The organism is Aquabacterium fontiphilum, assembly GCF_009909205.1.
Taxonomy (GTDB): Bacteria; Pseudomonadota; Gammaproteobacteria; order Burkholderiales; family Burkholderiaceae_C; genus Aquabacterium; species Aquabacterium fontiphilum.
Window position 1 is genome coordinate 172712 of record NZ_JAAAPN010000005.1, and the last position, 55796, is coordinate 228507.

Below are 55796 nucleotides of genomic sequence, written 5' to 3' on the forward strand. Positions count from 1 at the left end.
CGCACCTACGGCCAGTGGCTGCACGACGCCGCCCATGGCCGCGACGAACGGCCGGTTGTGGTGTGGCGCGAACCCAAGTCCATCAGCCGCGAGACCACGTTCGAGCGCGACTTGCATCCTCGATCGGACCGGACGGAGTTGGGTGAACGGTTCACGCGCTTGTGCGAGCAACTGGCCGCGGACCTCGTGCGCAAAGGCTATGTCGGCCGCAATGTGGGGGTCAAGCTGCGCTACAGCGATTTCCGCATCGTCACCCGCAGCATCACCCTGACTGCACCGACAGACGATGCCGCCACCATCCGTCTCTGGGCTGGCCGGTGCCTCAAGACCGTGCCGCTGGACGAGCGATTGCGGCTGCTTGGCGTGAAGATGGCCGGCTTACGCCAGGCCGGGCAGCGTGATGCGAATAGCATGCCCGACACGCTGCCGCTGTTCGACGGCTGACGGGCGGCGACAATTCAGGCGTAAACGGACAGGGGAGCATGACAGCGAGTCAGCCCGCCCCCCGTCCGGGGCACAATCTCGGCTGCTCACCTGCGGTGCCCCATGCTCTGGTCACGCCTGAACCGATTCCTCGATCCCCTGCGACGCCAGCGTCAGCCATCCGTGCTGCTGGTCGACGCGCTGCTCATCTTTCTGGCCTGGCATGCCACCTATTTGTTCCGGCTGGGCTTCGAACGCTGGCTGCATGAGCGGCCGCCCTACGATCTGGGTGTGGTGGTGGGGGTGATCGCGGTCTACAGCGCTGTGTCGTGGGCCCTGGGGGTGCCGCGTGCCAGTTGGCGCTATACAAGCTTTTCGGACATCGCCCGGTTGGGATGGGTCTGTCTGGGCGCAGGACTGGCCAGCGCCGTCGTCGTGCTGATGGCGCAGCTGTCCGCGGTGCCGCGCGCCGTCCTGGCCCTGCATCCGGTCATGGCACTGATCGCGCTGTCGCTGGCGCGTATGCTGGTGCGCATGCTCAGCGAGAGTTCGCGCGCGCGGCGATCCGGCGCGCGCGGCAGCCGTCAGCGTGTGGTGGTACTGGGTGCGGGGGCCGCTGCCAAATTGCTGATAGCCGGCATCCAGCACCGCGGCTGGGAAGTGGTCGGCTTGCTGGACGATGACGTCCGCAAGCACGGCACCACGGTTTCAGGCGTACCTGTCTGGGGCGGGCTGGAACTGCTGACCCAGACCGATGTGCTGGAGGGGGTGTCGCAGCTCATCCTGGCCATGCCGTCGGCCACGATCGATCAACGTCGTCGCATCCTCGATCTGGCCTCGTCCACTGGCTTGCCGATCACGACGGTGCCCACGGCAGACGAGTTGCGTCAGGGCCGATCGCGCGTGGACCGGCTGCGCGACATCGGCCCGGAAGACGTGCTCGGGCGCGACCCCGTCCGGCTGGACGAGCAGGCCGTGTCGCAACTGGTCAGTGGCCAGACGGTGCTGGTCACCGGGGCCGGAGGCTCGATCGGTTCGGAGTTGTGCCGCCAGATCGCCCGTTTTGGGCCCACACGCTTGGTTCTGTTCGAGCTCAGCGAGTTCGCGCTCTACCAGATCGAGCAGGAGTTGGGTGAGCTGTTTCCTCACCTGCCGCTGGTCCGTCTTGTGGGCGACGTCAAGGACGCTGGCGCGCTCGACCGGGCGATGTCCACACACCGTCCGGATCTGCTCTTTCATGCCGCGGCCTACAAACACGTGCCGCTGATGGAGGATGACAACGCCTGGTTGGCCTTGCGCAACAACACCTGGGGCACTTATCTGGTGGCCCAGGCAGCGGCGCGGCATGGGGTGGCGCGTGTGGTGCTGATCTCGACTGACAAGGCCGTCAATCCCACCAACGTCATGGGTGCGACCAAGCGTGCGGCCGAGATGGTGCTGTCGCACTGGGCCGAGCGGGCGCCAGGTACGCGTTTCACCGCGGTGCGCTTTGGCAATGTCCTGGGCTCCAGCGGCAGCGTGATCCCGAAGTTCAAGGAGCAGATCGCCCGGGGCGGGCCCGTGACCGTGACCCACCCAGACATCACCCGCTACTTCATGACCATCCCCGAGGCTGCTCAACTGGTGCTGCAGGCCGCGGCGCTGGCCGAGACGGGGCAGGTGTTCGTGATGGACATGGGCGAATCGGTGCGCATCGTGGATCTGGCGCGCAAGCTCATCCACCTCAGTGGCCACACTGAGGCGGAAATCCCCATCGTCTACTGCGGCCTGAGGCCCGGCGAGAAGCTCTTTGAGGAGCTGCTGGCCAACGACGACACCACCTTGCCGACGCCCCACCCCCGGTTGCGCCTGGCTCGGCTGCGCGAAACCCTGCCCGCCGAATGGCTCGACGCACTGCTGGCCCTGGTGCACGACGAGGAGGCCGCTGTGCCCGCCGTCCTGCGTGCGCGGCTGCATGCTCTGGTCCCTGAGTACCAGCCGCGCTGACCTGGTGGCAGGCCGCAGGCAGGCGCCAATGAAAGATGGCGGGCACCTGCCCGCGTCAGGGGCCCAGCAACAGTTCGTCGACCTGCACCAGCAGGGCGGCCACTTGTACCGGCTTGGTGAGGTAGCAGGCTGCACCTGCGGCCAGCGCAGCGTCGATCTGTTCAGGCATCGCGTCGGCCGAGATCATGATCACCGGTGTGTCGCGTGTTTCCGGATTCGCCTTGAGCAGGTGCAACAGTTCCAGACCCGACGCATCCGGGAGATGCACGTCCAGGAGAATCAAGTCGGGCGGGCGTTGCGTGAGCCGGTTGTGGACCACGGCCAGCGCCTCCTCGATCGTCGGCGACACCGTGAGCTGGATCCAGGGTCGAGAGGCCAGGGCCGACCGCACCACCGCGCTGTTGGCCTGGTTGTCTTCCACGTACAGCACGTGGCGCGCCGGGGCCACAGCTGGCTGAGCGGCAGCGGTTGCTGGGGGCGGCGCCACCTGAGCCGTGGCGGGTGACGGCGCACTGGCAGACGCGGGGGCCACACTGGCGCGCAACAGCCGTGCGGTGAAAGTCGAGCCCTTGCCCTCGACGCTGCGCACTGCCAGTTCACCGCCCATGCATTGCATCAGGTGCCGGCTGATGACCAGGCCGATGCCCGTTCCGTCCACGCTGCTGCGCTCCCGTCCAAGTCGATTGAAAGGCTGGAACAACTGGGCCAGCTGCACTTCGCTCATGCCGACACCGGTGTCAGAAACCGCTACTTCGAAACCCTCGGGCAGCCCATCGGCCGCCGGCACGGCGCGCACGCTCAGCCGCACACGTCCGCCGGGCCGGTTGTACTTCACTGCGTTGCTCAGCAGGTTGACCAGCACTTGCCGCAAGCGCGTGGCATCGGCCTGCACGGCCCAGTCGGGCGGGACGGGGGGCAGTCCCTCCAGCTCGATGCCCTGGCGCTGGGCCAGCGGGGCCACCAGATCCAGGGCGCCGTGCAGGGCGTTGCGCAGCCCGACCGGTGCCATGTGCAGTTGGAGTGTGCCGGCGTCGATGCGCGAAATGTCCAGCACATCATCGATCATCGCCAGCAGATGCCAGCCCGCGTGCTGGATCTGCTGCACCCGCTGCCGTTGCGAATCCGGCAGCGGGTGCTGCGCATCCAACTCCATGACCTGCGCAAAGCCGAGCACGGCATTCAGCGGGGTGCGCAGCTCATGGCTCATTCGTGACAGGAACTCGCTCTTGGCCCGGTTGGCTGCATCGGCTGCCTGCTTTTGCGCGCTGGCCTCCTGCATGGCGGCCTCCAGTCGGCGGGTGTGGCCGGTCATCGCCAGCAGCAGGCCTGCCAGCGCGGCTGCCAGTACCATGCTGCCCCCGGCCATGAGACGGCTGATCTCTCCTTGCCCCACCGAGGGCGGCGGCCCATCGGCCCAGAACACCAGCTCCCAATCTCGCGCCGCGAAACCGACCGGAACGACGCGCCGGTAGGCCTGGGCTTCCCAGGGGCGGCCCTGCTGGCAACGTGGATCACCTGCCAGCCACGTCGGCGGGGCCTTGCTGACGTCCACCAGGCAGGTGCGCAGGTATGCCGGCATGGCTTTGAGCATCGCGGCCAGCGTGTCGTCCATCCTCAAGGCCAGGAACACCGCCCCCCGCGAGGCCTGCACGCGTTGACGTGGCGTATGCGGCTCGCCGTCATAGACCGTGCGGTAGACGACCACCCCCCGCTGTGTGCCGGTTTCCTGATTGAGCGTCATCGCGGCCGTGGCCACCACCTTGTCTTCCCGGCGAGCCTGCTCGAACGCCTCGCGCGTGGACTGAGCAGACAGCACGTTGTAGCCCAGCGCACGTTCGTTGCCGGCCACCGGCTCGATGAACCGCACCACCACCAGTTCCTCGCCCGAGGGCGGGAGTCGGTCTCGGGTGTCAAACACCTTGTAGCCGGGGAAGCCGTCAGCCTGCTGGCGGGCCTCGAAACTGGGGATCTCGGCCGTCTTAAGGCGTTCATCCCAGCCAATGCCCTGGATGCCGGGCAGCGTGCGCAGCCAGTATGCGGCTGCGTGACGGAACTCGCTGGCCTCGACCGATTGGGAGGCGACGAACAGCCCGTTGAGCGACTCGAGTGCATTGAGGTAGCCGCGCAGACTGGCATCGACGACGAAGCGCCCGCCATCCGTGTCGCGATGGAAGACACGCTGCGCACGATCCTCTTCCCACACCTGCACCTGGCGCAGCACCAGGGTCACGACCACAGCCGTTACCAGCAGCGGCACTCCGACCACTTTGCGTCGCTGCCGCCACACGGTGGCAGGCTGGCCGATCAGCGTCAGAACCAGAGGGGTGCCCACCAGCACGCCCAGGGTGTCGCCGCTCCACCAATCCACAAAGGTGTTCAGCGCCAGCGCCTGGGGCAGCAGGCCCAGCAGGACCAGCGACGTGACCGACACCGCCGCGTTGACCACGCTGGCCACCGGGCCGGCCAGAAGCAGGAAGAGGGTGATCTCGCGCGGCCTGTCCAGCAAGGCGGCCGTGCCAGCGACGCGGCGGGTCAGCACCGCCGCCAGGAGGACCTGGCCTGCCGCGCCTACACCGTTGGCCAGCGCCGCGGCGGCGAGGGTCAGGGGCGCAGTCTGGGGCGCCAGGGTCCACAACGCCGCTGCGCCGACGACGACGGCACCCAGACCGACTGCGGCGGCCATCCAGGGCCCCCACGCCAGCGCGCACGCCAGTCCCACGCCGGCAGCCAGGTACAGCGGGGAGACCATCGCGTCAGAGGCGGTCAACGCCACGGATGCCCCCCCGCACAGCAGGTAGGCCAGCCATGTGCCGGCCGCACGCAGCCAGGGCGAGGTCCAGGGCAGGGGCATGATTGGGTGGGCAGGCCTGCAGTTCGTTCGTCTGGGGCGACACATTACCAGCAGTTGTGGTCTTCGGACACAGGGGCGCCACCGCCTTTGGTAAACACCCTACAAGGGCCATTCACACCGGCATCTCTGCCGGATCTCCTGGCAGGTGCCGCCTATACTGCGTGGGCGGTGCGTGTGACCTGGAACCAAGTGGCCGGCAAACGCATCCAAGTCCCATCACAGGCGAAGAGATGCCATGACGTCCAGAATCAAAGTTGCAGGCTGGGTGGCGCTGGGCGCGCTGGCCGGCGCCCTGACCACCATGCAGTTCGGCGCCACCGCGCGCAGTTCGGTGGCGCCGCTGCCACTGGAAGAGATGCAGCAGCTGGCGGCGGTCTTCGGCATGATCAAGACCGACTATGTCGAGCCTGTCGACGAGAAGAAGCTCATTCGGGACGCCATCGGCGGCATGGTGTCGGGGCTGGACCCGCACTCCGTCTACTTCGACCAGAAGAGCTTCAAGGAATTCCGCGAAGGCACCACCGGCAAGTTCGTCGGCGTGGGCATCGAGATCGGCATGGAGGACGGTCTGGTCAAGATCGTCTCGCCCATCGAAGGCTCACCGGCCTTCCGGGCCGGCCTCAAAAGCGGCGACCTCATCACCAAGATCGACGACACCTTCGTCAAGGGCTTGACCATGGACCAGGCCGTCAAGCGCATGCGCGGCGAGCCCAACACCAAGGTGGTGTTGAACATTTTCCGCAAGTCCGAGAACCGCACCTTCCCTGTGACCATCGTGCGCGAGGAGATCCGTGTGCAGTCGGTGCGCGGCCGGATCATCGAGCCGGGCTACGGCTGGATTCGCGTCTCGCAGTTTCAGGATCGGACGGTCGAGGACTTCGTCAACAAGGTTGAGGCGCTGTACAAGGAAGACCCCAAGCTGAAGGGCCTCGTGCTGGATCTGCGCAATGACCCGGGTGGCCTGCTCGAGGGGGCCGTGGCACTGTCGGCGGCCTTCCTGCCCAAGGATGTGGTGGTGGTCAGCACCAACGGCCAGTTGCCCGAATCCCGCCAAACCTTCAAGGCCTCACCGGACGACTACCTGCGTCGCCCGGGCCGGGATCCACTGGCGCGCCTGCCTGCTGCCATCAAGACCGTGCCGCTGGTGGTACTGGTCAACGAGGGCTCGGCCTCGGCATCGGAAATCGTCTCGGGCGCGCTGCAGGATCACAAGCGCGCCACCATCATGGGCTCGCAGACCTTTGGCAAGGGCTCGGTGCAGACCGTGCGCCAGCTGACGGCCGACACCGCGTTGAAGATCACCACGGCGCGTTACTACACGCCCAGCGGCCAAGCCATCCAGGCGCGCGGCATCGTGCCCGACGTGATGCTGGACGAAACCGCCGAAGGCAACCTGTATGGTGCGCTGCGCATGCGGGAAGCCGATCTCGAGAAGCACATTACCAATGGGCAGAAGGCCGAAGAGAAGGATCCTGCGCGCGAGAAGGCGCGCGAAGAGGCGCTCAAGCGGCTAGAAGAAGCGGCCAAGACCCGCAATGAACCGCCCAAGCCGCTGCCCGAGTTTGGCAGCGCCGAGGACTTCCAGTTGCGTCAGGCACTCAACCAGCTGCAAGGCAAGCCGGTTCAGGTGTCCAAGACGCTGGCCGAGCGCAAGCCCGAAGAGGCGCCGAGCGAGTGAGCGGGCCCGAGGGCACCCTCGACGACGCGCAGCAGCTGCGCTATAGCCGCCACTTGCTGCTGGGCGAATGGTCTGACGCCGTCCAGCAGCGGCTCGCCGGCGCCCATGCGCTGGTCGTCGGCGCAGGCGGGCTGGGCGCCCCCGCACTGATGTATCTTGCAGCCGCTGGCGTTGGCCGGCTCACGGTCATCGACCCCGATGAGGTGGAGCTCAGCAACCTGCAGCGGCAGGTGCTGCACCGTACCGACACCATCGGTCACAGCAAGGTGGCGTCGGCCGAGGCCGGGCTGGCGGCACTCAACCCCCATGTGCAGGTGCATGCCGTGCATCGCGCGGCCGACGCCGACTGGCTGGAGGCCGCATTGCCGGGCTGCCACATCGTGTTGGACTGCACCGACCGCTTTGCCATCCGTCAGACCATCAACCGTGTGGCCTGGCGCGCCGGTGTGCCGGTGGTCAGTGCCTCCGCCGTGGGTTGGGATGCACAGCTCACGCTGTTCGACCCGGCCCAGGCGGACAGCCCCTGTTACGCCTGCCTGTTTCCGCCCGACGCCCCGCCCGCGGAAACCCGTTGCGCCCTGATGGGGGTGTTTGCCCCATTGGTGGGCACGCTGGGCGTGATGCAGGCAGGTGAGGCCATCAAACACCTGGCTGGCCTGCACGCGCACTCGGGCCACCGCAGTCTGGCCGGTCGGCTGATGATGCTCGACGGCCGCGAATGGCGCTGGACGGAGCTGCGCGCCCGACCGTCGCCGCGCTGTCCGGTGTGCGCGCCACGCTGAGCTGAGGCGCACTCAGGCAGGGCCCGGCGGCCGGGCTTGACGCGATCACGCAACTTCGCCCGCCTCCCGAGGGCTGTTTGGTGCTTCAGCGCAGAAGCTGTGGCGCATACTGGAATCCAGGCCCGACTGGCGGGCCACTGGAACAGCCCTGCCATGAACCATCCCAAGGAACTGCTCGAGAGGAACTTTCCCACTGCGGGTCAGGACGCGCGCATCGCCAGCAAACCGTCCCTGTACGGCGGGCCCGACAGCAGCTATGAGCTGGCCTTCACCGACACCGATTTCCTGCTCCACCCCGATCTGCGGCCGGTGCGCATGCAACTCGAGCTGCTCAAGCCCGAGATGGTTCAACGCGAGGAGGGGATCGAGTCAACCATCGTGGTCTTTGGCAGTGCCCGTATCCTGCCAGCCGAACAGGCGCAAGCCCGGTTGGCGGCTGCCCAGGCGCTGCCCGATGGCGACGAGCGGGATCTGGCTGTGCGGCGCGCCCAGCGCCAGCTCGACATGGCGCGCTTCTACGAAGAGGCTCGCGCCTTCTCGGCCCTGGTCACCGAGCACTCGGCCCAGCTCGACAACCCCATCTATGTGGTCACCGGGGGTGGTCCGGGCATCATGGAAGCCGGCAATCGCGGCGCCTTCGAGGTAGGTGGCAAGAGCATCGGCCTGAACATCGTGCTGCCTCACGAGCAGGAGCCCAACCCCTACATCACGCCGCGTCTGTGCTTCCAGTTCCACTACTTCGCCTTGCGCAAGATGCACTTCTTGATGCGCTCGGTGGCGCTGGTGTGCTTCCCTGGTGGCTTCGGCACGCTCGATGAGCTGTTCGAAACCCTCACGCTGATTCAGACCGGCAAGTGCCGCCGTCGCCCGGTGCTGCTGTTCGGGCGTGACTTCTGGAGCAAGCTGATCAACTTTGACCACCTCGTCGACACGGGCATGATCAGCCCGGAAGACGTCAATCTGTTCCACTATGTCGAGACGGCCGACGAGGCCTGGGCCACACTGCAGAAGGTCTATGGCCTCGGGCAGCCGGACCCCGACCACGCCTGCGGCTGGTGACCGGCCACTGTCCGTCCTGATCCTGTGCCATGTCCACCGTCCTGTCCATGCCCGATGAGTTGCCCGCGCGCCGGGTCGCGCTGATCGGCGCGCCGACCGACCTCGGCGCCAGCATGCGCGGCGCCTCGCTCGGGCCGGACGCCTTGCGCGTGGCCCACCTCGGCGAAGCACTGACCCGGCTGGGGCATACGGTTCATGACCGAGGCAACCTGCACGGCCCGCCCAACCCGGAAGCCCTGGCCGTGGCCGGACACCGCCATCTCAATGAGTGTGTGGCCTGGAACCAGGCGGTGTTCCATGCCGTGGCCCAGGCGCTGCATCGGGGTGAACTGCCCATCACGCTGGGCGGTGACCACAGTCTGGCCATCGGCGCCATCGGCGCGGTGGCGGCCCATTGCCGCGAGCAGGGCAAGCGGCTTCGGGTCCTCTGGCTCGATGCCCACGCTGATTTCAATACCTCGGACATCACGCCCAGCGGCAATGTGCATGGCATGCCCGTGGCCGTGCTGTGCGGCCACGGCGCGGCCGAGTTGCGGCGCGTCGCCGGCGGTTGGGGGCCGGGCGTCCACGACGGCCCGCCTGCACTGAGCCCCGACGCTTTCCGGCTGGTCGGCGTGCGCAGCGTCGACCCACTCGAGCGCCAGTTTGTGCACACCCAGGGGCTGGATGTGTTCGACATGCGCTTCATCGACGAATACGGCATGCGCGACACCATGCAGCAGGCGCTGCTGGGGGTGGATGCCGACACGCACCTGCATGTGAGCTTCGACGTCGATTTCCTCGACCCCGACATCGCCCCCGGTGTGGGCACGCCGGTGCGCGGCGGCCCCACCTACCGCGAGGCCCAGCTGTGTATGGAAATGCTGGCCGACACCGGATGTGTGGGCTCGGTGGACGTGGTCGAACTCAACCCGGCGCGCGACATTCAGAACCGCAGCGCCGAGTGTGTCGTCGAGATGCTGGAAAGCCTGTTCGGCAAATCGACCCTGATGCGGCCGCGCACGTGAAGCGTGCGGCTCAATTCCGCCAGGCGGGATGCCGATAACCACGCATGAGCCCTGCACCCAAAACCGCACTGATTCTCACCGGAGGTGGCGCGCGCGCTGCCTATCAGGTGGGCGTGCTGCAGGCGCTGCAGACGATCCGGCGCGACAGCGGTGACCGGCGGCGGGGCAACCCGTTCCCCATCGTGTGCGGCACCTCGGCCGGCGCCATCAACGGCATGGCTCTGGCGTGCCAGGCTGATCGCTACGAACTGGCGCTGCGCACGATGATCGAGATCTGGCGTCACCTGCGTGCTGAGCAGGTGTTCCGGGCTGATTCCTTCGGGGTCATCCGCACCGGCGCCAAGTGGCTGACGCTGTTTTCGGCGGGCTGGGCGCTGGCGCGGTGGCGCAAGGCGCGGCCTCGCTCGCTGCTGGACAATGAGCCTCTGCACGACCTGCTGCCCCAGGTGCTGCAGATGGACCGCCTGCCCGAGCTGCTGGCCAGCGGCCACCTGGAGTCGGTGGCCGTCACAGCCTCCAGTTACAGCACGGGCGAACACGTCACCTTCTACGACAGCGCCCGCCCGGTGGCGCCGTGGGCCCGCTCGCAGCGCATCAGCATGCATGCGCCCTTGACCGTCGAGCACTTGATGGCCTCGTCCGCCATTCCCTTCATGTTCCCGGCGGTGCCGTTGGAGGTGGGCGGCCAGCGTCAGTACTTCGGCGATGGCTCCATGCGCCAGACGGCGCCGATCTCGCCGGCCATCCACCTGGGCGCCGACCGCATCCTGGTCATCGGTGCCGGCCGACTGCATGAGCCGCCCGAGGCCCGTCACCCTCTGCCGGAATACCCCAATCTGGCGCAGGTGGCCGGCCACGCGATGTCCAGCATCTTCCTGGACGCGCTGGCCGTGGACATCGAGCGCCTGCGCCGGGTGAACCACACGCTCAGCCTGTTGAGTCCGGAGCAGCGTGCCCAGACGGACCTTCGGCCGGTGGACGTGCTGGTGATCGCGCCCAGTCAGCGCATCGACGACATCGCGGCCCGTCACCTCTGGGCGCTGCCGCCGGCCGTGCGGGCCATGCTGCGCGCGGTGGGTGTGTATGGCAGCGGTGCAAACGCGCGGGGGGCGGCGCTGGCTTCCTACCTGCTGTTCGAGTCGTCGTTCACCCGCGAGCTCATCCACCTGGGCTACAGCGACACCCTGGCCAAGCGCGAGGACGTGCTGCGCTTTTTCGCCTGGGGGCCGGGTGCGACCGAGGATGCGCCGACAGGCAGCAGCACAGGCAGCAGCGGTCAGGTTTTGACTTCTTCCAGCGACGCGTGCTACAGTTGAGGGCTTCGCTCGAAAGGGCGGGGTTTTCTTTTGTCCTTAAATGGAAGGTCTCAACATGTACGCGGTCATAAAAACCGGTGGCAAGCAATACAAGGTTGCTGCTGGCGAAAAGATCAAAGTAGAACAGATTGCTGCGGACGTTGGCCAAGAGATCGTGATCGACCAGGTTCTGGCTGTTGGTAACGGCGGCGAACTGAAGGTGGGCACGCCCTTGGTGGCTGGCGCAACCGTGAAGGCAACTGTGGTGTCCCACGGTCGTCACGACAAGGTCCGCATCTTCAAGATGCGTCGTCGTAAGCACTATCAAAAGCGCCAAGGTCACCGTCAGAACTACACCGAGCTGCAAATCGGCTCTGTGAACGCCTGATTCCAACCCTTAGCCCACCAGGAGTAGCTCCATGGCACAGAAAAAAGGCGGCGGTTCCACGCGGAACGGCCGCGACTCCCAACCCAAGATGCTGGGTGTGAAGGTCTACGGCGGCCAAGTGATCCCCGCAGGCTCGATCATCGTCCGTCAACGTGGCACCCGTTTCCACGCTGGCCCGAACGTCGGCACCGGCCGCGATCACACCCTGTTCGCGCTGGTCGACGGCACCGTGTCCTTCACCGTCAAGGGTTCGCTGAACCGCAAGACGGTCGTCGTGACCCCGGTCTGAGCCCACACGCTCGACGGCTGCCCCTCAGGCCTGGCTTGAGGGCGGCCCCGGGGCTGCGCCCCGATCCCAAGCCCTGGCTCGCCGGGGCTTTTGTGTTTTTCTCCACAAGGACTCCAGCCCCATGAAATTCGTCGACGAAGCCACCATCGATGTGGCAGCAGGCAATGGCGGCAGCGGTTGCATCAGCTTCCGTCGCGAGAAGTTCATTCCCTTCGGCGGCCCCAATGGCGGCGACGGCGGACGGGGCGGGCATGTCTACGTGGAAGCCGACCGCAACATCAACACCCTGATCGATTACCGCTACAAGCGCCGCTACGAGGCGCGCAACGGCGAGCAGGGGCGCGGGGCGGACCAGTTCGGCGCTGCCGGCGAAGACGTTGTGCTGCGCATGCCGGTAGGCACCATCATCCGCAACTTTGAGACCGACGAAGTGATGATGGAGTTGCTGGAGCATGGCGAGCGGCGCCTGCTGGCCAAAGGCGGCGACGGCGGCTTTGGCAACCTGCATTACAAGACCAGCACCAACCGTGCTCCGCGCAAGAAGACGCTGGGCTGGCCGGGCCAGGCCTACAAGCTCAAGCTGGAGCTGCGCGTGCTGGCCGACGTGGGGCTGCTGGGCATGCCCAACGCCGGCAAGTCGACGCTGATTGCCGCGATCTCGAACGCACGGCCCAAGATTGCCGACTACCCCTTCACCACGCTGCATCCCAACCTGGGCGTCGTGCGTGTGGGCCCCGAGAAGAGCTTCGTGGTGGCCGACATTCCGGGCCTGATCGAGGGTGCTTCCGAAGGCGCTGGCCTCGGTCATGTGTTCCTGCGCCACCTGCAGCGCACCCGCGTGCTGCTGCATGTGGTGGACCTGGCGCCGTTCGACGAAGGTGTCGACCCGGTGCAGCAGGCGCGCGCGATCGTCAACGAGCTGAAGATCTACGACGAGGCGCTTTACAACAAGCCGCGCTGGCTGGTGCTCAACAAGCTGGACATGATCCCGGAAGAAGAGCGCGTGGCCAAGGTGCTGGATTTTGTGCGCCGCTATGGCTGGAAGGGCCCGGTGTTCCAGATCTCGGCGCTGACCCGCCAGGGCTGCGAGCAGCTGGTGCAGACCATCTACCAGCACGTGGCGGCGATGCAGGAGCACCATAAGGAAGCCGACGTGCGCTTCGACGGCCCGCCGCTGCCCATGGCCAGCGACCTGCTGGCTCAGGCCGGCCTGGCCTACGACGATGACCTGGGTGGGCTGGTCAAACCCAAGGCCGCTGCGAAGAAGGTGTCTGCCAAGAAGGCGCCTGCCAAGAAGGTGGCCGCCAAGAAGGTTGCGGTGAAGAAGCCCGCCGCGAAGAAGGCGCCTGCAGATAAGGCGCCTGCGGAGAAGCCGGCCACCCAGAAGGCGGCTGTCAAGAACGCCCCTGCAAAGAACGCCCCTGCAAAGAAGGCCCCCGCGAAGAAGGCCCCCGCAAAGAAATCACCGGCGAAGAAGGCCGCGGCCAAGAAGGCGGCAGCCCCCGTCGCGCCGGCCAAGAAAGCGCCCGCGAAGAAGGTCGCGGCGAAGAAGGTCGCGGCGAAGAAGGCCGCAGCCAAGCCAACCGTCGCCAAGAGCAGCTCCCGCGCATGAACGAGATCCTCAAGCAGGCCCGCCGCATCGTCGTGAAGGTGGGCTCCAGCCTGGTCACGAACGAAGGCAAGGGCGTGGACGCCGAGGCCATCGGCACCTGGTGCCGTCAGATGGCGGCGCTGGCTGCCGACGGGCGCGAGGTCATCATGGTGTCCAGTGGCGCCATCGCCGAAGGCATGAAGCGCCTGGGGTGGGCCACCCGCCCCAAAGAGATCCACGAGCTGCAAGCCGCGGCCGCAGTGGGTCAGATGGGCCTGGCTCAGATGTATGAAAGCAAGTTGCGCGAGCACGGCATGGGCAGCGCCCAGGTGCTGCTCACGCATGCGGATCTGGCCGACCGCGAGCGCTATCTCAATGCGCGCTCGACCTTGCTGACGCTGTTATCACACAAGGTCGTGCCGGTCATCAACGAGAACGACACGGTGGTCACCGACGAGATCAAGTTCGGCGACAACGACACCCTGGGCGCGCTGGTGGCCAATCTGGTCGAGGCCGACGCGCTGGTGATCCTCACCGACCAGAAGGGCCTGTACAGCGCCGATCCGCGCAAGGACCCGGCTGCGCGCTTCATCGACGTGTGCACAGCGGGCGACCCGGCGCTGGAGCAGATGGCCGGCGGGGCCGGTTCGCGTGTGGGCACGGGCGGCATGATCACCAAGGTGCTGGCGGCCAAGCGTGCGGCGCGCAGCGGCGCGTCCACCGTGATTGCCTGGGGGCGGGAGCCCGACGTGCTGGTGCGCCTGAGTCAGGGTGAGGCCATCGGCTCGCTGTTCGTGGCGGCCACCGCCAAGCTGGCCGCGCGCAAGCAGTGGATGGCCGATCACCTGCAACTGCGGGGGGCAGTGGTCATTGACGACGGGGCAGTGGGCAAACTGCGCGACGAAGGTAAAAGTTTGTTGCCCATCGGCATGGTCGAGGTCATCGGTGAGTTCCATCGGGGTGATGTCATCGCCGTGCAGGATCAGCGCGGCCGCGACATCGCGCGCGGGCTGGCCAACTACGCCAGCAGCGAAGCCCGACTGCTGACCCGCAAGCCCTCTAGCGAGATCGAGGCCATTCTGGGCTTTGCCAACGAGCAGGAAATGATTCACCGCGACAACCTGGTACTGGCTGACCGCTCGGCCGAGTGACTGGCAAGCGTTGTGCCCGCCGATCCGATTCACGTTGCGGTCATCTGTTGCGCCCCCCCGGAGTAGGGGTCCTAGGGTTCCCCCTGTCCTGATGGCACTGGCGGAGTACGTTAAAAAGGCAGGCCGTCATCTGACGTGCTCTGTTTTCAAGGATCGCCCGATGCCCCAACTCCGTTACCCTCGTTTCGCTGCCCGTTCAGCGCTGGCCACCCTCGCGGTGGCTGCTTCGGCCACCTTGCTGTCAGTCTCGGCTCAGGCCAAAACCACCATCTGCGTGTGGGACATCGCCGGCCGTACCGGCGATGTGTTTGCCACCGCCACCGACTACGTGCTGGCCATGCAGAAGGAAGGTGTCGACATGCAGCTCAAGGTGCACGTCGATGAGCGCGTCGCCGTGGAGGACTACCGTGCCGGTCAGTGCGACGGCGTCATCGCCACCTCCTTCCGCACGCGTCCGTTCAACGAGATCGCCGGCTCGATCGACAGCATTGGTTCGACCACCATTGTTCGCAACGGCAAGGCCGATACCGAGGCCAGCTACGAAGTGTTGCGCCGCGTCATCCAGGTGTTCGCCTCGCCTCAAGCCGCCAAGCTGATGGTCAACGGCAACCACGAGGTGGCTGGCATCTTCCCGCTGGGTGCGGCTTACCCGATGGTGCGCGACCGCCGCATCAACTCGGTCGAGGCCCTGGCCGGCAAGAAAATCGCTGCCTTTGACTACGACAAGGCCCAGGCGCTGATGATCCAGCGCATCGGTGCCCAGCCGGTGTCGGTGGACGTGACCAACATTGGCCCGCGTTTCAACAACGGCATGGTCGACATGGTCACGCTGCCTGCCGTGGCTTACCAGCCGCTGGAGCTGCACAAGGGCATGGGCACGACGGGTGGCATCGGGCGTCTGCCCATCATGGTGCCGACCGTGCAGATGATCATCAACCGGACCAAGTTCCCCGAAGGCTTCGGCGAGAAGTCGCGCCAGTTCTGGCTGTCGCAGTACGACCGCGCGCTCAACCTTGTGCGCACGGCCGAGCGTGCCATCCCGGCCAACATGTGGCAGGACCTGCCGCCCGAAGTGCTGCCCAAGTACCTCGTGATGCTGCGTGAATCGCGCATCGCCATCGCACGCCAGGGCATGTACGACAAGACGACGCTCAACATCGTCAAGCGTGCGCGTTGCAGCGTGAACCCGGGTGACGCCGAGTGCGCCACCCCGCGCGAGATCGAGTAAGGTCTGAGCCGCCGGCGCCCTGGGGCGCCGGCCTCACGGTGCCGGGCTCATGCGGCGCGGTCTGCCTCGTCCGGGTCGAGACCCGCTTCGAGCGGACGGCTCAGGTCCCGGGAAGACGGTGCGCCGCGCAGGTGACCGCGCAGGTAACGGCTACCCTGGGCAGAGGGGCGCGGCAGAAAGCGCGCCAGTTCTGACAGGGCCATCTGGTAGACCTGACGCTTGAACTCGATGACGGTTTCAAGCGGGACCCAGTACTCATGCCACCGCCAGGCGTCGAACTCGGGGTGGTTGGTCGCCCGCAGGTTCATGTCGCAGTCACGCGCCGTGAGTTGGAGCAGGAACCAGATCTGTTTCTGGCCTTTGTAATGGCCCCGTGCGTCCTTGCGGATGAAGTGTGAGGGCACCTCGTAGCGGAGCCAGTCGCGGGTGCGTGCGATGATGCGCACCTGGTCGGGGCGCAGCCCCACCTCTTCGTGGAGTTCGCGGTACATCGCCTGCTCGGGCGACTCACCATGCTTGATGCCCCCTTGCGGGAACTGCCAGGAATGGGTGCGAATGCGTTTGCCCCAGAAAACCTGGTTCCGGTGGTTGAGCAGGATGATGCCGACGTTGGGGCGAAACCCTTCCCGGTCGAGCATAATCAACTCCGAATCTTTCAACTGGTTTCATTATTGCACCCCTGAGCCGAAACGCCTAGTGCAGGTGTCAAGGCCTCATTCAGGCGGTGCGCTTTTTTTGCCCCATGAAAGCCTCTCACTTCTTCATTTCCACCCTCAAGGAAGCCCCGTCCGACGCCGAGATCGTCAGCCACAAGCTCATGATGCGCGCCGGCCTGATCAAGAAGCTGGGGGCCGGGCTGTATACCTACATGCCCATGGGCCTGCGGGTGATCCGCAAGGTTGAAGGCATCATCCGTGATGAGATGAATGGCGCCGGCGCCGTCGAGCTGACCATGCCGGTCGTGCAGCCCGCCGAGCTTTGGCAGGAGACCGGCCGCTTCGACAAGATGGGCGACGAGTTGCTGCGCTTCAAGGACCGCCACGAGCGCGATTTCGTGATCCAGCCCACGGCCGAAGAGGTGGTCACAGACATCGCCCGGCAGGAGCTGCGCAGCTACCGCGCGCTGCCCAAGAACCTGTATCAGATCCAGACCAAGTTCCGCGACGAGCGCCGCCCGCGTTTCGGTGTGATGCGTGGCCGCGAGTTCACGATGAAGGATGCCTACTCCTTCGACCGCGATGTGGAGAGCGCAGGCAAGAGCTACGACGGCATGTTCGCCGCCTACTGCCGCATCTTCGACCGCTTGGGCCTGCAGTACCGCGCCGTGGCCGCCGACACCGGTGCCATCGGCGGCGACCGCTCGCACGAGTTCCAGGTGATTGCTGACACGGGCGAAGACGCCATCGTCTACTGCCCGACCAGCACCTACGCGGCCAACATCGAGCTGGCCGAGGCCGTGGCCCTGCTGCCCACCCGTGGCGCGGCCACCCAGGCCCTGGAAAAGGTGGCCACGCCAGGCAAGAGCACCTGCCCGGATGTCGCTGCGCTGTTGGGCCTGCCGCTGAGTCAGACGGTCAAGTCGCTCGTGCTGGCCACCGATGAGACGAACGAGGCAGGCGAGGTCGTCAAGAGCACGATCTGGCTGCTGCTGGTGCGTGGCGACCATGACCTCAACGAAGTCAAGGCCGGCAAGATCGAACTGACCGACGGTGCGGGCAAGACCATGGGGCTCAAGGCGGGCTTCCGCTTTGCGACCGAGAAGGAAATCGTCGCGCACTTCGGCTGCAAGCCCGGCTACCTGGGACCGATCGGGCTGAAGCAGCCGGTGAAGGTGATCGCCGACCGCACCGTGGCCCACATGGCCGACTGGGTATGCGGCGCCAACGAAGAGGGTTTCCACATCCGCGGCGTGAACTGGGGCCGCGACCTGCCCGAGCCTGACCTGGTGGCCGACATCCGCAATGTGGTGGAAGGCGACCCGTCGCCCGATGGCCAGGGCGTGCTGGCCATCCAGCGCGGCATCGAGGTGGGCCATGTGTTCTACCTGGGCACCAAGTACTCCAAGGCCATGAACGCGACCTTCCTGGACGTGGACGGCAAACCCAAGCACTTCGAGATGGGCTGCTACGGCATCGGCGTCACGCGCATCCTGGGCGCCGCCATTGAGCAAAAGCACGACGAGCGCGGCATCATCTGGCCCGATGCCATCGCGCCTTTCACGGTGGTGATCTGCCCCGTGGGCTATGACCGGTCCGAAGCCGTCAAGGCCGCAGCCGATGAGCTGCACGCGCAGTTGCTGGCCAAGGGTGTGGACGTGATCCTGGACGACCGCGGCGAGCGCCCGGGCGCCATGTTCGCCGACTGGGAGCTGATTGGTGTGCCGCACCGCGTGGTGTTCGGCGACAAGGGCCTGAAGGACGGCGTGGCCGAGTACCAGGGTCGCCAGGATGCCGAAGCGACCAAGCTGCCCGTGAACGAAGTCCTGAACCACCTCCTGTCTCGGCTGCAGATCGGGTGATCGCGCGGGGCGGCAATGCGTTAAGGTTCGGACATGATGTGGCAGGTGTTCAGGAAGAAGGCGTGGGTGGCATGGCGCGTGGCGGGTGGAGCCGGGATGGCCGGTCTGCTGCTGGCTGCCTCGTCGGCCTGGGCCGGCCGCCAGTTGGAGGAGCCGTTGGCCGACTCGGTGCGCACCGCGCTGTCGGCCGCGGTGGGCCGCAGCGAGCCCCGGCTGGTGTTTGCCGATGCCGGCCAGAAGCGCCAGTGCGAGCAATGGGCCCAGGCGCTCGAGGCCAAGCTGCTCAAGCGCAAACCGGATGAACTGGTGCGGCGCGAGTTCCTGCTGACGGTGTGCTACGAGGCCCGCCGCGCCGGTCTGGAGCCCAGCCTGGTCATGGGACTGATCCAGGTGGAAAGCGGTTTCCGCAAGTACGCGATCTCGTCCGTGGGGGCGCGGGGCTACATGCAGGTGATGCCGTTCTGGTCGCGCCTGATCGGCAATGGCGACCCAGCCAGCCTCTTTCACATGCAGACCAACCTGCGTTTTGGCTGTGTGATCCTGCGCCACTATCTCGACATCGAGCGCGGCAACCTCTTCATGGCCTTGGGGCGCTACAACGGCAGTCGGGGCAAGGCCACCTACCCCGACATGGTGACAGCGGCCTGGCGGCAGTGGCGGGTGGCCGAGCCCACCCAGGTGGCGCAGGGCGCAGCGCCCACTCAGCCCTGAGGGCGGTGCGCTTCAGACCACACCGCCTGTTTCACCGCAGCGTGCGCAAGTAGGCGATCAGGTCGGCACGGTCGCGTGCCTCGGGCACGCTGAACTCCATTTGCTGCCATGTGACGAAGGCGTCCGGGTCGGCCAGCCAAAGGTCGAGCGTGCGGGCGTTCCATCGGAAGCTGGCCCGCTTGAGGCCGGTCGAGTAGTCGTACCCTGGCGCGCGCCCGGCCAGTCGCCCGAACACGCCGCGGTGGGCCGGGCCGATGCCGTGGGTATCCAAGTCGTGGCAGCGGGTGCACCAGGCTTGGTACAAGGCCTGCCCCCTCGCCACGCTGGCGGTGTAGGCCGGGCCTGCATGCGGCGTCCCCGCTGGCTTGCCATACGCGGCTGCGCCCGGCAAGCCGCACAGCGCAGCGGCCCAAAGGAAGGTGCCCCCGGAGAGGCAGCGAACAGAATGGAAGAGACAACTGAACATCACGCACCCACTACGGGGTATGGTGCCCCGTTGGATGCGCTGAATTTAGACAAATGACGCCATTGACGCGGCCAAGCCCGCGTCAATGAGCACTGTGTCACAAGCCATGCCACTGCTGCGGCTGGGCCTGGCCCACGCCGACGAGCTGCAGGACCCGTTCCACGGTGTCGAGCACCAGGGCCTCGATGCTGTCGGGCCGGTGGTAGAAGGCCGGCAGTGGCGGGTAGATGATGCCGCCCATCTCGGTGACGGCTGTCATGTTGCGCAGGTGGGCCAGATTGAACGGCGTTTCGCGCACCATCAGCACCAGGCGGCGGCGCTCCTTGAGTGTGACGTCGGCCGCGCGGGTGAGCAGGTTGTCACCCATGCCGTGGGCCACTGAGGCCAGCGTCTTCATCGTGCAGGGCGCCACCACCATGGCATCAGTTGGAAAGCTGCCGCTGGCAATGCAGGCGCCCACGTCGCCCGGAGAGTGGGCGTGCGTGGCCAGGGCTTCGAGGGCCTGACGGTCCAGCCCGAGTTCGTGGTGAACATTGAGGATGCCGGCTGGCGTGGCCACCAGGTGGGTTTCGACGCCCAGTGCGCGCGCGCGCTCGAGCAGGCGCACGCCATACACGGCGCCGCTGGCGCCGGTGATGCCGACAATGAGGCGCCCGTGTGGACGGCTCATGTGCCGATCAACCTTGTGCGCCCAGGGTCTGTTGCAGCTCGCCAGCCTGGTACATCTCCATCATGATGTCCGAGCCACCGATGAACTCGCCATTCACATACAGCTGAGGGATGGTCGGCCAGTTGGCATATTCCTTGATGCCCTGACGGATGGCCTCGTCTTCGAGCACGTTGACGGTGACGAGGTCGTTGGCGCCACAGGCCTTGAGGATCTGCACGGCGCGGCCAGAGAAGCCGCACATTGGAAACTGTGCGGTGCCCTTCATGAAAAGGACGACGCGGTTGTTCTTGACCAGATCGTCGATGCGTTGTTGGACGTCGCTCATGGTGGGGGAGGGGAGAGAAAAATGGACAAACCCCAGGTTATACCAGTCCCCCGCCCGTCGAGCCCGCCCCAAGGCGGATGGCCCTGTCCGAAGCGGGACGTCGGACGTCCACAGCCACTCAGAAGCTGTAACGCATCGAGAACTTGAGCACCGGCGTCAGCTGCAGGCCTTCGCCGGCGCGCAGGCTGGTGCCGCCGCCGCGGGTCAGGCCGAGGTCGGCGCTGAAGTGCCAGCTGGTGTGGTCGGGGCCGGCTTCCTGGCTCAGGCGATAGCCGGCGCCTACGTAGGCGCGCAGCCCGCTGGTGCGTGCCCGGCCATCGGCTCCCGGCAGGCTCAGCCGATCCAGTTGCTGCACGCTGAGGTGCACGCCGCCCTCGGCGTCCCCGTCGCCCCACCAGGCCTGGGTCACGTCGCCGCGTACGACGCCCGCACTGGCGCGGAAGCCGCCGCCGAGTTCCAGGTCGGACAGGATGTGTAGGCTGCGCAGGCGCAGACCCTGATCGGCGGGCTGGGCCAGCACGTAGCTGTCTTTCAGCGGGTTGATGTCACGGTCCAGCGCGACACCGGCACGGCCGCTCCAGCGGCTGAGGCTCAAGCCTGTGCCACCCAGCGGGCGATCGGCCGGGGCGACAGGCTGCGCCTTGGTCGCATGCAGATGGACGGTGGCGGTGGCCAGGGAAGGCACGGTGGCCTGGGCCTGCCGCCACACATGACCCGCATGCGGTACCCATTGCGCCTGGGCCGCCCCGGCAGCGCACAACACGGCCAGGCCGGCGGCGACGCGCAGGCGGCGGGAGGTGATCAGACGGGACGAGGTGGGGGGCAGGGGGCGCATGGCTGTCTCCTTCAGGATGCAGGCCTGATGCGCATGGTAGAGACGACCGGTGCGTTTGGGGACCGGAGTTGTCAGGGTTCGTAACCGTTGTTCAAGGGTTCACACTGAGCCGGGATGCGTGGGCGACAAGCCTGGCCATTGCCCGCCTGTGCAGCGCCGGTGGCCGCCCAGGTCCAGGCGGTGTGACACTTCGTGAAAGCCCGTATCCGTCAGCAGTTGCGCCACGGCATCGGCCTGGTCCCAACCATGCTCCAGCAGCAGCCAGCCGCCGGGCTTCAGGTGGCCCGGCGCCTGCGCGACGATGGTGCGCAGGTCATCCAGGCCGTCGGGCCCGGCTGTCAGGGCCGAGCGTGGCTCATGGCGCAGCGCGGGCAAGTGCGCATCGTCTTCGGCAATGTAGGGCGGGTTGCTGACCACCAGGTCGAAGCGTTCGCCGCCGACCGGCGCAAACCACGAGCCGGCCAGCCAGCGCACGGGCAGGTTCAGCCGCGCGCCGTTGTCGGCCGCCGTTTGCAGCGCGCCGGCGCTGGCGTCCACGGCACTCACCTGGGCCCGGGCCCGGTGATGGCGGATGGCCAGCGCGATGGCGCCGCTGCCGGTGCCCAGGTCAAGCACGTCAGCTGGCGCGTCTGAGGGGAGCAATGTGAGCGCCCACTCCACCAGTGTTTCGGTGTCAGGCCGCGGGACGAGCACGTCGGGATTGACGGCCAGCGTGAGCCCGAAGAACTCCTTCTCGCCCAGCAGGTAGGCCACGGGCTCGCCTGCCGCGCGTCGGGCGATCAAGGTGGCGATGCGCTGGGCGGTGTCGCCGGGCAGCGGGTCGCGGTCGTGCGCGATCAACCAGCTGCGCGGCCGATCGAGCACCGCGCCCACCAGCAACTGGGCATCCAGGCGGTCGACGCCCAGGGCACGCGCGTGGGTGAGCGCGTCTTCCACGGTGCGAGGCAGTGCGTCAGACACCGGTGGCGGCCTCCAGCTCGGCCAACTGCTCGGCCGCCTGGGCGCCGATCAGCGCGGCCACCACGTCGTCGAGTTCGCCATCCATGATCAGCCCAAGCTTGTACAGCGTGAGGTTGATGCGGTGGTCGGTCAGCCGGCCCTGGGGGAAGTTGTAGGTGCGGATGCGGTCGGATCGGTCGCCCGTGCCGACCAGGCTCTTGCGCGTGGCGGCCTCTCTGGTCTGGCGGGCGATGCGCTCCTGATCCCGGATGCGGGCGGCGAGCACGGCCAGGGCCTTGGCCTTGTTGCGATGCTGGCTGCGGTCGTCCTGGCATTCGGCCACGATGCCGGTGGGCAAGTGGGTGATGCGCACGGCCGAATCGGTCTTGTTGATGTGCTGGCCGCCGGCGCCGCTGGCGCGGAAGGTGTCGATGCGCAGGTCGGCCGGGTTGATCTGGACGTCTTCGGCCTCGTCGGGCTCGGGCAGCACGGCGACCGTGCAGGCGCTGGTGTGGATGCGCCCCTGCGATTCCGTGGCCGGCACCCGTTGCACGCGGTGGCCGCCCGATTCGAACTTGAGCTTGCCGTAGACGTTGGCCGCCGGGCTGTCTCCTTCGAGGCGCAGCACCAGTTCCTTGTAGCCGCCCAGGTCGGACGGGTTGGCCGACAGCACCTCGCAGCGCCAGCCCTGGCGCTCGGCGTAGCGGGTGTACATGCGCGCCAGGTCGCCGGCAAACAAGGCGGATTCTTCGCCACCCGTTCCGGCGCGGATCTCAAGGAACGCGTTGCGACTGTCGTCCGGATCCTTGGGCAGCAAGGCGGTCTGCAGCTCGGTGTCCAGGCGGGCCAGTTCGGCCTCGGCCTCGTTCACCTCGTCTTCGGCCATGGCGCGCAGTTCGGCGTCGTCGCCTGCGTCGCGCAGCAGCTCGCGCGCGGTGGCGAGGTCACGCTGGCGCTGGTCGTGACGGCGAGCCAGGCCGCAGACGTGGCTGACCTCGGCGTGCTCGCGCGACAGGGCGCGGTAACGCCGGTTGTCGGCGGCCACAGTCGGATCGGCCAGAGCGGCGTCGAGCTCTTGCAGGCGGTGGCCCAGGCGGTCGATCGAGGCGGCCAGTGACGGGGGCAGCCCCGTGCTCACGCGCCGTCTCCGCGCTTGCCGCGGGGCGTGGCGGGATTGACCTCGCCGCGCAAGAAGAGGCGCGCCAATGAGGCCGCCACCTCGGGGCGGTGACGGGCGTCGGCGCTGTGCAACTCGGCCAGCGCGCCGTGCAGCATTTTCTGCGTCAGCCCACGCGAGAGGGCGTCGAGCACGGCTTCGACGTCTTCGCCCTTGGCCAGCAGCTTGCGGGCGCGCGCGATCTCGGCGGCGCGCCAGGCGTCGGCCTGCTGGTGCAGGGCCTGGATCAGCGGCACGGTGGTGCGCTCGTCCAGCCAGTGCACAAAGCCCTGTACGCCGGTTTCGATGATGGCCTCGGCCTGGGCCACGGCGGCCTGGCGGCGTTCGCCAGCCGTCTGCACCATGGCCGACAGGTCGTCGACGGTGTAGAGGTAGACGTCGTCGAGCTCGGCCACCTCAGGCTCGATGTCGCGGGGCACGGCCAGGTCGACCATGAAGATGGGGCGGCGCTTGCGGGCCTTGATGGCGCGCTCGACGGCGCCCAGGCCGATGATGGGCAGCGAGCTGGCGGTGCACGACACCACGATGTCGAACTCGTGCAGGCGGTCAGGCAGTTCCGCCAGGCGCATGGCCTGGGCACCGAGGTGGGTGGCGAGCTTCTCACCGCGCTCAAGTGTGCGGTTGGCCACGGCCATGGCGCGGGGCGTGCGCGCGGCGAAGTGGGTGGCGCTCAGCTCGATCATTTCACCGGCGCCCACGAACAGCACCTTGGTGTGGCGCAGGTCTTCAAACAGCTGGCCGGCCAGGCGCACGGCGGCGGCGGCCATGCTGATGGAATGCGCGCCGATCTCGGTCGAGGTGCGCACCTCCTTGGCTACGGCGAAGCTGCGCTGGAAGAGCTGGTGCAGCGTGGTGCCGAGCGTGCCGGCCGAATCGGCCTCGCGCACGGCCTGCTTCATCTGGCCCAGGATCTGCGGCTCGCCCAGCACCATGGAATCCAGCCCGCTGGCGACGCGGAAGGCGTGGCGCGCCGCGTGGCCGCCTTCGTGAACGTAGGTGTGTCGCATGAGCTCGTCGTGGCTGACATGGCCAATCTGGCTGAGCCAGTCGACGGCGGCGCGCTGCAGCTCGCGGGCGGGGCCACCCAGGCCGCCGAGGGCGCAGTACAGCTCGGTGCGGTTGCAGGTCGACAGCAGGGCCACTTCGGCGTGCGGCAGGCGCAAACGCTCGTGCAGGCCCCTCAGCGCAGGGGCCAGTTGATCCACGGCGAACGCAAAGCGGCCGCGCAGGTCAACCGCAGCGGTCGTGTGGTTCAGGCCGAGGGTCAGGACACTCATGGGGCGAGATTATAAAATCCGGGGTTTTCCCCCGCAGAAAGCAGCCGTGGGTTTTCTGGATCTGCTGAACCATCTGGTGAATTTTGTCCTGCCGGCGCTGGCCATGGCGGTGCTGGTGCCCTCGCTGGCGCGGCTGGTCTGGTGGCGGCTGCTCAAGCCTGTGGCTTGGTGGCTGCAGGTTCGATTGGCCGCAGCCGTGAACCTGGCCGTCTGGGTGGCGGGGCTGGCGCTGTTGGGACGCGACGGGGCGATGTACAGCTACGCGGCTCTGGTGGTCGCGTCGGCGCTGACCGTCTGGTGGACGGGCCTGCGCGGCAAGGCCTGAATGGAATCGGCATGACCTACAGCGTCAAGGAAATCTTCTACACCCTGCAAGGCGAGGGCACGCATGCCGGTCGCCCGGCCGTGTTCTGCCGTTTTGCCGGCTGCAACCTGTGGAGCGGCCGCGAGGCCGACCGGGCCTCGGCCACCTGCCGCTTCTGCGACACCGATTTCGTCGGCACCGATGGCATGGGCGGCGGCAAGTTCGAGCAGGCCCAGGCCCTGGCCGAGCGCATCGCCGCGTTCTGGCCAACGACCGAAGCCGGCGGCCAGGGGCGGCGCTTCGTCGTGCTGACGGGTGGCGAGCCGCTGCTGCAGGTCGACGAGCCGCTGATCGATGCGCTGCATGCGCAGGGCTTCGAGATCGCGGTCGAGACCAATGGCACGGTGGCCGCGCCGGCGGGGCTGGACTGGATCTGCGTGAGCCCCAAGGCGGGTGCACCGCTGGTGCAGCGCAGCGGTCACGAGCTGAAGGTGGTGGTGCCGCAGGCGGGGTTCACCGCGCTGGAGCTGTCTGCTTTCGAGCAGATGGATTTCCGCCAATGGCGGGTGCAGCCCATGGACAGCGCCGATCCGGCCGCCCGCCAGGCGGCGACCGACTGGGCCATCCAGTGGTGCCTGGACCATCCACGCTGGATGCTCAGCGTGCAGACACACAAGAACCTGGGCATACGCTGAGCGCCCGGACCGTGGGCGCACCGCGCCCCTGAGGAAGCACCATGTTTGAACTGAGCCAGACCTTTACGTTCGATGCCGCGCACACGCTCAAGCGCCAGGTCTCGCCTGAAGAAGCGGCGGGCAGCCGCCGCATCCACGGCCACACCTACACGGCGGAGGTCATCGTGGCGGGCGACCGCCAGCCCGACTCGGGCATGGTCGTGGACCTGGCCGTGTTGCGCGAGGTGATTGCCGGCATCCGCAGCCAGCTGGATCACCACTTCCTGGACGAGGTGGCCGGCCTGGGCGCCCCCACGCTGGAGAACCTGTGCGTGTTCATCTACGCGCAGGCCCGCCAGGCACTGCCGCAGGTGGCGGCCGTGTCGGTCTCGCGTGCGGCCGGCGACCGCTGCACCTACCGGCCCCGGGCCTGAGCACGATGGCGGCGAACTGGTCCGCGCGCAGCCGCCAGGCTGTCTGGCATCCGTGCACGCAGATGAAGCGGCACGAGACTGTGCCCCCGCGCGCCATCGTGGCCGCCGAGGGCCCGTGGCTGATCGATGACCAGGGCCACCGCATCCTCGATGCGGTGAGTTCGTGGTGGGTCAACCTGTTCGGCCACAACTTCGCGCCGATCCGCGAGGCCATCACCGACCAGATCGGTCGGGTGGACCACATCATGCTGGCCGGCCTCACGCACCCGCCGGTGGTCGAGCTGTCCGAGCGGCTGGGGGCGCTGACGGGCCTGGGCCACGCCTTCTACGCCAGTGACGGCGCCAGTGCCACCGAGATCGCGCTGAAGATGAGTGCCCACAGCTGGCGCAACCGCGGCCGGCCGGGCAAGAGCCGGTTCATCGGCTTGCAGGGTGGCTACCACGGCGAAACGGTGGGCGCGCTGTCGGTGACCGACATCCCGCTGTTTCGCGAGGCGTATGCGCCGCTGTTGCGGCTGAGTGCCACGCTGCCGTCGCCCGATCCGCGCCAGGCCGCGCCAGGCGTGTCGGCCGAGGCCCACCTGCAGCAGGCCATCGCCGCACTCGAAGCCCATCTGGCCGAACACCACGCGTCGATCGCCGCCCTCATCCTCGAGCCCTTGGTGCAGGGCGCGGCGGGCATGGCGATGTATGACCCTGCCTACCTGGTGGCCGTGCGCGCGCTGTGCGACCGCTACGAGGTGCACTGGATTGCCGACGAGATCGCAGTGGGCTTTGGCCGCACCGGCACGCTGTTCGCGCATCAGCAGGCCGTGCAGCCCGATGGCCACCCCGTGCGGCCCGACTTCATCTGCCTGAGCAAGGGGCTGACGGGTGGCGTGCTGCCGCTGTCGGTCGTGCTGACCACCGATGCGGTCTACCAGGCCTTCTGGGATGACCGTGTGGCCCATGGCTTTCTGCATTCGCACTCCTACACCGGCAACCCGCTGGCCTGCCGCGCGGCGCTGGCAGTGCTGGACACGTTTGATGCACGCGATGCGGACGGCCTGGACGTGCTGGCGCGCAACCGCGTGGCGGCGGCGCGCTTTGGCGAGCTGGTCGCGCCGCTGACGGCGCACCCGCGCGTGAAAGCCGCCCGCCACATCGGCATGATCTGGGCCTGGGACATCGACACCGATGACCCGCTGTTTGCGGCCCGCTACCACCAGGCTGCGCTGGACGCGGGGCTGCTGCTGCGCCCGATTGGCCACACGCTGTACACGATGCCGCCTTATGTGTTGAGCGAGGCCGATCAGCGGCATCTGGCGCAGGGCATGCTGGCGGTGCTGGACCAGGTGCTCGCGCAGGCGCCGCAGATGTCCGCCCCGAGCCAAGCCGGCGGCGACACCGGCTTGCGCATGGCCTGAGCTTGAGGCGTTGTGCCGTTGCCCCGACTTGATGTTGACCTGAACTCAGCTGCCGACCGACCATGACTCTGGCTTACTTCGTCACTGGAACCGACACCGGCGTGGGCAAGACGCGCGCTACCTGTGCGCTGTTGCATGCGCTGCGCCGCGCCGGTCACGCCCGTGTGGTGGGCATGAAACCCGTGGCGGCCGGTTGCGACTGGGTGGCCGCGGCAGAACACGGTGCGGGACACTGGCTGAACGAGGACGTGGTCGCATTGCGTGCGGCCGGCTCGTTGGCCGTGCCGCCGGCCTTCGACAATCCCTATGCCCTGCCCGATGCGGTCTCGCCCCACATTGCCGCTCGCAATGCAGGCGTGCGCGTGGACCTCGGCCATCTGGAGGCCAGCTTTCACGCGCTGCGCCAGCATGCGGACGCGGTGGTGGTCGAGGGCGCCGGCGGCTTCATCGTGCCCTTGGCCGACGCCGACGACGAATGGCTCACCACGGCCGATCTGGCCCAGCGGCTGCGCCTGCCGGTCATCCTGGTGGTGGGCTTGCGCCTAGGCTGTCTCAACCACGCGCTGCTGACCCAGGAGGCCATCGCCGCGCGCGGCTTGACGCTGGCGGGCTGGGTGGCCAACCTGGTCGACCCCGCCATGCCCGAACAAGAAGCCAACGTGGCCACGCTGCAGCGCCGCCTGCACGCGCCCATGCTGGCGCGGTGGGGTCATGACCCCCACGCGGATGCGGCAGACCTCGCGCTTCAGCTGCCGGGTCAATCCGTCATGTAGCCCGCCTCGCGCACCTTGCGTTCGGCCACCGCCTGCGCCCGCGTGAGCACCTCGTCCACGCGCGGCGGCGCGGTCTGCAACAGTTCGGCCACGAGCTGGCCCACGGCCGTGCCGATGGACTGGAACTCGGGGATGCCCACCCACTGGATGCCCACATAAGGTGAGGGCGGCTCGGTGGGCCGGTTCTGATCGGCCAGCATGATGGCCTCGCGCTCGATGGCCGCGTGCGGATTGGCCATGCGGTAGGCCGGCTGGGCGTAGGTGGATTCGCGCGTGCCGGGTGGCACCGCGTGCCAGCCCACCTCGCGCGCCACCAGCGCGACATAAGCCGGTGAACTGGCCCACTCGGCAAAGCGCTGGGCCAGCTCGGGCTGACGCGAGCCGGCGGGAATGGCCAGCGACCAGGTCCACAGCCAGCGCGCTCCACGCGCCGTGCTTGCCACGGGCGCATGCAGAAAGGCCACCTGGCCGGCCACGCGCGATTCATTGCCCCGGCTGACGAAGTTGCCGGCCACCGTGGCGTCCACCCACATGGCGCAGCGGCCGGCAGAGAACAGCGCCAGGTTCTCGTTGTAGCCATTGGCCACTGCGGCAGGGGGACCATGTCGGCGCAGCAGGTCGCTGTACAGCGTCAGCGCCCGGCGCCAGGCCGGGCTGGTCAACTGCGGTTGCCACTTGGTGTCGAACCATTGTCCACCATGGGTGTTCACCATGGTCGAGACCAGCGCCATGTTCTGCCCCCAGCCGGGCTTGCCGCGCAGGCAGATGCCGGCCACGCCGCGCTGCGGGTCATGCAGGCGGCGGGCCGCCTGGGCAACCTGTTCCCATGTGGGGTGCAGGGGCAAGGTCATGCCCGCGGCGGCCAGCAGATCGGTGCGCACCATCGTCATGCTGCTCTCGCCATAGAAGGGCAGCGCATACAGCTTGCCGCCTTGCGTGAGCGCGTCGCGCACCGGGGGCAGCAGGTCGTCCGTCGCGTAGCCGGCGCTGGGTGTGATGGGGCGCAGCCAGCCGCGGCCGCTCCACACCTTGGCCTCGTAGCTGCCCACCGTCAGCAGGTCGAAGCGACCGCCGCGGGTGGCCACGTCGCGCGTGACCTGCTGGCGCAGCCGGTCTTCGTCCAGCGTCACCCAGCGTACGCGCACACCCGGGTGCAGCCGCTCGAAATGCGGCGTCATCCGTTGCAGCGTGAGCATGTGCCCGTTGTTGACCGTGGCGATCACCAGATCGCGCGCCAGCGCCGACGTTGCGGTGCCCAACAGCCACACCACCACACCGACGAACCAGGGGCGGGGCCAGCGTGTGTGCGCCATCGTCGCCTTCCGTCAGAATGTGATTTGTTCCATTGCCCATTGAAGGGCATGGATGCACTCTAACGCATGGGACGCCGTGCGCACCCCCAAACTCAGGATGGCGAAACCGACATGAACGACCTGCGAGGCCGTTGGGCTGCCTTGTCGCCGCGACACAGCGTGCGGGCGCGCTTTGCGCTGCTGGCCGGCGTCGGCGGCGTGCTGTTTGCCACCGTGCTGGCGTTCTGGGTGGCGCACGGACAGCGACAGCAGTTGCTTGATACGCTCGACCGGTCGGCTCACCGCGAAGCCCGTGTCATGGGCGAGGGCATTGCGGCCGATCTGGCCGAGCGGCTTGCGCGGGTGCAGCAATTGGCTTCCACACCCGAAATGGCCAGCGGGCTGCAGGATCTGGGTGCGCTGCGCCTGCAGCTGGAGCAGGCCCGCTTCCACGCGCCGGAGTTCGAGTGGCTCGGCCTGGCCGATGCGCGCGGCATCATCGTGAGCGCCACCGGCACGCGGCTGGAGCAGCAGGACGTGCGCCAGGCCGACTGGTATGTGCAGGGCCTGCGCGGCACCTGGCTGGGCAGCCCGCGTGAGCCGGGCGAACTCGGTCGTTACCTGCCGGCCGGGGCCGATGGGCAGCCGTTGGCCCTGATCGATCTGGCGGCGCCGGTGATCGACAACGACGGCGAGGTCATCGGCGTGCTGGTCGGTGCGGTGAACTGGCGCATGCTCAGCGAACGCCACCGGCGGCTGGTCGATCCCGGCGAAGGGCGCGCGCCAGCGCTTCTGATGACCCCGCAAGGCCAGGCTTCAATGGGTGCCGCCGCGGCGCCGGTGTTTCCCGCTGGTGCCGCCGAGCGCGACATCCTGCGTGCCGTGCAGGACGACGGGCGCTCGCGCCTCGTGCAATGGGGCGATGCCGGCATGCAGCTCACGGCAGCCGCCCCGGTCGACTGGGACCCGCAAGGCCAGGCGCCATCTTGGTGGCTGGTGCTGCGTCAGGATCCCGCCGTGTTTTTTGGTCCTGTCGAGGCGCTGCATCGCCGGCTCTGGGTGGGGGGGCTGGTGGGTGCGTTCGTGTTCATGGCGCTGATGTGGTGGCTGTCGGGGCGCGTGGTGCGCCCCTTGCGTGCGCTGGCCGAAACGGCGCGGGCGCTGCAGGCCGGCGAGCCGGCCCGGTTCAAGCCCGACGATGGGGCGCAAGACGAGGTGGCCGTGTTGACGCATGCCCTGGCGGATCTGCACGCCAACCTGCGCGACCGCGTGGCCGAATTGGCCGCTTACCGCGACCAGCTCGAGCTGCGCATCGCCGAGCGCACCGACGAGCTGCGCCAGGCGCGCGACCGCGCCGAGGCAGCCAACCGGGCCAAGAGTGCGTTCATCGCCAACATGAGCCACGAGATCCGCACGCCCATGAACGCCATCATGGGCATGAGCTACCTGCTCGCTCAGGATCGCCCGACGCCGGAGCAGGCCGAGCGCCTGCAGGTGGTCCAGCAAGCAGCAGACCACCTGCTGGAGATCATCAACAACATCCTTGACCTCTCCAAGATCGAGGCCGGCATGTTCACACTCGCCGAGGCCGACTTCGACCTGCACGAGGTGCTGCGCCGTGCCGTCGGGCTGGTGGCCCAGCGTGCGCGCGACAAGGGTCTGGCCCTCACGCTGGATCTCGAGGGCTGTCCGCGCTACCTGCGCGGCGATGCGGTGCGCGTGTCGCAAATCCTGCTCAACCTGCTGAGCAACGCCGTGAAGTTCACAGACCAGGGGCAGGTGCAACTGCGTGTCCAGGCGGGCGCGGTTGTCGACGGCAAGATGCCTGTGCGCATCGAGGTCGAGGACACGGGCATCGGCATCAGCGAGGCCGATGCGGCCCGTCTGTTCAACGCATTCGTGCAGGCCGACGAATCGCCAACCCGGCGGCACGGCGGCACGGGCCTGGGCCTGGCCATCACACGCAGCCTGGCCGAACTGATGGGCGGCGAGGCCGGCGTGCGCAGCCGCCTGGGCGAGGGCAGCACCTTCTGGTGCACGCTGCAGGTGCTGCCCGGTCAAGCGCCCGCCGAGACGCCCACCACCGCCGAGGCGGGGGCGCAGGGCGGGGCGAATGGGTCTGACTCCTCACCTGCGACGCCGTCGGCCCCCCTGACCGGATCACGCGCCTCAGAGCCCGAACTGCTGCCGGCCGTGCTGGCCGACCTGCGTGCGCGCCATGGGGCTGCGCGCGTGCTGCTCGCCGACGACAACCCGGTCAACCGGCTGCTGGTGACCGAACTGCTGGCCATGGCCGGCATCACGCCCGACGCGGTCGAGAACGGTGAGCAGGCCGTCGAGCAGGTTCGCCGTGCGCCCTATGATGTGGTGTTGATGGATGTTCACATGCCCGGCATGGATGGGCTCGCGGCCACGCGGGCCATCCGTGCCTTGCCAGGGGGGGCACAGTTGCCGGTCGTGGCCATGACGGCCAGCGTGCTGCACGATGAGCGCGAGGCCTGCCGGGCCGCCGGCATGAACGACCATCTGCCCAAGCCCCTGGACACCCACCAGTTGTTCCTGACCTTGCGCCACTGGCTGGATCAATCCGCCGCCAACGATGGCCGGGCCAACGTCGGCTGATCCAGACGAATCCACCTGCTGTTTGTTGTTTCCTGCCATGCACACCCGTTTCACCGCGCAGTTTGGCGTTCGCCACCCCATCGTCTTGCCCGGCATGACCTACATTGCCGTGCCGCGGCTGGTGGCCGCGGTGTGCAACGCGGGTGGGCTGGGCATTCTGGCGTCCGGGGCGCTGACGCCCGAAGGCTGCCGCGATGCCATTCGCGAGATCCGTGCGCTGACCGACAAGCCCTTCGGCGTGGGCTGCAGCCTGATGCTGCCCGGTGCGGCCGAGTGTGCGCGTGTGGCGCTCGAAGAGCAGGTGCCCGTGATCAACGTGTCCATGGGCAAGGGGGAATGGGTGATCGAGGGTGCACGCCGTTATGGCGGCAAGGTGATCGCCACGATCTCGAGTGAGCCCCATGCGCGTTCGGCCATTTCAGCCGGGGTCGACGGCCTGATCGTGACGGGCCACGAGGCGGCAGCCCATGGGGGTGCGGTGTCTTCGATGGTGTTGATCCCGGCGGTGCGCGACCTGTGCGACTTGCCCATCATCGCCGCCGGTGGGGTGGCCGACGGGCGCGGGCTGGTGGCCGCGCTGGCGCTCGGGGCCGATGCCGTGGCCATGGGCACACGCTTCGCGGCGTCAGCTGAAAGCCCCGTGCACGCGGCCACCAAACAACTCATCGTGCGCAAGGAAGCCGGCGAGACGATCTACTCGCCGCATTTCGACAGCTTTCCCTGCCGCGTCATGCACACCGAGGGCGGCCGCCGCTATACGCGTCGACGCCTGAGCCCGCCGGTGGCCATCACCCGCGCCTTGCGCGCCGCGCGTGAGACCCAGCGGCCCATGGGCGCGCTGGTGCGCGATGTGATGCGGCTGGGCCCACTGGAGGCGGTCAAGGTGGCCTACTTCGGCGCAGCCACCCTCGCCATGAGAAAAGCCATCCACGAGGGCAACCACGTGGATGGCGTTCAGTTGATAGGCCAGTCTCAGGGCTTGGTCCACGATGTGGCCGCGGTGGCCGACATCGTGGAGCGGGTGATGCGTCAGGCCCGAGAGGTGGCGACCACGGTGTCCCGGGCCGGCTGACGCATCGTGACGGCGCTGTCTCAGTCGTTCGAGCCGCCCATGCCGAACAGGCTCAGCAGGCTGACGAACATGTTGTAGATCGAGACGAACAGGCTGGTCGTGGCCAGCACGTAGTTGGTCTCGCCACCGTTGACGATGCGGCTGGTCTCGTAGAGGATCATGCCGCTCATCAGCAGCACGAACATGCCGGAGACAGCCAAGCTCAGCGCGGGCATCTCGAAGAAAAACGCGCCCAGACCCAGCACGAAGGCCACCAGGATGCCGACGAACAGGAACTTGCCCATGAAGCTGAAATCACGCTTCGTGGTCAGTGCGATCGCCGACAGGCCCAGGAAGGCCACGGCCGTGGTGCCCATGGCGTTCGTCACGATGGCGCTGCCGTTGGGCAGCGACAGCACCGAGCTCAGGATGGGGCCGAGCGTGTAGCCCATGAAGCCGGTCAGCGCGAACACCGACAGCACACCCCAGCCGCTGTTGGCCGTCTTGTTGATCAGGAAGCTCAGCCCGAAGAAACCCACCAGGGTGAGGATCAGGCCAGGGTGCGGCAGCTTCAACGCCATTGCGGTGCCGGCCACCGCGGCGCTGAACGCCAGGGTGAGCGCCAGCAAGGCGTAGGTGTTGCGCAGCACGCGCTGGCTGTTTGCTGCGAGGGCCAGACCGCCCCCTGCCGGCATCGGAACGGCGCGGGCGTAAGGACGAGGGTCCACAGACATGGATGACTCCTTCGGTGAAGTGGCGACCATCTGGCCGCCGTGGGATTGACACAGCCCGCACTTTAGGCAACCGCATTGTTCATGTAAATTCGAATTTCCAACCAGGTGATTTCGGGTAAACCGCAATGAACTACAAGCATCTGCAGTATTTCTGGGCGGTGGCGCGGCTCGGCGGTGTGGTCAAGGCCAGCGAGCACCTGCACGTCACGCCCCAGACGGTGAGCGGGCAGGTGCAACTGCTCGAAGACGCCATTGGCCGGCCCCTGTTCCGCAAGAAGGGTCGCAAGCTGGAGTTGACCGAAACCGGCGAGCTGGTCTACAGCTATGCGCGCGACATCTTTCATCTGGGCTCCGAGCTGGAAGAGGTGCTGCGGCAGCCCCGCGGCTCTCAGCGCCCGGTCGAGTTGCGCGTTGGCATCGTGGATGCGGTGCCCAAGCTGGTGGCGGGACGCCTGATGGCGCCGGCCATGACCGGGGCCCAGGCCTTTCGGGTGATCTGCCGCGAAGGCAAGATAGAAAGCCTGTTGGCGGACCTGTCGGTGCACCGGCTCGATCTGGTGTTGTCGGATCGGCCGCTGCCGCCCGCGCTCAGCGTGAACGCCTACACCCACCGGCTCGGCGGATCGCAGGTGGGCTTTTACGCCGCCCCGGCGCTGGCGCGGGAGCTGGCCAAACCCTTTCCGGCCTTGCTCGATGGTGCGCCGCTGCTGTCGCCTGGCAGCGAGTCGGCCATGGGCCTGCGGCTCAATCAGTGGCTGGGCAAACACAAGCTGCGGCCCCGCGTGGTGGGCGAGTTCGATGACAGCGCCATGGTCAAGGCGCTGGGCATGCAGGGACTGGGCGTGTTCATTGCGCCCCGCGTGCTCGACGAATCCGTGCGCCGGCAGTACAACGCGGTGTTCCTGGGCGAGGCGGCCGATCTGGTTGAAGAGTTTCACGTGATCACGGTGGAGCGGCGCATCACCCACCCCGGCGTGGTGGCCATCACCGAGGCCGCCCGCGAGGGCCTGTTCTCGGACCTGCGGCGCTGAAACCGGCGTCGGTGCGCGTCTGTGGGCGTCTGTGGGCGCCTGTTAACCTAGCCGGATGACGACCTGGTTTGACGACGCGCTGCAGCAGCTCGCAGCGCACCACCTGCAGCGCCGCCGGCGCCAGGTGGCCCCGCTGCATGCGCCCGCCGAGTTGGCCCCCCACGAAGAGGCCCTGCGCGCGACCACCTACCTCGTGGACGGCCAGCCGCGGCTGTCGTTCGGCAGCAATGACTACCTCGGCCTGTCGCAGCATCCGGCGCTGATGGCTGCGGCCCACGCGGCCATCGACCGCTACGGTGTGGGCGCCACCGCCTCGCCACTGGTCTGCGGCCACAGCCCTGAACACGAGGCGCTCGAAGCCGATCTGGCGCGGCATGTCGGCCTGCCGCGCGCCCTGTACTTCTACGCCGGTTATGCGGCCAATGTGGGCGCGATCCCGGCGCTGGTGGGCAAAGGCGACGCGGTGTTCTCGGATGCCCTGAATCACGCCTGCATCATCGATGGCGTGCGCCTGTCGCGGGCCGAGGCCCACATCGTGCCGCACGCCGATCTGGCCGCACTCGAAACCGCCCTGCGTGCGAGCACGGCCCGGCGCAAGCTGGTGGTCACCGATGCGGTGTTCAGCATGGATGGCAACGTGGCCGATGTGCCGGCGCTGCTGGCGCTGTGCGAGCGCTTCGATGCGATGCTGATGATCGACGACGCCCATGGCTTCGGCGTGCTGGGGCCGCAGGGCGAGGGCACGCTGGCGCACCATGGCATCGCGGGGGCCGCGGGCGTGGCGCCGGCCTGGCAGGGGCGGCTGGATCGGCTCATCTACATGGCCACGCTGGGCAAGTCGGCCGGTGTGGCTGGGGCTTTTGTGGCCGGCTCGGACCGCATCATCGAATGGGTGATGCAGAAGGCCCGCACCTACATGTTTGCCACGGCGGCGCCGGCGCACATTGCGGCAGCCTTGCGGGCCGGGGTGCAGGTCATCCAAGACGAGCCCGGCCGTCGCACGCACCTGGCGGCGCTGCGCGCGCGCCTGCGCGAGGGGCTGGCTGGATGTGAGGCCATACGCGATGGGCGCTGGCGGCTGTTGCCCTCTGACACGGCCATCCAGCCGCTGGTGATTGGCAGCAACGAAGCAGCGCTGGCCGTCATGGCCGCACTGGATGCGCAAGGCATCTGGGTGCCGGCCATCCGCCCGCCCACCGTGCCCGACGGCACGGCGCGCTTGCGCATCTCGCTGTCGGCCGCGCACACGGCCGAACAGGTGGATCGCTTGTGCGCGGCGCTGGCCACGCGCCCCGCGTGATCAGGCTGCGTCGCGCAGCTTGACCTCGGCCCGCAGCGAGTGCGGGTAGGCCTGGGTGATGGTGACGTCGATCAACTCGCCGATCAGGCGGTCGCGCAGTGGCCCGCCGTCGAAGTTCACGATGCGGTTGCACTCGGTGCGGCCCATCAGCTCGATCGGGTTCTTGCGGCTCGGGCCTTCCACGAGAATTTTCTGCGTGGTGCCCACCAGGGCCTGGCTGTAGCGCTGCACGTTCGATTCGAGGTAGGCCTGCAGCGTCTGCAGCCGCTTGAGCTTGACCTCGTGCGGCGTGTCATCGGCCAGCGAGGCAGCCGGTGTGCCGGGACGCGCGCTGTAGATGAAGCTGAACGAGGCGTCGAACTCGAGGTCGGTCGCCAGCTTCATCAGCTTGTCGAAGTCGTCGTCTGTCTCACCCGGGAAGCCCACGATGAAGTCGGTCGACAGGCTGATGTTCGGGCGCACGGCGCGCAGCTTGCGGATGGTGCTCTTGTATTCGAGCGCCGTGTAGCCGCGCTTCATGGCCATCAGGATGCGGTCGGAGCCGTGCTGCACGGGCAGGTGCACGTGGTTCACGAGCTTGTGCGTCTTGCCGTAGACATCGATCAGGCGCTGGCTGAACTCGTTGGGGTGGCTGGTGGTGAAGCGGATGCGCTCGATGCCGGGGATCTCGGCGACGTATTCAAGCAGCATCGCGAAATCGGCGATCTCGGCCGTCTCGCCCATCTTCCCCCGGTAGCCATTGACGTTCTGGCCCAGCAGGGTCACCTCTTTGACGCCCTGGTCGGCCAGGTCGGCCACCTCGGTGAGCACGTCGTCAAAGGGGCGCGACACCTCTTCGCCGCGGGTGTAGGGCACCACGCAGTAGCTGCAGTACTTCGAGCAGCCTTCCATGATGGACACGAAGGCCGAGGCGCCTTCCTTGCGCGGCGGCGGCAGGTGGTCGAATTTCTCGATCTCGGGGAAGCTGATGTCGACCTGCGGGCGTTTTTGCTGCTGGCGCTTTTCCAGCATGGCGGGCAGGCGGTGCAGCGTCTGCGGGCCGAAGACCACGTCCACGTAGGGCGCGCGCTCGATGATGGCCGCGCCTTCCTGGCTGGCCACGCAGCCGCCCACGCCGATCATCACGCCCTTGTCCTTGAGGTGCTTGACGCGGCCCAGGTCAGAGAACACCTTTTCCTGCGCCTTCTCGCGGATCGAGCAGGTGTTGAACAGGATGAGGTCGGCTTCCTCTGGGTTGTCGGTGGGCACATAGCCCTTGGCGGCGTTCATGACGTCGGACATCTTGTCCGAGTCGTACTCGTTCATCTGGCAGCCGTAGGTCTTGATGTAGACCTTCTTCTGGGGCGTGGTGGTGTCGGTGCTCATGTCGGGACTCAATGCGGTGCGGGATGCTGGGCCGGGCCGGTATTCAAGGCTTGATCCAGATGCGCTGAATCGGGTTGTAGACCCACTTGGCGGCCTCTTCGGCGCTCTTGGGCCAGGGGCGGCTCAGTTCGTCGTCGTTGAGCACCCAGATCTCGCGCAGCTCACCGCGGTTGTCCAGGGTGTAGTTGGCCTGCAGCTTCACGCCTTCGAGGGCGCTGGGACGCACCAGGCGGTTGCGGTCGTTGCGGATGCGCGGGTTGTGCGCGATGGCCACCGGTTGGCCATTGAGCGTGGCCGCATCGGCCGAGAGCACGACCAGTTCGCCGCGCAGCGATTCCTTGGGCAGCGTGCGAAACACGGTGGTCTGTGCGACGGCGGCCAAGGGCAGGGCCACCGTCAGGGCGGCGGCCAGCAGGGCCGTGCGCCGTGTGAGACAGCGTGACATGGTGTAGATCCAGGGGCTGTGAACGGAGGCTGGATTCTACCGAAGGCGCCCGCTGCCGTGTGGGCGATGTGCGCCTGCGCTGGCGCCTCAGCCCTGGGCGTCGAGCTCGGCCAGTCGCTGCGGTGTGCCCACGTCTGTCCACGGGCCGGTGTGCAGTTGGCCACTGAGCCGGCCGGCGTCAATGGCCCGTTCCAGGAAGGGCCGCAGCGCGGCGCGCTCGCCCGGCTGGATGCCGGCCACCATGTCCGGGCGATACAGCCCGATGGTGGAGTAGGTGTAGGCTGGACAGCCCGGTGCGGCATCGCGGCGTTGCACCCGGCTCTCGGCTGTCAGCGCGAAATCGCCTTGCGGCACATGGGGCGGGTTGGGCACCAGCCACAGGCGGCCCCAGTCGTCGCCCCGCACAAACGTTTGCGCAGCGGCGGCCTCGAACCGGAAGCCCGGTACGAACACATCGCCGGCCACCACCCAGAAGGCCTCGTGGCCCCCCGCGGCCTGCAGCAGCGGCAGCGCGTTGGCCATGCCGCCGGCGGTCTCCAGTGCGCCGCCGTGGTCGCGTCGCTCGTGCGCATACTGGATGCGCAGGCCCCAGCGGCTGCCATCGCCCAGGGCCGGTTCGAACTGTTCTTCGAGGTGGGCGGTGTTGATGACCACCTCGCGCACGCCATCGCGGGCCAGTGCTTCCAGGTGCCACACGATCAGTGGTTTGCCGCGCACCGGCAGCAGCGGCTTGGGCGTGTGGTCGGTCAGCGGGCGCATGCGCTCACCACGGCCCGCGGCCAGGATCAGCGCAGGCACTTGCCCGAGTGGGCGCGCTGCATGGCCTGTGTGTAGGGTGCTCATGGCCGGCTCCGTTCATAGGCCACCACGTGGCTGAGGTCCAGCTGGATGCCCACGGCCTCCCCCAGTTCGTGGTTGTGGTGCGAGGGCACGAGCGAGAGCACCTCGGTGCCATCCGGCAGCGCCAGGGTGTAGAGGAAATCCGCCCCACGAAACGCCTTGTGCACCACGCGGGCTTGCAGGTGGCTGTGGTCGTCGTGCTGCACATCATCTGGCCGCAGCAGCACATCCACCGGTGTCTGCGGGGCGAAGGGCAGCGGCTCGTCGGTCTGAAACAGGCAGTCGTCGGGCGGCACGCCTTCCACATCAAGGCGCAGCTGGCTGGCGCCAATGACCGTGGCCGGCACGAACGCCCCCTGACCCACGAAGTTGGCCACGCGCCGGTTGGCCGGCCGGTGGTACAGCGCGTAGGCCGTGTCCCACTGCTGCAGCTTGCCATCGGCCAGCACGCCGACGACGTCGGCCATGGCAAAGGCCTCGACCTGGTCGTGCGTCACCATCACCGCCGTGGTGTGTGTGGCCTTGAGGATGTCGCGCACCTCGCCTGCCAGCCGCTCGCGCAGCGCCACGTCAAGGTTCGAAAAAGGCTCGTCGAGCAGCAGCACGCCGGGCTGCGGCGCCAGCGCGCGCGCCAGCGCCACGCGCTGCTGTTGCCCGCCCGAGAGTTCGTGCGGGTAACGGTGGCCTGATTTCGCCAGACCGACGATGGCCAGCATCTCCTGCACGCGGCCAGCCACGTCGCCGCGGCCCTGCAGGCCAAAGCCCACGTTCTGCGCCACCGTCAGATGCGGGAAGAGAGCGTAGTCCTGAAACACCATGCCGATGCGGCGCTTCTCGGGCGCCACCATCTTGCCGGGGGCGCTCAGCGTCTGACCGTCCAGCGAGATGCGACCGCCGGTCAGCGGCTCGAAGCCGGCGATCGCGCGCAGCACCGAGGTCTTGCCGCAGCCCGAGGGCCCCAGCAGGCAGGCGATGGCGCCCTGCGGCAGGGCGAACGACAGCTCGCTGACCACCTCGCGGGTACCGTAGCGCAGGGCAAGGTGTTCGACGGCGAGCCAGGGCTTGCCAGCCGGCAGGGCCGGCGCGTGAGCGTGATCGGTGGCGGTCCGCATGCTGGACGGGAGGGCTGCAACAGAAAGAAACGATCATAATTCTCAATTCATCATGCAGCTGGCTGTTCCTTCTCTTTCGTCGACGCCGTCCGGCCTCACGCCGCGCCGCCCCTCCTGGTTGGTGGGGGTGGCCGTGCTGGTCGGCGTGGCCGTGATGCTGCCCATCCTGGCCGTGGTGCTGCAGGTGTTCTCTCCTGGCACGGGCGACACCTGGTCGCACCTGGCCTCGACCGTGCTGCCCGAGTACCTCTGGTCCACGCTGTGGCTGTGTCTGGGTGTGGGCATCGGCACGGCCAGCATGGGCGTGGGAGCGGCCTGGCTGGTCACGCGCTACGACTTCCCGATGCGCGGGGCGTTCGAGTGGGCGCTGGTGCTGCCGCTGGCGGTGCCGGGCTATGTGATGGCCTACACCTACACCGACCTGCTGCAGTTCGTCGGGCCGGTGCAGACCGCGTTGCGCGAGGCCTTTGGTTGGCGGCGCGGCGATTACTGGTTCCCGGATGTGCGCTCGCTGGGCGGGGCCGTCTTGCTGTTCTCGTTCGTGCTCTACCCCTATGTGTACATGCTGGCGCGCACCGCCTTCCTCGAGCGCGCGGGGGGCATGCTGGAGGTGGGGCGCTCGCTGGGGCTGGGCCCGTGGCGCAGTTTCTGGCGCGTCTCCCTGCCCCTGGCGCGGCCCGCCATTGCCGCAGGTGTGGCGCTGGCCCTGATGGAAACACTGGCCGATTTCGGTGCCGTGTCCTATTTCGGCGTGCAGACCTTCACCACCGGCATCTACCGCGCCTGGTTCTCGCTGGGCGACCGGGTGGCTGCGGCGCAACTGGCCTCTGCGCTGCTGGGCTTTGTCGTGCTCGTGTTGGCGTTCGAGCGGTTGTCGCGCGGCCGGGCGCGCTTCCATGACACCACGCTGCGGCGCACGCCCTGGATGGGTCGCCGCCTGGGCTGGCTGGGAAGCCTGCTGGCCGTCGTCGGCTGCCTGATCCCGCTGGTGCTGGGTTTTCTGCTGCCGGCCGGTGTGTTGCTGCACATGGCGCTCACCGAGGGCGATGCCCAGTTTGGCCCGCGCTTCATCGAGCTGGCCCGCAACAGCATCACCGTTTCGGGCCTGACGGCGCTGTTCGCCGTCGTGCTGGCGTTGCTGCTGGCCTATGCCGCGCGCCTGCATCCGCATTGGCTGGTGCGGGGCGTGCACCGCCTGGGCGGCCTGGGTTATGCGTTGCCGGGCACGGTCATCGCCGTGGGTGTGCTGATCCCGGTCACGCGGGTGGACCAGGTCATCACGGGCTGGCTGGAGGTGGCCTTTCAGTGGCAGGGCGGCCTGGTGCTCACAGGCGGTATTGCAGGGCTGGTTTATGCCTGCGTGGTGCGTTTCTTGACGCCTGCCGTGCAGTCCATCGACGCCGGGTTGTCCAAGGTGACGCCCAACATGGACAACGCCGCGCGCAGCCTGGGGCTGAGCCCGTCTCAGACCCTGCGCCGGGTGCACTTCCCCTTGCTGCGCGGCAGCCTGCTGACCGCAGCGCTGCTGGTGTTCATCGACGTGATGAAAGAGCTGCCGGCCACGTTGGTGATGCGGCCGTTCAACTTCGACACCCTCGCCACCCAGGCCTATGTGCTGGCGTCAGACGAGCGGCTGGCCGAGGCCTCGACCTCGGCCCTGGCCATCGTCGTGGTGGGGCTGTTGCCGCTGGTGGTGATCAGCCGGCAGATCGCCCGCAGCAGGCGGGCGTCGGGCTGAGTGCCGCAAGCTGACTTGAGCCAGCCCGCGAGACTTCAGCATGGTGCGGGCGGCTCGCGCCGCCCGACGGTCAACGCCAGCCGGCGCGATCGAAGATGCGCTGAGCCTGGGCGGCGTTCTTGGCCAGCTCACCCACGTTGAGGGTGTCGGGCTTGAACGTGCCCATCGCCTTCAGTGCGGGGTTGTCCAGCTTCACGCTGGGCACGGCGGGCCACTCGTTGTTGCCGTTGGCGAAGTAGCTCTGAGCTTGATCGCTGGCCAGGTATTCGAGGAACTTGACGGCCGCATCGCGGTTCGGCGCGGTCTTGATGATGCCGGCGCCCGAGATGTTGATGTGCGTGCCCCAGCTCGCCTGATTGGGCCATACCACGCCCAGCGATTCCACAACCTGACGGTCTTCCGGCTTGGTCGAGCGCATCAGGCGGGCGAGGTAGTAGCTGTTGGAGATGGCCACGCCGCATTCTCCTGCTGCCACCGCGCGCAGCTGGTCGGTGTCGCCGCCCTTGGGTGCGCGTGCGAAGTTCTGAACCAGGCCGCGAGCCCAGGCCTCGGCTTGCGCGGGGCCTTCGTGGGAAATCACGGCGGCGCCGAGCGACAGGTTGTAGGGGTGCGAGCCGGAGCGCACGCAGATCTGACCCTTCAGGCGCGGGTGAGCCAGGTCGCCATAGGTCTGCACCCACTCGGCCTTGACGTCACGCTTGTTGTAGACCACAAGACGGGCGCGGGTGGAAAACGCAATCCAGTTTGGCGTGCGCAGGTTGGCAGGAATGCGCTGCTCCAGCACTTTGGACTGGATGGGTTGGAAGATGCCGGCCTGGTCGGCGATTTCCAGACGGGCGGCGTCGACCGTGATCAGGATGTCGGCAGGCGAGCGGGCGCCTTCGTTCTTGATGCGCTCGAGCAGCTCGTCTTCCTTGCCATCCAGCCGGTTGATCTTGATGCCGGTCTGTTTGGTGAAGTTGTCGTACAGGGCCTCGTCGGTCTGGTAGTGACGGGCCGAGTAGATGTTCAGCACCTTCTCTTGCGCCTGGGCGCCGGTGTGGGCGGCCAGGGCGATCAGGGTCAGAGCGGTCCAGCGGGGCAGCGAACGGGCCATGCTTTCAATTCCTTGTTCGTGGTGGGTGACGCTGCGCCGTCCCAAAACGGCGCAGCGAGAGATTACACGATAACAAGAATGATTTTCATTGACCTTAATCTGCATCAGGGCGGATCGCCCGGCGGGGCAGCCCCGGTTGGGCGATCTTCCGCCCCCACACTCACCGCGCCAGCACCGTTTCCGTGCTCGTCGACGGGGTCATGCTGAACCGGTTGGCGCGCCGGAACGTGCCGAAGTCGTTGAAACGCACGCCCATCTCGCGCATCACCTGGTGGGCGATGCCGGCGTTCCACTGACGGATGTAGAAGGGCTCTTTCACCGCGAAGTGGTGGATGGCGTGCGTGCTGCCGAAGTTGAAGCAGAACAGCTGCATGGGCAGCAGCCACCAGGGGTTGAGCACCTGGCATTGCTGCATCACGTTGCGTGCCTCCACGTCACCGTAGTAGTGCATGTTCGAGCTGATGAAGTGCAGGCAGAAGGTGCGCAGCAGGCAGGGCAGGGCGTAGACCACGCCGAAGATGTCGAGGCCGGCCATCAGGTGCGGCATCCATTGCGGCCAGGGGATCTCGACGCCCAGCAGGGGAGCCGCCCACTGCACGGCGTGCAGCACCACCCAGCCGTGGAACGCGATGTAGTACACCTGCCCGATGGGCATGTAGGCGGTGAACTGCTCCAGCGCCATGCGGCGGGCTTCGGCGCGACTGGCGGGCTTCTGAGCCTTGATGTAGGCGGCGGTGGCGCGGCGCATCTCCAGCGGGCGCAGGAAGACGGCCAGCATGTTGTCACCCGTCATCAGCAGGCGGCGCAGGCCCCAGGGCACACCGTTGGTGATGCCGCGCTCTTCCAGGTCCGACTTGGTGCCCGACACCTTGTGGTGGTGCAGGTGCAGGTTGCGGCGCACAAAGGGGCTGACCGTGCTGGCGCGGGCCAGCCAGCCCAGCAGGAGCATCAGGTTGTTGGCCCAGGGGCGATCACGGAAGTACATGTGGTGGATGAGGTCGTGCTCCAGCTCGTGGATGAACGACGCAAAGATGGCCGTGACCGGCACGCAGACCCACCAGGGGATCACGCCTTCCACATACAGCCAGCCGCTGGCCACCATGCCCAGCAGCGAGACCGCGAGGATGGTCACGCCAATGGCGTTCTGATGGCGCAGCCAGGGGTGGCGGGCCCGCAGGGCCACGCCGGCATCCAGCACCACCTTGCGGATGTGCTCGGCCTTCTGCGCGTCGGTCATGCGCTGAGGGTTCAGCTTGTTCTTGCTCATGTGCTCCTCGGATCTGATGTCCATCAACAGTGGAGCGAAGATTAGCGATCCGCGTTTTCCCTGCGTGAGGGGCAATCAGGCCGAAAACTTGTCATTTCGGGCCATGGCGCTGGCGCCAGTCCCGAGGCGACAGGCCCGTCCAGCGTGCGAAAGCCCGGGCGAAGTTGGCCGGGTCGGTGTAGCCCACGGCTTCGGCCACCTCGGCCACGGCGAGCGCCGGGTTGCCGAGCAGGCGCATCGCATCGCGCTGGCGAACCTGGTCGAGCAGCACCTGATATGACGTGCCCTCGGCCTGCAGGCGGCGTTTCAGCGTGCGCTCGGACACATGCAGCATCTCGGCCATGTCGCCGATGTCGGGGTAGCGCTGATCCCTGCACACCAGACGGGTCAGCACCTGGGAGCTGGTCGTGTGGTCCTGCGCCTGGCGGGCCATCTCTTGTTCGAGGCGTTCGATGGCCAGTTGCACGCTGACCGGGTCGGCGGTCGCGATGGGCTCGTCGAGCATGCGGGCCGGAAAGCGGATCTGCACAGCCGGTTGCCCGAAACGGAAGGGCGGGATGCGGTCCCGGTAGCGGGCATAGGCCGGTGGCTCGGCGTGGGGGACGCAGATGGTGCTGAGCCAACCCTGTTTGGCCGGGTCCATGTCCATGATCTTGGCAAACAGGCTGCACAACTCGACGGCCACCAGGTCCATGATGAAGGCCCGGTGGGGGCCGAGCGGGATGGTCTCGTGCAGCGTGACGACCACCTCAGCGCCCTCGACGCTCAGGCTGCTGCGGAAGGCCGGGACGCGGGCCTGGAAGTAGCGCTCGCTGAACGCAATCGCATCGCGCAGCGTGCTGCAGCTGATCAGGCCAAAGCCCACGAAGCCGTGCTTGGTGACCTGGCTGCGCAGCCCGAGCTCGTAAGCCAGCCCGCGGTCGCCTTCCAGGCTGTTGGCGCGGCCCAGCAGCATGGCGTATTGCCAGGCCTCGATCTGCGCGCGGGTGTCTTGCAACACCGCGAGGGTGAGCTGGCTGCCAGCGAGCACGGCCTCAGCCTCGTGGCCGCGCTCCTGCATCAGGTTGAGCAGCGAGAGGCCATAGGTGGCCGGAATCTTCAGGCGCAGGTCAGGGCTGATGGATGTGCTGGCGGGCATGGGGGCCAGATTGTGGCGCAGTGTGGCGCGTCAGGCCAGCCATCGCGCCAGCAAGGGAGCCAGCAGCACCAGGGCGATGCCCGAGAAAATCATCGTCAGACTGGAGACAGCGCCTTCCTGCGCGCCGATCTGCCAGGCCTTGGCCGTGCCCACGCCATGGGTGGCGGCGCCAAAGGCTGAGCCCACTGCCACACTGTGGCGCACCTTGAGCCACATCAGCCAGCCTTGCCCCACCAGCATGCCGAACACGCCGGTGACCAGCACGCACATCACCGCCAGCTCGGGCTCCACACCCAGCGTGGTGGCCACGGGCATCGCGAAGGGCGACGACACGGAGCGCGGCAGGATGCTGCGCATCACCTCGTCGGGCAGCCCCAGCAGCCAGGCGAGTGCCCACGAACTCGACACGCCCAGCACCACGCCGGTCATCACGCCGATGGCCAGCGTCAGCGGGTAGCGCCGGATCAGCCCGCGCTGCTGGAAGATCGGGAAGGCGAAGGCCACCGTGGCCGGCCCCAGCATCCACGTCAGCCAGCGGGTGTGCAGCGCGTAGACCTCATAGGGGGTGGCCGTGATCAGCAAGGCGGCGATCAGGACCGTGGGTGTCAGGATGATGGGCGACAGCCACAGGCTGGACACGCGCTGGTGCAGGCGGCGCGAACCATAGAACAGCAGCAAGGTCAGCACCAGCCAGCCGGCGCCCTGAGCCTGCACCCACGGCGAGGCGAGGTCGATGCCGAGCTGGGCGCTGCTGGAGGTGAGCGCGCTCATCGGGCGTCCTCCCAGCGGATGGCCCGCTCGACCACCCAGCCCACGCCACCCATGACGAACAGCGTACCGGCCGCCACAGCAATGGCCAGCTTCACGCCCATCCAGCCGAACAGCTCCTGGTGACGGATCAAGGCCATCAGCGGGGGAATGAAGAACAGCAGCATGTCGCCGAGCAGCCAGCGTGCGCCGCGCTCGATGTGGCGTGACGGCAGCCAGCCCATGACGAGCACAGCCGTCAGCGCCATCAGGCCCACCACCCCGCTGGGCACGGGCCAGTGCCAGGTGCGCACAGCCAGGTCGGCGGCGGCCCACAGGGCAACAAAGCTCAGCACCTCGACCAGCCAGCGCGCGCGGGCGCGCAGGACCGAGCCGGCAGGCCGGGCGTTGGGGGCGTGCTCAGGCGTCGGCATGCCCGTCATCATGACGCATTCAGGCCCGCCACGAAGACGGCGAGCCCGAATGCCAGCGTCTGGTCGACCTCGGCTGCGCTCATCATGCCGGCGCGGTCCAGTTCGACCAGCCCGTGCATGTAGGCCCACAACGCGTGAGCCAGTTGCGCATCGTCGCGCTGGCCCGGCAGCGCGGCGGCCATGGCGAGCACCCGATCCCACACGGCGGTGTGGCTGGGCGGCTCGGTGCCATCGTGGCGGCACCATCGCATCATCACCTCGTACACCGCCGGCCGCTCGCGTGCGAAGCGCAGATAGGCCTGGGCGGCGGCCAGGATGTCGGCCAGGGTGTCTTCACCGCGCATGGCGGCCTCCAGGTGCTGCAGCAGCAACCGGCCCGCTTCATCGGCGAGCGTGAACTCCAGCGCGGCCTTGTTCTCGACATGGCGGTACAGCGCGTTGGGCGCCACGCCCAGTTCGGTGGCAAGCATGCGCATGGACAACTGCGCCAGGCCGTGCTGCTCCAGCAGCCGCAACGCAGTGGCGGTCAGGGTGTCAGGGTCGATCTTGCGCGGATAGGACATGGGCAGTCTGGCCGCCATTGACGGCGGCGCGGATGAAAGTGTACGCTGTACACCATGCAGACGTTTCAGCTCAACGGAAAGCCAGTGTCGGTGGATGTCGAAGACGACATGCCGCTGTTGTGGGTCTTGCGCGACGAACTGGGCCACACCGGCACCAAGTTCGGCTGCGGCGTCGCGGCCTGTGGGGCCTGCACGGTGCACCTGGAAGGCCAGGCGATCCGTTCGTGCGTGTTCCCGGTCTCGGCCGTGGCGGGTAAATCGGTCCACACCATCGAAGCCACCGAAGACCCGATTCTGCAGCGCCTGCAGCAGGCCTGGGTCGACCACCAGGTTCCTCAGTGCGGCTACTGCCAGTCGGGCATGCTGATGGCCGCCACGGCCCTCTTGCGCAATCAGCCTCGGCCGAGCGACGCTGACATCGATGCCGGCCTCACCAACCTGTGCCGCTGCGGCACCTACCAACGCATCCGCGCCGCCATCCATGATGCCGCGCAGGCCTTGCAAAGGGGCACGCCATGAGCGCCGACACCGCATCGCGCAGCAAGCTCAGTCGCCGGGCCTTTCTGATCGTGGGCGCGGCGGCAGCGGGCGGCCTCGTGGTGGGCTGTGGTGCCCCGTCGGCCCGAGATCGGTTGGGCGATGCGGCGCCCGCGGGGGCCGATGGCGCTGTGGCGCTCAATGGCTGGGTGCGTATCTCGCCTGACGGGCGTGTGCATGTGGCCGTGCCCCGAGCCGAGATGGGGCAGGGCGTGCTCACGGCGCTCCCTATGCTGCTGGTGGAAGAACTCGATGCGCGTTGGGATGACGTCCAGGTGGAACACGCCCCCGTCGCCCAGATCTACGCCAACCAGGCCTTGCTGCTCAACGTGCTGCCGTTCGGTCTGGATGACGAGGGTTGGGTGGCGCGGCTGGCGCGGGCTGGCGCCCAGCGCCTGGGCCACGCGTTGCACCTGCAGGTCACTGGCGGCTCCAGCAGCGTGCGCGACGCCTGGGAGCCCATGCGCCTGGCCGGGGCCACAGCGCGCGCCATGCTGGTGTCGGCCGCCGCGGCGCGCTGGGGCGTGCGCCCCGAGGCCTGTGCCGTGGCCGATGGCATCGTGCGCCATGCCGCATCCGGACGCCAGGCCGGGTTCGGCGAGCTGGCGGCCGATGCGGCCCGGCTCGCCCCGCCCGACGACGTGCCGTTCAAGCCGCCTGCTCACTACCGCCTGATCGGCCGTGCCACGCCGCGCAAGGACATTCCCGCCAAGACCAATGGCCAGGCGCGCTTCGGCATCGACGTGCGCGAGCCCGACATGCTGTACGCCGCCATCGTGCAGCCGCCGGTCTTTGGCGCACAGGTGGCCTCGTTTGACGCGGTCGAAGCCGCGCGGGCGCGCGGTGTGCACAAGGTGCTGCAGATTCCGCAAGGCATCGTGGTGGTGGCCGACAGCTGGTGGCGTGCCCGCCAGGCCGCAGCCCGCGTGGCCGTGCGCTACACCGAGACCCCGTCCGACGCGCTGACATCGGCCGACATCGAGCAGCAGTTCGCTCAGGCACTTGACGCCGAAACCGGCACCCGCTTCGCCCGCCGAGGCGATGGGCGCGATGCCTTGCAGCAGGCCGAGCGGGTGATCGAGGCGCGCTACTGGGCACCGTATCTTGCCCATTCCGCACTGGAGCCGATCAACTGCACCGCCCGCGTGCATGAGGGTCAGGTTGACGTCTGGGTGTCCACCCAGGTGCCCTCGCTTGCCAAGTGGCGTGCGGCGCAGGTGGCGGGCGTCGAGACCGACCAGGTCCGCCTGCACCTGCCCTTGCTGGGCGGCGGCTTTGGCCGTCGGTTGGAGGTCGACATGGTCGAGCAGGCGGTGGCCATTGCGATGCAGCTGCCGGGGCGCCCCATCAAGCTGGTGTGGACGCGTGAAGACGACACGCAGCACGACATGTACCGCCCGGCGGCCCTGGCGGTGTTCCGCGCCGGGTTGGATGCCAAGGGCGAGGTGCGCGTGTGGACAAACACCGTGGCAGCGCAATCGGTGAGCCACGATGCCATGCGCAGGCTGCTGCCCTGGGCGGCTGCCGACGCACCCGACAAGAACCAGATCGAAGGCGCGTTCGACCTGCCCTACGACATCCCGCACCTGGAAGTGCGCCAGGTGCGCACGCAGACCCACGTGCCCGTGGGATCCTGGCGCAGCGTGGGGCACTCGTACAACGCGTTTTTCACCGAGTGCTTCATGGACGAGCTGGCCCATGCGGCCGGCGCCGATCCGCTGGCTTTCCGGCGGGCCCGCCTGCAGCACAAACCCCGCCATCTGGCGGTGCTTGAACTGGCTGCGCGCCAGGCCGGCTGGGGTCAGCCACTGCCGCCTGGTCGGGCGCGTGGCATCGCGTTGCACGAATCATTTGCGTCCATCTGCGCCCAGGTGGCCGAGGTGTCCATCGACAACGGGCAAATCCGCGTGCACCGCGTCGTGTGCGCGGTGGATTGCGGCCTGGTCGTCAACCCCGACACCGTCGAGGCGCAGATGCAGGGCGGCATCGTCTACGGGCTCAGCGCCGCACTGATGGGCGAGATCACGTTGAATGAAGGCCGCGTGGCGCAGTCGAGCTACCACGACTACGACGCCGTGCGCCTGCAGCACATGCCGGTGATCGAGACCCACATCGTGCCCAGCACCCGCGCGCCCGGTGGCGTGGGCGAGCCTTCGACCCCACCGATCGCACCGGCCGTGGCCAATGCGGTGTTCGCGCTCACGGGCCAACGCCTGCGCAGGCTGCCGCTGCGGCTGGATGCCACCGAGCGCGGCAGCTCGCCTGTCACCACCTGAGTCATGCACAGCAACGACCACAGCGTGTTGACCCAGGCGCTGGCCTGGCGCGAGGCTGGCCAGCGCTGTGTGCTCATCACCGTGCGCCAGACCTACGGCGCCAGCCCGCGCCCGCCTGGCGCCATGGCGGCCATCTCCGAGCAGGGCCAGATCGTGGGCTCGGTCTCGGGGGGCTGTGTGGAAGATGACCTGCTCGAAGAGGTACGGGCGGGCGCCTTCTGGGCGCCTGGCGCGCCGGCCGTGGCCTTGCGCGAGTACGGGCGGGACGCCGCAGAGCGCAGCCGCTACCGCCTGCCGTGTGGCCACAGCCTCAAGCTCGCCATTGAAACCCACTGGCCCACCGCACCCGTCGCCCAGGCCTTGGCCGCCATGGCTGCGCACCGGCCCGTGTTGCGCCGGCTGCGCTACGACACGGGCACCGTGACGCTGAGCCTGGCGCCCGACGCGCTGGCCGGCCACCCCGCTTTGCGCGAAGACGCCGAAGGGCTCACCGTGGTGTGGGGCCCTCGGCTGCGCCTGCTGCTGATCGGCGCCAGCGAAGTGGCGCGCTACCTCGCGCCCATCGCCCAGGCGCTGGGCTACGCCGTGACCGTGTGCGACCCGCGCGAAGAGTACCGACTCAGCTGGCCGTCAAGCGACGTGGAGCTGACCGTCGGCATGCCTGACGACGTGGTGCAGGCCTTCGCCTGCGACGCGCGCACGGCAGTGGTCACCGTCTCGCACGACCCCAAGCTGGACGACCTTGCGCTGATGGAGGCGCTGCGCACGCCGGCCTTTTATGTCGGTGCGCTGGGCTCGCAGGCCAACAGCCGTTTGCGCCGCGACCGCCTGAGGCTGTTTGACCTGAGCGAGCCGCAACTCGACCGGCTGCATGCGCCCGTGGGTCTGGCCATCGGCTCACGCACGCCGGCCGAAATCGCCGTGTCGATCGCCGCCGAGCTGGTGGCGGCGCAGCGTGCGCAAGAGCAGGCGGATCTGGTTGGGCGTGCTGCACAGGCTCAGCCCGCACCGCTCGCCTGCCATGTCTGACCCGGTCGTGGCCCTGGTGCTGGCCGCCGGTCAGGCCCGCCGCTTTGGCAGCGACAAGCGCTGGGCCCGCCTGCCCGATGGCCGTTCGCTGTTGGATGCGGTGATCGAGACTGCCCGCCTTGCTGGGCTGCCCGTCCACGTGGTGCTGCGCCCGGGCGACGAAGCTGGCGCGGCCTGCTGCGCGCGACAAGGTGCCCAGCCGGTGTGGGCGGCGGCCGCCGGGCAGGGCATGGGCGCGTCGCTGGCGGCGGGGCTGCGCCAGCTCACGGACCACACCGACGCCGAGGCAGCGGTGGTGATGCTGGCTGACATGCCGTGGGTGCAGCCCGAGACGGTTCGCGCCTTGTGCGCGGCCTTCGCGCGTGAGCGCGGCCTGACATGGCCCTGGCACCAGGGGCAGCCCGGACACCCGCGCTTGCTGCCGCGCGCGCAGTGGCCTGCGCTGCTGGATCTGGGCGGGGACGAGGGCGCGCGCGGGCTCGACTGGGCACGGGCAACGCGGGTGGTCGTGGCCGATGCCGGCGTGCTGCGGGACGTCGATGTACCGCAGGATCTACAGGGGTGACCTTGTTGACGTGGCCGGATGCGGCCCGCAGGCCGGAAAGCCCGCAAACAGAAAAGCCTTGCAGCGTGTGCTGCAAGGCTTCATATTCTGGTGGCGCTTCAGGGATTCGAACCCCGGACCTGCGGATTATGATTCCGTCGCTCTAACCGGCTGAGCTAAAGCGCCATCAAGACCAAGATCATACACCGAATTTTTCGGGGTTGGCAAGTGGCGTGGCGCGAACGCACCCGTCTTGAAATCGCCTGATGTGGCCCCACATTCGCCACACGCGCACCACGGCCGCAACACGGCGTGTGCCACGCGCGTCTCCGTATCCACGCATCCTCTACAAGAACAGCCATGGACAAGACCACCCATTCCTTCCAGGCCGAGGTCAAGCAACTGCTGCACCTGGTCACCCACTCGCTGTACTCCAACAAGGAGATCTTCCTGCGCGAGCTGATCTCCAACGCGTCGGACGCCTGCGACAAGCTGCGCTTCGAGGCGCTGGACAACAGCGGCCTGTACGAAGACGCGCCCAACCTCGAGGTGCGCATCCTGATCGACAAGGAAGCCCGCACGCTGACCATCCGCGACAACGGCATCGGCATGAGCGCGCAAGAGGCCATCGACCACCTCGGCACCATCGCCAAGTCGGGCACCAAGGAGTTCATGGGTCGCCTGTCGGGCGACCAGGCCAAGGATGCTCAGCTCATCGGCCAGTTTGGCGTGGGCTTCTACAGCGGCTACATCGTGGCCGACAAGATCACGGTTGAATCGCGCCGCGCCGGTCTGACGGCCGACGAGGGTGTGCGCTGGACCAGCGAGGGCACCGGCGACTTCGAGGTCGAGGCCATCCACAAGCCCACCCGTGGCACCGACATCATCCTGCACCTGCGCGAGGGCGAAGACGACTTCCTGGCCCGCTGGAAGCTGCGCAGCATCATCGGCAAATACTCCGACCACATCTCTCTGCCCATCCTCATGCAGAAAGAAGAGTGGAATCAGGAGAAGGGCGAGCACGAGCTCAAGGACGAGTGGGAAACCGTCAACCAGGCCGCCGCCCTGTGGACGCGCAGCAAGAGCGACATCACCGAAGAGCAGTACCACGCGTTCTATCAGCAGCTCAGCCACGACCACGACGCGCCCCTGGCCTACACCCACAACCGCGTGGAAGGCCGCAGCGAGTACACGCAGCTGCTCTACATCCCCAAGAACGCGCCCTACGACATCTGGAACCGCGACAAGAAGGGCGGTCTGAAGCTGTACGTGAAGCGCGTCTTCATCATGGACGATGCCGAGGCCTTGCTCCCGAACTACCTGCGCTTCGTCAAGGGCGTGGTGGATTCGGCTGATCTGCCGCTGAACGTCAGCCGCGAGATCCTGCAGGAAAGCCGCGACGTCAAGGCCATCCGCGAGGGCTGCACCAAGCGCGTGCTGGCCATGCTGGAAGATCTGGCCAACAACGAAGACCAGACCAAGCGCGATCAGTACGCCGCCTTCTGGAAAGAGTTTGGCGCGGTGCTGAAAGAAGGCATGGGCGAAGACTTCGCCAACCGCGAGCGCCTGAGCAAGCTGCTGCGGTTCGCCTCGACCCATGACGAATCCGGCGAGCCCAGCGTGTCGCTGGCCGACTATGTGGCGCGCATGAAGGAAGGCCAGGAGGCGATCTATGTGATCACGGCCGACAGCCTGGCCGCCGCCAAGCACAGCCCGCAACTGGAGCTCTTCAAGAAGAAGGGCATCGAGGTGCTGTTGCTGACGGACCGCGTCGACGAGTGGCTGCTGTCACATCTGTATGACTTCGACGGCAAGCCGCTGCAGAACGTCACCAAGGGCGCAGTGGATCTGGGCAAGCTGCAAGACGAGGAAGAAAAGAAGAAGGCTGAAGAGGCCGCTGCCACGTTCAAGCCGGTGCTGGAGCGCCTGAAGACGGCGTTGGGCGAGCGCGCCAAGGATGTGCGCGTGACCACCCGCCTGGTGGATTCGCCCGCCTGTCTGGTGACCGAGTCGGGCGACATGAGCGCCCATCTGGCGCGCCTGCTCAAGCAGGCGGGTCAGAGCGCCCCCGAGGTCAAGCCCATCCTGGAGGTGAATCCCGACCACGCCCTGGTCAAGAAACTGGAAGCCAGCGAGCACTTTGACGACCTGGCCCACATCCTGTTCGATCAGGCGCTGCTGGCCGAGGGTGGGCAACTGGATGACCCGGCGGCCTATGTGCGCCGCGTCAACGCGCTGCTGACCACGGCGCAGGTCTGAGCGAGCCGGGCCGGTCAGGCCCGGCGAGGTTCGCGCAGCGCTGCCTCCTCGCTCAGCTCGGACAGCGGGGACGGCGAGGTGGTCACGGGTTCGCCGTGCGCGTCGAACGCGAAGAAAGAGTCGGGCGCGAAACCCGATTCGGCCCAACGTGCGGCTCGCTCGGCGCGCCGCTCCCGCAGCCTGCGCGCCAGCTGGTCGCCAGCGTCGTGCAGCGCCTGCCTGGGGGGCGTGCCGGCGGGGCGCCCTTCGGGGCTGTGGCCCAGCGCCCAAGTGGCCAGCAGGCTGGCATGGGGCCACTGTCCAGGCCGGCAGCGAAGGTAGCGCACGCGACACGCCTCCAGCACCGCCTCCTTCAGGCGTTGCCCTTTGCTCTGGTTGGCCCCTGGCGCTGGCTCGAAATCAATGGCCGACACCACGGCGCCGTTGGGGTGGCACACCAGCAACGACACATGAAGGCCCATCAGCCGGTCGTACCACAGCCTGGCCTGCGCAGCCTGTCCGGGCTGACAGAAACGCACCAGGCTGACCTTCGCCAGCACCAGGTGATCGGGCAGGGCGGCGCGCAGCTCACGGTGCAGTGCCCGCTCCTGTGCGTTGAAAAGGGGGCGGGCTTGCAAATCCCAGCGGGTAGGCCAGGCGCGTAGGCGCGCTTTTTCCTGGCGCCCCCGCCACCACCACCCCAGCAGCGCGCCCCCGAGGGCCGCCGCTGGCGCAACCATCCACCATGCCAGCTGGGCTTCCATGCCTGCACCATCCTCCCGTTTCGTGAAGGATGTTACAGAAAAAGCCCCTGCCTGCCCACCCGCGACACGGTGGGGCCCCCGCAAGGGCGAATGCCGTGAAAAACGGAGGGCGCCGCAGCCGGCTCAGGCCGAGGCGATCAGGCGCAACCAATCGGCAATGTGCATCACACGGTACTTCACGCGGTAGATCACCTCCGCGGCCAGCGAGTGCAATGAGCTGTCGATGTGGCTGCCCACCGTGTCGGGCGGCAGCTTGAGCCACGCTTCGGCGTCTGGCCCGTCGCGCTCGACGGTGGCGCCGGCTTTGGCCGCAATGCGCAGCATCGGCGCGTTCTCGCTGAGCGCGTGAATCATCATGTGGCTGGCGCCCTGGTTGCGCGCGTGCATGATCGCGTGCTGGAACAGCCGCATGCCGAGGCCTTTGCCTCGCCCGCTTTCCAGCACCGACACGCCAAACTCCATGGCCCGTCCGCGTGACGAATCGCCATGCGGGCCCTGCCCGGGCATCGCGGCCAGATGCGCCACGGCCACCAACTGCAGCTTGCGGTTGAAGATGCCGAACACCTCGTCGCGCTTGAAGTCGATTGACGCCACGTAGCGCGCCATCTGATCCTGGGTGATTTGAAAGCCGAAGCGCAGGTAGCGGTCGCGCTCGTCCAGTTGCAGCAGGTGATCCAGGATGCGACGGCGATGTCGGGCATGCAGGTCCCGAATGGGAATCCAGCCGTCCAGCGTCGGCCGACGCTGGTTTGCAGCCGCCCCGTCGGAGGGGGGCTGCAGACCGAAACGGTCGAGTGAGCGGGGCGGTTGAGTGTGGGTCACGGTGAGCCCTTTCCAGGTCGATCTCAGCTTCTGTCGCGAAAAGAACCTAGGGTTTGCACTAATGTACGTGAATCATTCAAGCCCTGCAAGGCGGCTGGACAGGTTTTACGGATGGTTGCGTCATCGTGCACGCGGTTGCGCCGCTTGTGGATCGCGCTCGGGCTGTGATAGCATCGCAGGCTTTCCCGAAATGGTTGCCGGGAAAACGGCGCATGGGCAAACCCATTTTGTTCTTGCGCTGACACCAAGCCATCCGCGAGGCCACCAGCATGGATCAGAAGTGGTGCCAACGACGGCGGTCAACCAGATTCACCCATTAGGACACATCTCATGAAGACCTTCAGCGCCAAGCCGGCCGAAGTGAAGCACGAGTGGTTTGTGATTGACGCCACCGATAAGGTGCTCGGACGTGTCGCCAGCGAAGTGGCACTCCGTCTGCGCGGCAAGCACAAGGCCATTTACACGCCTCACGTGGACACCGGCGATTTCATCGTCATCGTCAACGCCGACAAGATCCGCGTCACCGGCACCAAGGCCAACGACAAGATCTACTACCGTCACTCGGGCTTCCCTG

The 55796-nt window shown here is 67.7% G+C and carries 53 protein-coding genes and 1 tRNA gene (2 of these 54 running past the window's edge); 30 read left to right on the top strand and 24 right to left on the bottom strand.

Annotated elements, in window-relative coordinates; translation table 11 throughout:
• Both GTZ97_RS07575 and GTZ97_RS07580 read left to right on the top strand, forming a co-directional pair.
• Positions 1-444, top strand: partial view of a DNA polymerase Y family protein gene (locus GTZ97_RS07575; protein ID WP_236651076.1) — the 3' end only. Its footprint begins 708 nt before the window's first position; the window shows 444 of its 1152 coding nt (coding positions 709-1152); its start codon lies beyond the left edge, outside the window; the stop codon is at positions 442-444.
• A gap of 102 nt (positions 445-546) precedes the next feature.
• Complete coding sequence (locus GTZ97_RS07580; RefSeq protein WP_161649979.1) at positions 547-2409, top strand: polysaccharide biosynthesis protein; 1863 nt, start codon at positions 547-549, stop codon at positions 2407-2409.
• Between the two features lie 55 nt (positions 2410-2464).
• Here the strand turns inward: GTZ97_RS07580 and GTZ97_RS07585 are convergent, their stop codons facing one another.
• Complete coding sequence (locus GTZ97_RS07585; RefSeq protein ID WP_161649980.1) at positions 2465-5260, bottom strand: CHASE domain-containing protein; 2796 nt, start codon at positions 5258-5260, stop codon at positions 2465-2467.
• A 235-nt stretch (positions 5261-5495) separates the two neighbouring features.
• On the opposite strand from GTZ97_RS07585, the gene GTZ97_RS07590 reads away from it, so the two are divergent.
• The 10 genes from GTZ97_RS07590 (at position 5496) to GTZ97_RS07640 (ending at position 15728) form a co-directional block, all read left to right on the top strand.
• Entirely contained in the window at positions 5496-6938 is a 1443-nt protein-coding gene (locus tag GTZ97_RS07590; RefSeq protein ID WP_161649981.1) for a S41 family peptidase, read from the top strand.
• Positions 6935-7720, top strand: a complete 786-nt coding sequence (locus GTZ97_RS07595) for a HesA/MoeB/ThiF family protein (RefSeq protein ID WP_161649982.1) — start codon at positions 6935-6937, stop codon at positions 7718-7720. Before GTZ97_RS07590 ends, GTZ97_RS07595 begins: the two co-directional genes overlap by 4 nt.
• 153 nt (positions 7721-7873) lie before the next feature.
• Positions 7874-8779, top strand: coding sequence for an LOG family protein (locus GTZ97_RS07600; RefSeq protein WP_161649983.1), 906 nt, complete (start codon positions 7874-7876; stop codon positions 8777-8779).
• Positions 8780-8808: 29 nt separating this feature from the next.
• Positions 8809-9786: an arginase gene (gene rocF / locus GTZ97_RS07605; protein WP_236651077.1), complete on the top strand. Its 978-nt coding sequence runs from the start codon at positions 8809-8811 to the stop codon at positions 9784-9786.
• A gap of 44 nt (positions 9787-9830) precedes the next feature.
• Positions 9831-11102, top strand: coding sequence for a patatin-like phospholipase family protein (locus tag GTZ97_RS07610; protein WP_161649984.1), 1272 nt, complete (start codon positions 9831-9833; stop codon positions 11100-11102).
• 55 nt (positions 11103-11157) lie between these two features.
• A complete protein-coding gene (gene rplU / locus GTZ97_RS07615; protein ID WP_161650071.1) occupies positions 11158-11469 on the top strand; it encodes a 50S ribosomal protein L21 in 312 nt (103 codons plus the stop codon).
• 31 nt (positions 11470-11500) lie between these two features.
• The gene (rpmA, locus tag GTZ97_RS07620) at positions 11501-11758 is read left to right on the top strand and encodes a 50S ribosomal protein L27 (RefSeq protein WP_161649985.1); all 258 of its coding nucleotides are present in this window, start codon (positions 11501-11503) and stop codon (positions 11756-11758) included.
• A 121-nt stretch (positions 11759-11879) separates the two neighbouring features.
• On the top strand, positions 11880-13370 hold the full coding sequence (cgtA, locus tag GTZ97_RS07625) for an Obg family GTPase CgtA (RefSeq protein WP_201748201.1): 1491 nt from the start codon (positions 11880-11882) through the stop codon (positions 13368-13370).
• Positions 13367-14500 (top strand): glutamate 5-kinase, encoded by a 1134-nt coding sequence (gene proB / locus GTZ97_RS07635; RefSeq protein WP_161649986.1) that lies wholly within the window; start codon positions 13367-13369, stop codon positions 14498-14500. The genes cgtA and proB overlap by 4 nt, the downstream gene beginning before the upstream one ends.
• Positions 14501-14660: 160 nt before the next feature.
• Complete coding sequence (locus GTZ97_RS07640; protein ID WP_161649987.1) at positions 14661-15728, top strand: putative solute-binding protein; 1068 nt, start codon at positions 14661-14663, stop codon at positions 15726-15728.
• Between the two features lie 47 nt (positions 15729-15775).
• Here the strand turns inward: GTZ97_RS07640 and GTZ97_RS07645 are convergent, their stop codons facing one another.
• The gene (locus GTZ97_RS07645; protein WP_161649988.1) at positions 15776-16366 is read right to left on the bottom strand and encodes an RNA pyrophosphohydrolase; all 591 of its coding nucleotides are present in this window, start codon (positions 16364-16366) and stop codon (positions 15776-15778) included.
• 104 nt (positions 16367-16470) lie between these two features.
• Here GTZ97_RS07645 and GTZ97_RS07650 point away from each other — a divergent pair, with 104 nt between their 5' ends.
• Positions 16471-18246, top strand: a complete 1776-nt coding sequence (locus tag GTZ97_RS07650; RefSeq protein WP_161649989.1) for a proline--tRNA ligase — start codon at positions 16471-16473, stop codon at positions 18244-18246.
• A 36-nt stretch (positions 18247-18282) separates the two neighbouring features.
• Positions 18283-18957, top strand: coding sequence for a lytic transglycosylase domain-containing protein (locus GTZ97_RS07655; RefSeq protein ID WP_161650072.1), 675 nt, complete (start codon positions 18283-18285; stop codon positions 18955-18957).
• 31 nt (positions 18958-18988) lie between these two features.
• On the opposite strand, the gene GTZ97_RS07660 is transcribed toward GTZ97_RS07655, so the two are convergent.
• The 7 genes from GTZ97_RS07660 to hemA all read right to left on the bottom strand — a co-directional run bounded on the left by GTZ97_RS07660 (position 18989) and on the right by hemA (position 24646).
• Complete coding sequence (locus tag GTZ97_RS07660; RefSeq protein ID WP_236651078.1) at positions 18989-19348, bottom strand: c-type cytochrome; 360 nt, start codon at positions 19346-19348, stop codon at positions 18989-18991.
• 172 nt (positions 19349-19520) lie between these two features.
• Positions 19521-20093 (bottom strand): UbiX family flavin prenyltransferase, encoded by a 573-nt coding sequence (locus GTZ97_RS07665; protein WP_161649991.1) that lies wholly within the window; start codon positions 20091-20093, stop codon positions 19521-19523.
• Positions 20094-20100: 7 nt separating this feature from the next.
• On the bottom strand, positions 20101-20418 hold the full coding sequence (gene grxD / locus GTZ97_RS07670; RefSeq protein WP_161649992.1) for a Grx4 family monothiol glutaredoxin: 318 nt from the start codon (positions 20416-20418) through the stop codon (positions 20101-20103).
• 118 nt (positions 20419-20536) lie between these two features.
• On the bottom strand, positions 20537-21253 hold the full coding sequence (locus tag GTZ97_RS07675) for a hypothetical protein (RefSeq protein WP_161649993.1): 717 nt from the start codon (positions 21251-21253) through the stop codon (positions 20537-20539).
• A 99-nt stretch (positions 21254-21352) separates the two neighbouring features.
• Positions 21353-22213, bottom strand: coding sequence for a peptide chain release factor N(5)-glutamine methyltransferase (gene prmC, locus GTZ97_RS07680; protein ID WP_330863575.1), 861 nt, complete (start codon positions 22211-22213; stop codon positions 21353-21355).
• Positions 22206-23318: a peptide chain release factor 1 gene (gene prfA / locus GTZ97_RS07685; protein ID WP_161650074.1), complete on the bottom strand. Its 1113-nt coding sequence runs from the start codon at positions 23316-23318 to the stop codon at positions 22206-22208. The genes prmC and prfA overlap by 8 nt, the downstream gene beginning before the upstream one ends.
• Before the next feature lie 8 nt (positions 23319-23326).
• Positions 23327-24646 (bottom strand): glutamyl-tRNA reductase, encoded by a 1320-nt coding sequence (gene hemA / locus GTZ97_RS07690; protein ID WP_161649994.1) that lies wholly within the window; start codon positions 24644-24646, stop codon positions 23327-23329.
• Positions 24647-24692: 46 nt separating this feature from the next.
• Between hemA and GTZ97_RS07695 the strand changes: the two genes are divergently transcribed.
• The 5 genes from GTZ97_RS07695 (at position 24693) to bioD (ending at position 28237) form a co-directional block, all read left to right on the top strand.
• Entirely contained in the window at positions 24693-24971 is a 279-nt protein-coding gene (locus tag GTZ97_RS07695) for a hypothetical protein (RefSeq protein ID WP_161649995.1), read from the top strand.
• An 11-nt stretch (positions 24972-24982) separates the two neighbouring features.
• Positions 24983-25645: a 7-carboxy-7-deazaguanine synthase gene (queE, locus tag GTZ97_RS07700; protein ID WP_161649996.1), complete on the top strand. Its 663-nt coding sequence runs from the start codon at positions 24983-24985 to the stop codon at positions 25643-25645.
• A 41-nt stretch (positions 25646-25686) separates the two neighbouring features.
• Positions 25687-26058, top strand: a complete 372-nt coding sequence (locus GTZ97_RS07705; protein WP_161649997.1) for a 6-carboxytetrahydropterin synthase — start codon at positions 25687-25689, stop codon at positions 26056-26058.
• 5 nt (positions 26059-26063) lie between these two features.
• Complete coding sequence (gene bioA / locus GTZ97_RS07710; protein ID WP_161649998.1) at positions 26064-27464, top strand: adenosylmethionine--8-amino-7-oxononanoate transaminase; 1401 nt, start codon at positions 26064-26066, stop codon at positions 27462-27464.
• 62 nt (positions 27465-27526) lie between these two features.
• On the top strand, positions 27527-28237 hold the full coding sequence (bioD, locus tag GTZ97_RS07715) for a dethiobiotin synthase (protein WP_161649999.1): 711 nt from the start codon (positions 27527-27529) through the stop codon (positions 28235-28237).
• Here bioD and GTZ97_RS07720 read toward each other — a convergent pair.
• Positions 28222-29550: an ABC transporter substrate-binding protein gene (locus GTZ97_RS07720; RefSeq protein ID WP_161650000.1), complete on the bottom strand. Its 1329-nt coding sequence runs from the start codon at positions 29548-29550 to the stop codon at positions 28222-28224. The two genes, bioD and GTZ97_RS07720, sit on opposite strands and share 16 nt — an antisense overlap.
• 111 nt (positions 29551-29661) lie before the next feature.
• On the opposite strand from GTZ97_RS07720, the gene GTZ97_RS07725 reads away from it, so the two are divergent.
• Both GTZ97_RS07725 and GTZ97_RS07730 read left to right on the top strand, forming a co-directional pair.
• Positions 29662-32151 (top strand): hybrid sensor histidine kinase/response regulator, encoded by a 2490-nt coding sequence (locus tag GTZ97_RS07725; protein WP_161650001.1) that lies wholly within the window; start codon positions 29662-29664, stop codon positions 32149-32151.
• A 37-nt stretch (positions 32152-32188) separates the two neighbouring features.
• Positions 32189-33223: an NAD(P)H-dependent flavin oxidoreductase gene (locus GTZ97_RS07730; RefSeq protein ID WP_161650002.1), complete on the top strand. Its 1035-nt coding sequence runs from the start codon at positions 32189-32191 to the stop codon at positions 33221-33223.
• Positions 33224-33243: 20 nt separating this feature from the next.
• Here GTZ97_RS07730 and GTZ97_RS07735 read toward each other — a convergent pair whose 3' ends face one another.
• Entirely contained in the window at positions 33244-33936 is a 693-nt protein-coding gene (locus tag GTZ97_RS07735; protein WP_161650003.1) for a Bax inhibitor-1/YccA family protein, read from the bottom strand.
• A gap of 125 nt (positions 33937-34061) precedes the next feature.
• Between GTZ97_RS07735 and nhaR the strand changes: the two genes are divergently transcribed.
• Complete coding sequence (gene nhaR / locus GTZ97_RS07740; protein ID WP_161650004.1) at positions 34062-34967, top strand: transcriptional activator NhaR; 906 nt, start codon at positions 34062-34064, stop codon at positions 34965-34967.
• A 55-nt stretch (positions 34968-35022) separates the two neighbouring features.
• Positions 35023-36267, top strand: coding sequence for an 8-amino-7-oxononanoate synthase (gene bioF, locus GTZ97_RS07745; RefSeq protein ID WP_161650005.1), 1245 nt, complete (start codon positions 35023-35025; stop codon positions 36265-36267).
• Here bioF and miaB read toward each other — a convergent pair whose 3' ends face one another.
• The 4 genes from miaB to GTZ97_RS07765 form a co-directional block, all read right to left on the bottom strand.
• A complete protein-coding gene (gene miaB / locus GTZ97_RS07750; RefSeq protein WP_161650006.1) occupies positions 36268-37632 on the bottom strand; it encodes a tRNA (N6-isopentenyl adenosine(37)-C2)-methylthiotransferase MiaB in 1365 nt (454 codons plus the stop codon).
• 43 nt (positions 37633-37675) lie between these two features.
• Positions 37676-38077: a hypothetical protein gene (locus GTZ97_RS07755; protein ID WP_161650007.1), complete on the bottom strand. Its 402-nt coding sequence runs from the start codon at positions 38075-38077 to the stop codon at positions 37676-37678.
• A gap of 87 nt (positions 38078-38164) precedes the next feature.
• Positions 38165-38920, bottom strand: coding sequence for an N-acetylmuramate alpha-1-phosphate uridylyltransferase MurU (murU, locus tag GTZ97_RS07760; RefSeq protein ID WP_161650008.1), 756 nt, complete (start codon positions 38918-38920; stop codon positions 38165-38167).
• Positions 38917-40029 carry an ABC transporter ATP-binding protein gene (locus GTZ97_RS07765; protein ID WP_161650009.1) on the bottom strand — a complete coding sequence of 371 codons (1113 nt, stop codon included), beginning with the start codon at positions 40027-40029 and terminating at the stop codon, positions 38917-38919. Before GTZ97_RS07765 ends, murU begins: the two co-directional genes overlap by 4 nt.
• Positions 40030-40081: 52 nt before the next feature.
• Between GTZ97_RS07765 and GTZ97_RS07770 the strand changes: the two genes are divergently transcribed.
• Positions 40082-41767 (top strand): ABC transporter permease, encoded by a 1686-nt coding sequence (locus tag GTZ97_RS07770; RefSeq protein ID WP_161650010.1) that lies wholly within the window; start codon positions 40082-40084, stop codon positions 41765-41767.
• Between the two features lie 70 nt (positions 41768-41837).
• On the opposite strand, the gene GTZ97_RS07775 is transcribed toward GTZ97_RS07770, so the two are convergent.
• The 6 genes from GTZ97_RS07775 to GTZ97_RS07800 all read right to left on the bottom strand — a co-directional run bounded on the left by GTZ97_RS07775 (position 41838) and on the right by GTZ97_RS07800 (position 47012).
• On the bottom strand, positions 41838-42863 hold the full coding sequence (locus GTZ97_RS07775; RefSeq protein WP_161650011.1) for a Fe(3+) ABC transporter substrate-binding protein: 1026 nt from the start codon (positions 42861-42863) through the stop codon (positions 41838-41840).
• Between the two features lie 160 nt (positions 42864-43023).
• Positions 43024-44130 carry a fatty acid desaturase gene (locus GTZ97_RS07780; RefSeq protein ID WP_161650012.1) on the bottom strand — a complete coding sequence of 369 codons (1107 nt, stop codon included), beginning with the start codon at positions 44128-44130 and terminating at the stop codon, positions 43024-43026.
• A gap of 91 nt (positions 44131-44221) precedes the next feature.
• Positions 44222-45268: an AraC family transcriptional regulator gene (locus tag GTZ97_RS07785; RefSeq protein ID WP_161650013.1), complete on the bottom strand. Its 1047-nt coding sequence runs from the start codon at positions 45266-45268 to the stop codon at positions 44222-44224.
• 30 nt (positions 45269-45298) lie between these two features.
• Positions 45299-46039, bottom strand: coding sequence for an LrgB family protein (locus GTZ97_RS07790; protein ID WP_161650014.1), 741 nt, complete (start codon positions 46037-46039; stop codon positions 45299-45301).
• Complete coding sequence (locus tag GTZ97_RS07795) at positions 46036-46449, bottom strand: CidA/LrgA family protein (RefSeq protein WP_161650015.1); 414 nt, start codon at positions 46447-46449, stop codon at positions 46036-46038. The genes GTZ97_RS07790 and GTZ97_RS07795 overlap by 4 nt, the downstream gene beginning before the upstream one ends.
• 8 nt (positions 46450-46457) lie before the next feature.
• Positions 46458-47012 (bottom strand): TetR/AcrR family transcriptional regulator, encoded by a 555-nt coding sequence (locus GTZ97_RS07800; RefSeq protein WP_161650016.1) that lies wholly within the window; start codon positions 47010-47012, stop codon positions 46458-46460.
• A gap of 54 nt (positions 47013-47066) precedes the next feature.
• On the opposite strand from GTZ97_RS07800, the gene GTZ97_RS07805 reads away from it, so the two are divergent.
• Genes GTZ97_RS07805 through GTZ97_RS07820 form a run of 4 tightly spaced genes read left to right on the top strand, consistent with a single transcriptional unit; the run spans position 47067 to position 51419 of the window.
• Positions 47067-47531, top strand: a complete 465-nt coding sequence (locus GTZ97_RS07805; RefSeq protein ID WP_161650017.1) for a (2Fe-2S)-binding protein — start codon at positions 47067-47069, stop codon at positions 47529-47531.
• Positions 47528-49825, top strand: coding sequence for a xanthine dehydrogenase family protein molybdopterin-binding subunit (locus GTZ97_RS07810; RefSeq protein WP_161650018.1), 2298 nt, complete (start codon positions 47528-47530; stop codon positions 49823-49825). Before GTZ97_RS07805 ends, GTZ97_RS07810 begins: the two co-directional genes overlap by 4 nt.
• Positions 49826-49828: 3 nt before the next feature.
• The gene (locus tag GTZ97_RS07815) at positions 49829-50854 is read left to right on the top strand and encodes an XdhC family protein (RefSeq protein WP_161650019.1); all 1026 of its coding nucleotides are present in this window, start codon (positions 49829-49831) and stop codon (positions 50852-50854) included.
• The gene (locus tag GTZ97_RS07820; protein WP_161650020.1) at positions 50847-51419 is read left to right on the top strand and encodes a nucleotidyltransferase family protein; all 573 of its coding nucleotides are present in this window, start codon (positions 50847-50849) and stop codon (positions 51417-51419) included. Before GTZ97_RS07815 ends, GTZ97_RS07820 begins: the two co-directional genes overlap by 8 nt.
• Before the next feature lie 88 nt (positions 51420-51507).
• Here the strand turns inward: GTZ97_RS07820 and GTZ97_RS07825 are convergent.
• Positions 51508-51584: transfer RNA gene (locus GTZ97_RS07825), tRNA-Met, on the bottom strand.
• A 174-nt stretch (positions 51585-51758) separates the two neighbouring features.
• On the opposite strand from GTZ97_RS07825, the gene htpG reads away from it, so the two are divergent.
• Positions 51759-53657, top strand: a complete 1899-nt coding sequence (gene htpG / locus GTZ97_RS07830; protein WP_161650021.1) for a molecular chaperone HtpG — start codon at positions 51759-51761, stop codon at positions 53655-53657.
• Between the two features lie 14 nt (positions 53658-53671).
• Here htpG and GTZ97_RS07835 read toward each other — a convergent pair whose 3' ends face one another.
• Both GTZ97_RS07835 and GTZ97_RS16695 read right to left on the bottom strand, forming a co-directional pair.
• Positions 53672-54400 (bottom strand): DUF2726 domain-containing protein, encoded by a 729-nt coding sequence (locus GTZ97_RS07835; RefSeq protein ID WP_161650022.1) that lies wholly within the window; start codon positions 54398-54400, stop codon positions 53672-53674.
• Positions 54401-54523: 123 nt separating this feature from the next.
• A complete protein-coding gene (locus tag GTZ97_RS16695) occupies positions 54524-55222 on the bottom strand; it encodes a GNAT family N-acetyltransferase (protein WP_161650023.1) in 699 nt (232 codons plus the stop codon).
• 330 nt (positions 55223-55552) lie between these two features.
• On the opposite strand from GTZ97_RS16695, the gene rplM reads away from it, so the two are divergent.
• Positions 55553-55796: the 5' portion of a 50S ribosomal protein L13 gene (rplM, locus tag GTZ97_RS07845; protein WP_161650024.1), read on the top strand. The gene runs 185 nt beyond the window's last position; only the first 244 of its 429 coding nucleotides appear in the window; it begins with the start codon at positions 55553-55555; the stop codon falls past the right edge of the window.

Coding starts and splice junctions, on each gene's coding strand:
- hemA (WP_161649994.1), bottom strand. CDS start 24,646: ATGAGTGTCCTGACCCTCGGCCTGAACCACACGACCGCTGCGGTTGAC.
- htpG (WP_161650021.1), top strand. CDS start 51,759: ATGGACAAGACCACCCATTCCTTCCAGGCCGAGGTCAAGCAACTGCTG.
- grxD (WP_161649992.1), bottom strand. CDS start 20,418: ATGAGCGACGTCCAACAACGCATCGACGATCTGGTCAAGAACAACCGC.
- bioA (WP_161649998.1), top strand. CDS start 26,064: ATGGCGGCGAACTGGTCCGCGCGCAGCCGCCAGGCTGTCTGGCATCCG.
- GTZ97_RS07600 (WP_161649983.1), top strand. CDS start 7,874: ATGAACCATCCCAAGGAACTGCTCGAGAGGAACTTTCCCACTGCGGGT.
- bioD (WP_161649999.1), top strand. CDS start 27,527: ATGACTCTGGCTTACTTCGTCACTGGAACCGACACCGGCGTGGGCAAG.
- GTZ97_RS07835 (WP_161650022.1), bottom strand. CDS start 54,400: ATGGAAGCCCAGCTGGCATGGTGGATGGTTGCGCCAGCGGCGGCCCTC.
- cgtA (WP_201748201.1), top strand. CDS start 11,880: ATGAAATTCGTCGACGAAGCCACCATCGATGTGGCAGCAGGCAATGGC.
- GTZ97_RS07735 (WP_161650003.1), bottom strand. CDS start 33,936: ATGTCTGTGGACCCTCGTCCTTACGCCCGCGCCGTTCCGATGCCGGCA.
- GTZ97_RS07730 (WP_161650002.1), top strand. CDS start 32,189: ATGCACACCCGTTTCACCGCGCAGTTTGGCGTTCGCCACCCCATCGTC.
- GTZ97_RS07665 (WP_161649991.1), bottom strand. CDS start 20,093: ATGAGCCGTCCACACGGGCGCCTCATTGTCGGCATCACCGGCGCCAGC.
- GTZ97_RS07655 (WP_161650072.1), top strand. CDS start 18,283: ATGTGGCAGGTGTTCAGGAAGAAGGCGTGGGTGGCATGGCGCGTGGCG.
- proB (WP_161649986.1), top strand. CDS start 13,367: ATGAACGAGATCCTCAAGCAGGCCCGCCGCATCGTCGTGAAGGTGGGC.
- GTZ97_RS07610 (WP_161649984.1), top strand. CDS start 9,831: ATGAGCCCTGCACCCAAAACCGCACTGATTCTCACCGGAGGTGGCGCG.
- GTZ97_RS07795 (WP_161650015.1), bottom strand. CDS start 46,449: ATGCCGACGCCTGAGCACGCCCCCAACGCCCGGCCTGCCGGCTCGGTC.
- queE (WP_161649996.1), top strand. CDS start 24,983: ATGACCTACAGCGTCAAGGAAATCTTCTACACCCTGCAAGGCGAGGGC.
- rocF (WP_236651077.1), top strand. CDS start 8,809: ATGTCCACCGTCCTGTCCATGCCCGATGAGTTGCCCGCGCGCCGGGTC.
- GTZ97_RS07645 (WP_161649988.1), bottom strand. CDS start 16,366: ATGCTCGACCGGGAAGGGTTTCGCCCCAACGTCGGCATCATCCTGCTC.
- GTZ97_RS07820 (WP_161650020.1), top strand. CDS start 50,847: ATGTCTGACCCGGTCGTGGCCCTGGTGCTGGCCGCCGGTCAGGCCCGC.
- GTZ97_RS07770 (WP_161650010.1), top strand. CDS start 40,082: ATGCAGCTGGCTGTTCCTTCTCTTTCGTCGACGCCGTCCGGCCTCACG.
- GTZ97_RS07720 (WP_161650000.1), bottom strand. CDS start 29,550: ATGGCGCACACACGCTGGCCCCGCCCCTGGTTCGTCGGTGTGGTGGTG.
- GTZ97_RS07775 (WP_161650011.1), bottom strand. CDS start 42,863: ATGGCCCGTTCGCTGCCCCGCTGGACCGCTCTGACCCTGATCGCCCTG.
- murU (WP_161650008.1), bottom strand. CDS start 38,920: ATGAGCACCCTACACACAGGCCATGCAGCGCGCCCACTCGGGCAAGTG.
- rpmA (WP_161649985.1), top strand. CDS start 11,501: ATGGCACAGAAAAAAGGCGGCGGTTCCACGCGGAACGGCCGCGACTCC.
- nhaR (WP_161650004.1), top strand. CDS start 34,062: ATGAACTACAAGCATCTGCAGTATTTCTGGGCGGTGGCGCGGCTCGGC.
- miaB (WP_161650006.1), bottom strand. CDS start 37,632: ATGAGCACCGACACCACCACGCCCCAGAAGAAGGTCTACATCAAGACC.
- bioF (WP_161650005.1), top strand. CDS start 35,023: ATGACGACCTGGTTTGACGACGCGCTGCAGCAGCTCGCAGCGCACCAC.
- rplU (WP_161650071.1), top strand. CDS start 11,158: ATGTACGCGGTCATAAAAACCGGTGGCAAGCAATACAAGGTTGCTGCT.
- GTZ97_RS07780 (WP_161650012.1), bottom strand. CDS start 44,130: ATGAGCAAGAACAAGCTGAACCCTCAGCGCATGACCGACGCGCAGAAG.
- GTZ97_RS07805 (WP_161650017.1), top strand. CDS start 47,067: ATGCAGACGTTTCAGCTCAACGGAAAGCCAGTGTCGGTGGATGTCGAA.
- GTZ97_RS07810 (WP_161650018.1), top strand. CDS start 47,528: ATGAGCGCCGACACCGCATCGCGCAGCAAGCTCAGTCGCCGGGCCTTT.
- GTZ97_RS07650 (WP_161649989.1), top strand. CDS start 16,471: ATGAAAGCCTCTCACTTCTTCATTTCCACCCTCAAGGAAGCCCCGTCC.
- GTZ97_RS07640 (WP_161649987.1), top strand. CDS start 14,661: ATGCCCCAACTCCGTTACCCTCGTTTCGCTGCCCGTTCAGCGCTGGCC.
- GTZ97_RS07800 (WP_161650016.1), bottom strand. CDS start 47,012: ATGTCCTATCCGCGCAAGATCGACCCTGACACCCTGACCGCCACTGCG.
- GTZ97_RS07790 (WP_161650014.1), bottom strand. CDS start 46,039: ATGAGCGCGCTCACCTCCAGCAGCGCCCAGCTCGGCATCGACCTCGCC.
- GTZ97_RS07705 (WP_161649997.1), top strand. CDS start 25,687: ATGTTTGAACTGAGCCAGACCTTTACGTTCGATGCCGCGCACACGCTC.
- GTZ97_RS07585 (WP_161649980.1), bottom strand. CDS start 5,260: ATGCCCCTGCCCTGGACCTCGCCCTGGCTGCGTGCGGCCGGCACATGG.
- GTZ97_RS07785 (WP_161650013.1), bottom strand. CDS start 45,268: ATGCCCGCCAGCACATCCATCAGCCCTGACCTGCGCCTGAAGATTCCG.
- GTZ97_RS07765 (WP_161650009.1), bottom strand. CDS start 40,029: ATGCGGACCGCCACCGATCACGCTCACGCGCCGGCCCTGCCGGCTGGC.
- GTZ97_RS07815 (WP_161650019.1), top strand. CDS start 49,829: ATGCACAGCAACGACCACAGCGTGTTGACCCAGGCGCTGGCCTGGCGC.
- GTZ97_RS07590 (WP_161649981.1), top strand. CDS start 5,496: ATGACGTCCAGAATCAAAGTTGCAGGCTGGGTGGCGCTGGGCGCGCTG.
- GTZ97_RS07755 (WP_161650007.1), bottom strand. CDS start 38,077: ATGTCACGCTGTCTCACACGGCGCACGGCCCTGCTGGCCGCCGCCCTG.
- GTZ97_RS07675 (WP_161649993.1), bottom strand. CDS start 21,253: ATGCGCCCCCTGCCCCCCACCTCGTCCCGTCTGATCACCTCCCGCCGC.
- GTZ97_RS07725 (WP_161650001.1), top strand. CDS start 29,662: ATGAACGACCTGCGAGGCCGTTGGGCTGCCTTGTCGCCGCGACACAGC.
- GTZ97_RS07580 (WP_161649979.1), top strand. CDS start 547: ATGCTCTGGTCACGCCTGAACCGATTCCTCGATCCCCTGCGACGCCAG.